The 57671-nt window shown below is 56.0% G+C and carries 47 protein-coding genes (1 of these 47 running past the window's edge); 35 read left to right on the top strand and 12 right to left on the bottom strand.

What is annotated here, in order from left to right:
- Positions 1 to 1048, top strand: the 3' portion of a protein-coding gene (locus tag CEE69_RS25720; protein ID WP_099263489.1) for an Nramp family divalent metal transporter. 575 nt of this gene lie to the left of the window's left edge; 1048 of the gene's 1623 nt are visible here — the last part of the coding sequence; the start codon falls outside the window, past its left edge; it ends in the stop codon at positions 1046 to 1048.
- Between the two features lie 238 nt (positions 1049 to 1286).
- Here CEE69_RS25720 and glmM read toward each other — a convergent pair whose 3' ends face one another.
- Complete coding sequence (gene glmM, locus CEE69_RS25715) at positions 1287 to 2630, bottom strand: phosphoglucosamine mutase (RefSeq protein WP_099263466.1); 1344 nt, start codon at positions 2628 to 2630, stop codon at positions 1287 to 1289.
- A 185-nt stretch (positions 2631 to 2815) separates the two neighbouring features.
- Here glmM and CEE69_RS25710 point away from each other — a divergent pair, with 185 nt between their 5' ends.
- Genes CEE69_RS25710 through CEE69_RS25700 form a run of 3 tightly spaced genes read left to right on the top strand, consistent with a single transcriptional unit; the run spans position 2816 to position 6256 of the window.
- The gene (locus tag CEE69_RS25710; RefSeq protein WP_099263465.1) at positions 2816 to 4510 is read left to right on the top strand and encodes a formylmethanofuran dehydrogenase subunit A; all 1695 of its coding nucleotides are present in this window, start codon (positions 2816 to 2818) and stop codon (positions 4508 to 4510) included.
- Positions 4503 to 5507 (top strand): formylmethanofuran--tetrahydromethanopterin N-formyltransferase, encoded by a 1005-nt coding sequence (fhcD, locus tag CEE69_RS25705; protein WP_099263464.1) that lies wholly within the window; start codon positions 4503 to 4505, stop codon positions 5505 to 5507. Before CEE69_RS25710 ends, fhcD begins: the two co-directional genes overlap by 8 nt.
- Complete coding sequence (locus CEE69_RS25700; RefSeq protein WP_099263463.1) at positions 5504 to 6256, top strand: formylmethanofuran dehydrogenase subunit C; 753 nt, start codon at positions 5504 to 5506, stop codon at positions 6254 to 6256. Before fhcD ends, CEE69_RS25700 begins: the two co-directional genes overlap by 4 nt.
- A 79-nt stretch (positions 6257 to 6335) precedes the next feature.
- Here CEE69_RS25700 and CEE69_RS25695 read toward each other — a convergent pair whose 3' ends face one another.
- Positions 6336 to 6764, bottom strand: a complete 429-nt coding sequence (locus tag CEE69_RS25695) for a hypothetical protein (protein WP_199169947.1) — start codon at positions 6762 to 6764, stop codon at positions 6336 to 6338.
- A gap of 208 nt (positions 6765 to 6972) precedes the next feature.
- On the opposite strand from CEE69_RS25695, the gene CEE69_RS25690 reads away from it, so the two are divergent.
- The 6 genes from CEE69_RS25690 (at position 6973) to CEE69_RS25665 (ending at position 15268) form a co-directional block, all read left to right on the top strand.
- Positions 6973 to 9666: a ComEC/Rec2 family competence protein gene (locus CEE69_RS25690; protein WP_099263462.1), complete on the top strand. Its 2694-nt coding sequence runs from the start codon at positions 6973 to 6975 to the stop codon at positions 9664 to 9666.
- Between the two features lie 50 nt (positions 9667 to 9716).
- Positions 9717 to 10655, top strand: coding sequence for a cytochrome c biogenesis protein CcsA (ccsA, locus tag CEE69_RS25685; RefSeq protein ID WP_099263461.1), 939 nt, complete (start codon positions 9717 to 9719; stop codon positions 10653 to 10655).
- On the top strand, positions 10652 to 11932 hold the full coding sequence (hemA, locus tag CEE69_RS25680) for a glutamyl-tRNA reductase (RefSeq protein WP_099263460.1): 1281 nt from the start codon (positions 10652 to 10654) through the stop codon (positions 11930 to 11932). Before ccsA ends, hemA begins: the two co-directional genes overlap by 4 nt.
- A gap of 133 nt (positions 11933 to 12065) precedes the next feature.
- Complete coding sequence (locus CEE69_RS25675; RefSeq protein WP_099263486.1) at positions 12066 to 12791, top strand: 3-keto-disaccharide hydrolase; 726 nt, start codon at positions 12066 to 12068, stop codon at positions 12789 to 12791.
- A 109-nt stretch (positions 12792 to 12900) separates the two neighbouring features.
- Positions 12901 to 13566 (top strand): sigma-70 family RNA polymerase sigma factor, encoded by a 666-nt coding sequence (locus CEE69_RS25670; protein WP_099263459.1) that lies wholly within the window; start codon positions 12901 to 12903, stop codon positions 13564 to 13566.
- 7 nt (positions 13567 to 13573) lie between these two features.
- Positions 13574 to 15268, top strand: a complete 1695-nt coding sequence (locus tag CEE69_RS25665) for a serine/threonine-protein kinase (RefSeq protein ID WP_099263458.1) — start codon at positions 13574 to 13576, stop codon at positions 15266 to 15268.
- Between the two features lie 151 nt (positions 15269 to 15419).
- Here CEE69_RS25665 and CEE69_RS25660 read toward each other — a convergent pair whose 3' ends face one another.
- Together CEE69_RS25660 and metH are read right to left on the bottom strand one after the other, a co-directional pair.
- On the bottom strand, positions 15420 to 16748 hold the full coding sequence (locus CEE69_RS25660) for an ArnT family glycosyltransferase (RefSeq protein WP_099263457.1): 1329 nt from the start codon (positions 16746 to 16748) through the stop codon (positions 15420 to 15422).
- Positions 16735 to 20439, bottom strand: a complete 3705-nt coding sequence (metH, locus tag CEE69_RS25655) for a methionine synthase (RefSeq protein WP_099263456.1) — start codon at positions 20437 to 20439, stop codon at positions 16735 to 16737. Before metH ends, CEE69_RS25660 begins: the two co-directional genes overlap by 14 nt.
- A 356-nt stretch (positions 20440 to 20795) precedes the next feature.
- Here metH and CEE69_RS25650 point away from each other — a divergent pair, with 356 nt between their 5' ends.
- Positions 20796 to 21632, top strand: coding sequence for an amidohydrolase family protein (locus CEE69_RS25650; RefSeq protein ID WP_099263455.1), 837 nt, complete (start codon positions 20796 to 20798; stop codon positions 21630 to 21632).
- A 290-nt stretch (positions 21633 to 21922) separates the two neighbouring features.
- On the opposite strand, the gene CEE69_RS25645 is transcribed toward CEE69_RS25650, so the two are convergent.
- From CEE69_RS25645 to ilvN, 3 genes are all read right to left on the bottom strand, one after another.
- Complete coding sequence (locus tag CEE69_RS25645) at positions 21923 to 22549, bottom strand: DUF4254 domain-containing protein (RefSeq protein WP_099263454.1); 627 nt, start codon at positions 22547 to 22549, stop codon at positions 21923 to 21925.
- Positions 22550 to 22553: 4 nt separating this feature from the next.
- The gene (gene ilvC, locus CEE69_RS25640; RefSeq protein ID WP_099263453.1) at positions 22554 to 23558 is read right to left on the bottom strand and encodes a ketol-acid reductoisomerase; all 1005 of its coding nucleotides are present in this window, start codon (positions 23556 to 23558) and stop codon (positions 22554 to 22556) included.
- 61 nt (positions 23559 to 23619) lie between these two features.
- Positions 23620 to 24159, bottom strand: coding sequence for an acetolactate synthase small subunit (ilvN, locus tag CEE69_RS25635; RefSeq protein WP_199169946.1), 540 nt, complete (start codon positions 24157 to 24159; stop codon positions 23620 to 23622).
- A gap of 322 nt (positions 24160 to 24481) precedes the next feature.
- Between ilvN and CEE69_RS25630 the strand changes: the two genes are divergently transcribed.
- From CEE69_RS25630 to CEE69_RS25590, 8 genes are all read left to right on the top strand, one after another.
- Positions 24482 to 25285: a segregation and condensation protein A gene (locus tag CEE69_RS25630; RefSeq protein WP_099263451.1), complete on the top strand. Its 804-nt coding sequence runs from the start codon at positions 24482 to 24484 to the stop codon at positions 25283 to 25285.
- Complete coding sequence (locus CEE69_RS25625; RefSeq protein ID WP_099263450.1) at positions 25285 to 26124, top strand: MBL fold metallo-hydrolase; 840 nt, start codon at positions 25285 to 25287, stop codon at positions 26122 to 26124. Before CEE69_RS25630 ends, CEE69_RS25625 begins: the two co-directional genes overlap by 1 nt.
- Position 26125: 1 nt before the next feature.
- The gene (gene hemW / locus CEE69_RS25620) at positions 26126 to 27295 is read left to right on the top strand and encodes a radical SAM family heme chaperone HemW (RefSeq protein WP_099263449.1); all 1170 of its coding nucleotides are present in this window, start codon (positions 26126 to 26128) and stop codon (positions 27293 to 27295) included.
- A gap of 821 nt (positions 27296 to 28116) precedes the next feature.
- A complete protein-coding gene (locus tag CEE69_RS25615) occupies positions 28117 to 29337 on the top strand; it encodes a DUF1559 domain-containing protein (RefSeq protein WP_099263448.1) in 1221 nt (406 codons plus the stop codon).
- Positions 29338 to 29749: 412 nt separating this feature from the next.
- A complete protein-coding gene (locus tag CEE69_RS25605; protein ID WP_233215637.1) occupies positions 29750 to 30319 on the top strand; it encodes an RNA polymerase sigma factor in 570 nt (189 codons plus the stop codon).
- Complete coding sequence (locus CEE69_RS25600) at positions 30261 to 31622, top strand: FecR domain-containing protein (RefSeq protein WP_099263445.1); 1362 nt, start codon at positions 30261 to 30263, stop codon at positions 31620 to 31622. Before CEE69_RS25605 ends, CEE69_RS25600 begins: the two co-directional genes overlap by 59 nt.
- A gap of 78 nt (positions 31623 to 31700) precedes the next feature.
- Positions 31701 to 33161 (top strand): sulfatase, encoded by a 1461-nt coding sequence (locus CEE69_RS25595; protein ID WP_099263444.1) that lies wholly within the window; start codon positions 31701 to 31703, stop codon positions 33159 to 33161.
- Positions 33162 to 33164: 3 nt separating this feature from the next.
- On the top strand, positions 33165 to 34754 hold the full coding sequence (locus CEE69_RS25590) for a sulfatase (protein ID WP_099263443.1): 1590 nt from the start codon (positions 33165 to 33167) through the stop codon (positions 34752 to 34754).
- Between the two features lie 124 nt (positions 34755 to 34878).
- On the opposite strand, the gene CEE69_RS25585 is transcribed toward CEE69_RS25590, so the two are convergent.
- Together CEE69_RS25585 and CEE69_RS25575 are read right to left on the bottom strand one after the other, a co-directional pair.
- Positions 34879 to 35823 (bottom strand): hypothetical protein, encoded by a 945-nt coding sequence (locus CEE69_RS25585; protein WP_233215636.1) that lies wholly within the window; start codon positions 35821 to 35823, stop codon positions 34879 to 34881.
- Between the two features lie 408 nt (positions 35824 to 36231).
- The gene (locus CEE69_RS25575) at positions 36232 to 36969 is read right to left on the bottom strand and encodes an AraC family transcriptional regulator (RefSeq protein WP_099263441.1); all 738 of its coding nucleotides are present in this window, start codon (positions 36967 to 36969) and stop codon (positions 36232 to 36234) included.
- A gap of 137 nt (positions 36970 to 37106) precedes the next feature.
- Between CEE69_RS25575 and CEE69_RS25570 the strand changes: the two genes are divergently transcribed.
- The 3 genes from CEE69_RS25570 (at position 37107) to CEE69_RS25555 (ending at position 43140) form a co-directional block, all read left to right on the top strand.
- Positions 37107 to 38213: a twin-arginine translocation signal domain-containing protein gene (locus tag CEE69_RS25570; protein ID WP_233215635.1), complete on the top strand. Its 1107-nt coding sequence runs from the start codon at positions 37107 to 37109 to the stop codon at positions 38211 to 38213.
- 70 nt (positions 38214 to 38283) lie between these two features.
- On the top strand, positions 38284 to 41508 hold the full coding sequence (locus CEE69_RS25565) for a DUF1553 domain-containing protein (RefSeq protein ID WP_099263439.1): 3225 nt from the start codon (positions 38284 to 38286) through the stop codon (positions 41506 to 41508).
- A gap of 198 nt (positions 41509 to 41706) precedes the next feature.
- On the top strand, positions 41707 to 43140 hold the full coding sequence (locus CEE69_RS25555) for a DUF1501 domain-containing protein (protein ID WP_099263437.1): 1434 nt from the start codon (positions 41707 to 41709) through the stop codon (positions 43138 to 43140).
- A gap of 45 nt (positions 43141 to 43185) precedes the next feature.
- On the opposite strand, the gene CEE69_RS25550 is transcribed toward CEE69_RS25555, so the two are convergent.
- A complete protein-coding gene (locus tag CEE69_RS25550; protein WP_233215633.1) occupies positions 43186 to 45840 on the bottom strand; it encodes a flagellin hook IN motif-containing protein in 2655 nt (884 codons plus the stop codon).
- 486 nt (positions 45841 to 46326) lie between these two features.
- Here CEE69_RS25550 and CEE69_RS25545 point away from each other — a divergent pair, with 486 nt between their 5' ends.
- The 3 genes from CEE69_RS25545 to CEE69_RS25535 all read left to right on the top strand — a co-directional run bounded on the left by CEE69_RS25545 (position 46327) and on the right by CEE69_RS25535 (position 48146).
- Positions 46327 to 46800 (top strand): hypothetical protein, encoded by a 474-nt coding sequence (locus CEE69_RS25545; RefSeq protein WP_099263435.1) that lies wholly within the window; start codon positions 46327 to 46329, stop codon positions 46798 to 46800.
- A gap of 181 nt (positions 46801 to 46981) precedes the next feature.
- Entirely contained in the window at positions 46982 to 47548 is a 567-nt protein-coding gene (locus tag CEE69_RS25540) for a DJ-1/PfpI family protein (protein ID WP_099263434.1), read from the top strand.
- A gap of 259 nt (positions 47549 to 47807) precedes the next feature.
- Entirely contained in the window at positions 47808 to 48146 is a 339-nt protein-coding gene (locus tag CEE69_RS25535; protein WP_099263433.1) for a hypothetical protein, read from the top strand.
- A 258-nt stretch (positions 48147 to 48404) separates the two neighbouring features.
- On the opposite strand, the gene CEE69_RS25530 is transcribed toward CEE69_RS25535, so the two are convergent.
- Both CEE69_RS25530 and CEE69_RS25525 read right to left on the bottom strand, forming a co-directional pair.
- Entirely contained in the window at positions 48405 to 50123 is a 1719-nt protein-coding gene (locus CEE69_RS25530; RefSeq protein ID WP_099263432.1) for an endo-1,4-beta-xylanase, read from the bottom strand.
- 105 nt (positions 50124 to 50228) lie between these two features.
- Positions 50229 to 51245, bottom strand: a complete 1017-nt coding sequence (locus CEE69_RS25525) for a DUF6268 family outer membrane beta-barrel protein (protein ID WP_099263431.1) — start codon at positions 51243 to 51245, stop codon at positions 50229 to 50231.
- Between the two features lie 230 nt (positions 51246 to 51475).
- On the opposite strand from CEE69_RS25525, the gene CEE69_RS25520 reads away from it, so the two are divergent.
- From CEE69_RS25520 to CEE69_RS25480, 10 genes are all read left to right on the top strand, one after another.
- Complete coding sequence (locus CEE69_RS25520; RefSeq protein WP_099263430.1) at positions 51476 to 52699, top strand: tyrosine-type recombinase/integrase; 1224 nt, start codon at positions 51476 to 51478, stop codon at positions 52697 to 52699.
- A complete protein-coding gene (locus CEE69_RS25515) occupies positions 52639 to 53319 on the top strand; it encodes a hypothetical protein (protein ID WP_143549334.1) in 681 nt (226 codons plus the stop codon). Before CEE69_RS25520 ends, CEE69_RS25515 begins: the two co-directional genes overlap by 61 nt.
- Positions 53320 to 53471: 152 nt before the next feature.
- Positions 53472 to 53720, top strand: a complete 249-nt coding sequence (locus tag CEE69_RS32180; RefSeq protein ID WP_158231075.1) for a helix-turn-helix domain-containing protein — start codon at positions 53472 to 53474, stop codon at positions 53718 to 53720.
- A 109-nt stretch (positions 53721 to 53829) separates the two neighbouring features.
- Complete coding sequence (locus tag CEE69_RS25510) at positions 53830 to 54174, top strand: hypothetical protein (RefSeq protein ID WP_099263428.1); 345 nt, start codon at positions 53830 to 53832, stop codon at positions 54172 to 54174.
- The gene (locus tag CEE69_RS25505; RefSeq protein WP_099263427.1) at positions 54174 to 54416 is read left to right on the top strand and encodes a hypothetical protein; all 243 of its coding nucleotides are present in this window, start codon (positions 54174 to 54176) and stop codon (positions 54414 to 54416) included. The genes CEE69_RS25510 and CEE69_RS25505 overlap by 1 nt, the downstream gene beginning before the upstream one ends.
- Positions 54417 to 54418: 2 nt before the next feature.
- A complete protein-coding gene (locus CEE69_RS32590; protein WP_099263426.1) occupies positions 54419 to 54607 on the top strand; it encodes a hypothetical protein in 189 nt (62 codons plus the stop codon).
- 95 nt (positions 54608 to 54702) lie between these two features.
- Complete coding sequence (locus CEE69_RS25495) at positions 54703 to 55359, top strand: hypothetical protein (RefSeq protein WP_158231074.1); 657 nt, start codon at positions 54703 to 54705, stop codon at positions 55357 to 55359.
- The gene (locus tag CEE69_RS25490; protein WP_099263424.1) at positions 55356 to 56738 is read left to right on the top strand and encodes a replicative DNA helicase; all 1383 of its coding nucleotides are present in this window, start codon (positions 55356 to 55358) and stop codon (positions 56736 to 56738) included. Before CEE69_RS25495 ends, CEE69_RS25490 begins: the two co-directional genes overlap by 4 nt.
- A gap of 306 nt (positions 56739 to 57044) precedes the next feature.
- Positions 57045 to 57266, top strand: a complete 222-nt coding sequence (locus CEE69_RS25485) for a hypothetical protein (RefSeq protein ID WP_099263423.1) — start codon at positions 57045 to 57047, stop codon at positions 57264 to 57266.
- Positions 57267 to 57276: 10 nt separating this feature from the next.
- Positions 57277 to 57489, top strand: coding sequence for a hypothetical protein (locus tag CEE69_RS25480; RefSeq protein ID WP_143549331.1), 213 nt, complete (start codon positions 57277 to 57279; stop codon positions 57487 to 57489).
- Positions 57490 to 57671: the final 182 nt, after the last annotated feature.

The raw sequence follows: 57671 nt of genomic DNA, 5'->3' as shown, positions 1-57671 counted from the left end.
CACACCTCTCAACAAACTTGACGACCGTGAGGCTGAAGTCGTCGCGCTGCGGATCGCTCACGAACTGGAGCACGGCAAAAACGAACCGCCCGACATCAAGCTCTGGGCAACCATCATCACGATCGCCACCAGCGTCCTGTTGTTTGTTGGCCGGTACGGTTTGATCCAAACGTTTAGCACGGTGCTCGTCGGATCGTTCACGTTGCTCACTCTCATCAACTTGTTCTTGTTGCAGGGAGAAGTCGACTACCGCGTCACAACGCAAGAGTTCTTTTCCGGATTGAAAGGTGCATTGCCTTCCTCCGCCAACGGCAGCACAGCCGTCGCGACCGCGCTAGCCACCTTTGGAATCATCGGAGTGGGCGCCGGTGAGCTGGTGGCGTACCCGTATTGGTGCCTTGAGAAAGGCTACGCCAAGTTCACAGGTAAGAATGACGGAACGCCTGAGTGGCGCGAACGTGCGACCGGATGGATGAAAGTCATGCAGGTGGACGCGTGGGGATCGATGTTGGTCTACACCTTTGCAACCGTTGCGTTCTACTTGCTCGGTGCCGCCGTGCTGCACCGAGTGGGGTTGAACCCAGAGAAATCCGATTTGGTGCGAACACTGGCGGTGATGTACGTGCCGGTGTTTTCGAACTGGGCCGCGGGACTGTTTCTGTTCGGCGCGATCGCGGTGTTGTACAGCACGTTCTTTGTCGCTTGTGCCGGACACGCGAGAGTCTTCTCGGACGGGCTGCGAGTGGTCGGATGGATCGATGACAGCCAAGCGACGCGAGACAAATGGGTGCGTGGCCTCGGTGCGTTCTTCCCGATCATGAGCTTGTTCTTTTACCTCGCGTTCCCTTCGCCAGCCAAACTGGTGCTGATCAGCGGGGTCACCCAAGGCGTGGTGTTGCCAATGATCGCCGGGGCGGCGATTTGGTTCCGCTACAAACGATCCGTCGACGGTTTGCGTCCCGGCAAGCTCTGGGACGCCATGCTGTGGTTGTCCGGCATCGCGATGTTGATCACCGGTGTCTGGACCATCATCGCCACCGTGACATGAGTGCCAACATCATTCCAAACGTAGCCGGATTCGCCAGAATTCGGATTCAAACGTCTTGATGCATTCCGAATTCTTGGCGAATCCGGCTACGGCGTTTGTGCACCAAGTAGGCCATGTCTCACATGGCACCACAGCCGATGCTTTGGAACAAAGCGAGGCGTCAATCAAACAAACCCTCGCGAGTTCGATCAGGTAACGGCCCGCCAGCATCGCCAGGTGGGACCTGGCCTACGGTGAGTTAACCCAACAACTCGGCGGCTTGATCGCACAACAACGCTGCTTCTTCCGCGGTGGGGGCTTCGGCGATCATGCGGACAATTGGTTCGGTGTTGCTGCCACGAACCAACAACCAACGATCCGACCATTGCAATCGCATCCCGTCGCCACGGGTGGCTTCCGCGTCGGTGAACTTGGCTTCCAACTTGTCAAAGACCGCTGGCAATCGTTCGGCTGAAACACCCGCTTTGCTCTTGTGGATGCTCAACTGCGGAAGTTCATCGGCCAACTCGCTGAGCGGTTGCCCGGTTCGTGCCAAGAGTGCCAACGTTTGAGCCATGCCAACAAAGCTGTCGCGAACGTAGCCCACCGTCGGATCGATTGGGCCGCCGTTGCCTTCGCCGCCATAAGCCGCCTTTTTCGCGATCATCAAATCGCACACGTTGGCTTCGCCCACCGCGCTACGATACGTCTCTACGCCGTGCTGCTTCGCAATCAACGTGCTCATCGAACTGGTCGCCCCGTTGATCACGATCGGTCCTGACGTGCGACCGGTTTCCATGGCTTGCCGGACACACAATGCCAGCGTGCATTCTTCGCCGATATAGCGTCCCGTTTCGTCGATCAACGCCAACCGATCGGCATCAGGGTCTTGGCAGAAACCGACCACGCAGTTGCGGCCCGTCACGTCAGCAGAAATGCCTTGTAGGTTCTCGGCAGTGGGCTCGGGCGTGTGAGCGAATTTCCCCGTCGGTTCGTGCCCCATCGCTTCGATGATGCATCCCAACGCTTCCAGCAATCGCACGCCGAGCAATCCGCCCGCGCCGTGGTTGCTGTCGATCAGCACGCGAAATTGTTTGGCTTGGATCGCATCGACGTCGACCGTCGCCAAGACTTTCTCGAGGTGGGCCGCGTGGGGGTCGTCGACGGAGCTGACCTCACCGATTTTGTCGTACGTCGCCCATTGATTCGTCCCGGCAAAATAAGCGTCACGAATTTTGGCTCCGGAATCGGCGTCGAGAACTCGACCGTCGCCGCCGAACAATTTGATCCCGTTGTATTCCGGCGGGTTGTGGCTGGCCGAGATCGCAATCGCGCCGACGGCTTCCAGTTCTCGAACCAGCACACCAATTGTGGGTGTCGCGGCGACGTCCGCGTCGACCACATCGCGTCCCGAAGCGGTCAGCGCGGAAATGATCGCACTGCGAAGCATCGGTCCTGTCGTGCGTCCATCGCGTCCAATCACGATCTTGCCTTCGGGCATCGATGCCGAGAACGCGGCCGCGAAACGCACGGCAACTTCGGGTGTTAGGGTTTCACCCAAGATGCCGCGAAGGCCGCTGACACTGATAATCAATTCACTCATGGGACACGCAAGTAGACTGGATCGAGGAAAAACGGTGATGATGAAAGTCGGTGGCACTCGAGGGCCGAACTCGGACTGAGCATCGTACCAGGGACACGGGAATTCGCGTATATTCCCCGCCGAACATTCATTCCTGCGGCAGCGTCCCTTCGCTATCCGCGTTTCGCGATTGTTATCTGATCACCATGCTCACATGTCTCCAAGGAAGCCGGTTGATCGACCCGTCGGCAACAGGAGCCAAACCGGGCGGCGAGGTCGCGGATCTTTGGTGGCGTGACGGTCGTTTTGTTTCCGCTCCTGAATCGGGAACCGTCGCGGATCAAATCATTGACGGCAGCGACTGCATCACGATGGCGGGCGGCATTGATTTGCACACGCACATCGGCGGCGGCAAAGTCACTCTGGCTCGCATGTTGTTGGGTGACCAGATGCCACCCTGGCGAGAAGCCACACGCCTTGCTGGCGAAGACGCCGCGTCATGCGAATTCCTTCCGGCAGCATCCGTGACCGCGTCACGTTACTTGGACATGGGATACACGACGTGCTTCGAGCCCGCTGTGATCCCCTGCAACGCGAGATCCGCACACGCAGAAATGGCCGACGTCCGCGGGCTCGACACCGGCGGCTATTGCTTGCTCGGTAACAACGATGTGCTGTTGCGATTGATCGCCGATGATGAACCGCAAGAAGTCATCAATGCCTATGTGGCTTGGATGGTTCAGGCGACTCGCTGCATCGCGGTGAAGGTCGTCAACCCAGGCGGCATCAACGCGTTCAAATTCAACGAACGCGAAATGGATGTCGACACACAGCATCCGAAATACGGAATCACTCCCGGCCAAATCATTCGCGTGCTTTGCCGAGCGGTTTCCGAGATTGGATTGCGGCACCCGTTGCACGTTCACTGCAGCAACTTGGGCGTGCCCGGCAACATTGAATCAACGCTGGCAACGATCCGTGCCGCCGACGGTTACCCGATCCATTTGACGCACGCTCAATTTCACAGCTATGGCACCGAAGGCCCGTACAAATTTTCTTCTTCGGCGGCGAAGTTGGCCGATGCACTGAAAGCCAACCCCAACGTGACATTGGATGTCGGACAAATTCAGTTTGGGCAAACCGTCACGATCAGTGCGGACGCGATGCACCAATACGACAATCGCAATCTGGCAAAGCCTCGCAAATCCGTGTTGCTGGACATCGAGTGCGAAGCCGGCTGCGGTGTCGTTCCATTCAAGTACGCACGCCGCGAATTTGTGCACAGTTTGCAATGGGCGATCGGGTTGGAACTGTTCTTGATGGTCGATGACCCGTCGCGAGTTTTCTTGACCACCGACCATCCCAACGGCGGCCCCTTCACCGCCTACCCGCACCTGATCGCTTTGCTCACCGACCGCTCGCTACGAGAAACGGCGCTTGCTGAAATTCATTCCGACGCGGCCGCGGCCACCTCACTCGCGGGCATCGATCGCGAATATTCGCTGGACGACATTGCAGTGATGACGCGATCCGCACCGGCGTCGATCTTGGGTTTGTCCGATCGAGGTCGATTGCAACCCGGATGCGTGGCCGACGTCGTCGTGTACGAAGAGAATGACAACGCTGAAGCCATGTTCCGCACTCCGCGAGACGTTTTCAAACAAGGCGTTCGGATTCGTTCACGAGGTCAAAATGTGGACGTGGGAGATTCCATCCAACGCGACCACACGTTGGCCGCAGCGGTCACCGTCGATCCCACTCACGTCCCCAAGTTTCGCGAAATGCACGCTCAAACAGGAACGTTCGCGTTGGACCGACTGCAGATCTCCCAGGGCGAGATGGACGATGTGATCGGCACGCGATTGATCGAAACGGCTCGATCGGAGAACCCAAATGGCTGACTCGAGCAAAACATCCAAGCCGATCTCGATCGCTGGCGTTTCGATCGAAGACACCTTTGCCGAAGCCTTTGACATGAAGGCCACGCGATTGATTTTGACCGCCGATGACCGACGCTGGTGCGAGGAATCCGCGAGGGCGATGTGCGGGTTCGGAACCAGCGTGATTGCCTGCGGATTGGAGATAGCCGTCGAACAAACTTTGACGCCTGACCAAACGCCGGATGGTCGGCCCGGCGTTGCGATCCTGGCCTTCGGCATGTCGGGCAAGGATCTTGAAAAACAAGTCCCACGGAGGGCCGGCCAGTGCGTTTTAACTTGTCCGACAACCGCGTTGTATGGCGGCATCCCTGGCGGCCGAGACATCCACCCGAAACGAGTCCCGATCGGAAAGTCACTGCGATTCTTTGGCGATGGGAACCAGATCAGCAAGCAAATTCAGCACTTGGGCGCAGATGGAAAATCGCGTCCCGTGCGTTACTGGCGAATTCCCGTGATGGACGGTGAATTCGTTTGCCAACATGACGTCGGCCGAGTCGATGCCATCGGCGGCGGCAACTTCATCATGGTCGGACAAAGCATGCAGTCCGTCACCGTCGCCAGTCGCGCGGCCATTGATGCGATGCGAGAATTGCCCGGCATCATCACGCCGTTCCCCGGCGGAACGACTCGCAGCGGATCCAAAGTCGGATCAAAATACGCCGCGTTATTCGCGTCCACCAACGACGCTTTCTGCCCGGTGCTTCGAGAAGTCACCTCTTCGGATTTGCCAGCGGAAGCCAACGCGGCGATCGAGGTGGTGATCGATGGAATGTCGTTCGACGAGATCGCCGAATCCATGCGATCCGGCATCACCGCGGCTTGCGAAGCGGGTGCCTCCGAAGGATTACTGAGCGTGACAGCGGGCAACTACGGCGGCAAGCTCGGCCGACATCACTTCAAGCTGCACGAGTTGTTCGACGACCAATCGACATCGTCGGATTCGGAGGCCGGACAATGAGCAAAATCACTTTGCGTCTGCGATCAGATTTGCAATCGCCGCTGGATGCTTCCAGCATTCGATTGGACGAATGGGTTCAGCTTTCCATCGAAGAGATCGAACGTTTCGAGCTGCGTTCTCAATCGGGTCCGGTTGCAATCGGTGACCTGTTTGAGGTCTCGGTGCAATCCGATGTTGCAATGCCACGATTGGTCATCGATGGCTGCCTGAGACTCGTTTCGGGAATTGGTTTCCAACACAAACTGGGCGAGATCGTTTGCCAGTCCAACGTCGGCGATCACGCAGGAAGCTGCATGCTGGGCGGCCGCATCGTGGTGCATGGCAACGCGGGCGATCACCTGGGTTCACCAATGGGTTCCCGCAATGTTGGCATGAACGGAGGCCAATTGATCGTCAATGGCTCTGCTGGTGACGACGCGGGACATCGCATGCGTCGTGGCGAGCTTTGGATTGATGGCGACGTGGGAACGCGGCTTGCCACTTGGCAGGTCGCGGGCACGATCGGCGTGGCCGGAAACGTCGGACCGAACATCGCTTATGGAATGCGACGCGGGACGTTGATCTTTGGCCGGCAGCCAACACTCGATGCGAATCGGTTTTCAACACCGATTCCCCTGCGGTCCGCGTTTGTGAGTCTGCTCGGCAGAAACTGCCAAGCGAGTTGGCTGACACCCGAGTTCTTGAAATCGCTGCGTGTTTGCCGAGGCGACCGCCAGATCGACGGTCGTGGCGAGATTTGGATGCCGTAGTCGGCGCCCCAATTCGTTGCGTTGAAATGTCCGGTGGAACCGAACTTACTTCACGACAAACGTTGGCTCGATTAGCGAATCAGACTTCGACCATTTCTTCGGCTTCTTCGTCGCTCCAGCTTTCTTCGCCTTCGGGAGCGTCGTTCATGCCCAATTCTTCGAACTGCTCATCGGACAGTTTGACGTAGTTCAGCGAACGCAGGACTTCCAAGACTTCGCTGCAAGTCGGGAACATTCGGCCCGAATCACGCTTGTAGTCGTCCATCGCTTTCATGAACTCGACTTCCTGGTCGCTGTAGTCGCGTTCGCAAGTAGTGGGGTCAATGTGACGACGACGTTGTTTCTTTCGACGAGGCTGATCCATCATGCCCGCATCGCTTGCATCGGCGTTTCCGTCACGACGTTCGTTGCGACGACGATCGATGGTCACAACTTCGTCACCAGCACTGCCATTTTTAGTGCTGTTGGTGGCGGAATCGTTAGGCGATGTTTTGGCAGTTGTCGGCATGGGTTTCCTCGTGCAATAAGAAACAGTGCGAAGTTGGGATGCGGACATTCCGTCCAATCCCTCAAAGATCTAGAAGCGTGTGACCGAGAGTTCTTGGCCGTACAATGAGTAGCACGCGGGTTAGGTTCCGGCTGAGTATTCCGGCGAGTTTGCCGGCCAGGCAAACTGAAACACCGCGAAAGCGTGCCGGATATGCCGGTTATGCGGCATGCCATTCATTGACCGCATCTTTTCTTTTGGATTTGACTTCAGAATGCGGCAAGGCAGTCTCTCGACTCGGCACCTGACGGAACTCCCCAGCCGACAGCCGTTGACGATGTTTGCCGCCACGGGCCTGGCCGGCCTGACACTCAACCATGTTTGGCCTCAGCCCATGCGGTGGTGGTTGAGTGCGATGATCGCGATGGTGGTCCTCTGGGTCCTGGTCTGGTTCAGTCCCAAACCGGCCAAGTTGAGCAGTCCTGACAACTGGTTGCGTACTCGATGTCGAACAGCGTGCTGGTTCGGATTTCTACTTTTCGCTTTCGCAGGAAGACACGCACTGGATGAACAGCAATACGCATCGGCAACAATCCGTGAGGTGCTGACGAACGAGGAAGAGCCAACGGTCATGATCGCGGTGGTCGACGAGCCCGTGCGATTGCAACGCGATGCTCTGGAGAACACGGTCGCGAGAACATCGGGTCTCGACGGGATCCGCGACAGCAATGCGTACGATCGCGAAGTCCAGTATCAGACACGGTTGGTTGTCTGTGTGCGAACGATGCGACGAGGCACTCGCGACGTCCCGATCACTGGGCGAGTGATGGTCATGGTCGATGCGGAACGAGAAGATTTGAGACCCGGTGATCTGGTGGAGCTGTATGGTCGTATCGCTGCGATTCCCCCACCCAGCAACCCGGGCGAAACGGACCAACGTATCGCGGCCAGGCGGCAAAACATTCACGCTCGCATGCGAGTTGGCTCGGCCGATCAGGTTCAACTGTTGCCAGGCGGCGATGTCGAACGTGATTCACTGGCGTGGGATATCTCTCTCCAGCGATGGTTGGCCGATCGTGCCGCATCGGCTCGCGATACAATTCTGAATCAAATCGAACCATCGCAACGCGGACTGGCGCTCGCGTTGACACTCGGCCAACGGGATTTCCTGGACCGGACCACCAACGAGCGACTGTTGGTCACCGGCACCGCACACCTGCTGTCCGTCAGCGGATTGCACTTAGGAATCATCGTTCTGTTGACGGGAGCGGTGGCCGGGTTGTTGCGATTGCCAATCGCCGGTTCGGTGACGTTGATCGTGGTGGTGATGCTGTTCTATGTCGCCATCACCGGTGCTCGTCCGCCAGTGACACGAGCCGCGATTTTGATGTCGACGGTCATCCTAGCGAGGTTGCTTGCTCGGCCCCATCATCCGCTGAATTCACTCTCCTTGGCGGCCATCATTCTGATGCTGTGGATGCCGGCGGAGATCTTTGGAATCGGTGTGCAACTGTCGTTCTTAGCAGTCGCTACCTTGCTGCTGTGCGGACGTCCTTTCTCGAGCGCACTGACACCCGCAGCGGAAACGATTCGGGTGGAGGAACGCTTTGACGAACTTGCCCAGCAATCGCAAACCGCATGGCGAAGAGTTTTGACCTTCGCCACCTCGTGGACCGGCCGAGTGCTCTGGTACAGCGGCGCGGTGACGCTGATGGCTCTGCCGCTGGTCTGGTCACAATTCCACGTCGTCTCACCGATCAGTGTCATCGTCAACGTGATGCTTTCGCCATTGATGGCACTCGCATTGTCCGCCGGTGTGATGACGATCTTGGCCGGATGGTGGTTCCCTTCGGTGGCTTGGATCCCCGGAGGAGTTTGCGGGAAATTGCTCTCGATCATGCAGTGGATGATCGATTCCGCAGCCAACCTAAGCGGAGGTCACTTCTGGTTGCCATCGCCACCGACATCATGGATTGTTGTCTTCTACTTGGGGTTGGTTGCCTGGGCCGCAGTTCGACCGCTGGTGTCTTCTCAAGGAATTCGTCGCGGAGTGATCGATGCCGGTTTGCTGGTCAGTTGGATCGGAATCGCGTTTGGGCTGGCGACCTACCCGGCGGAGCTTCCCGAACAAACGTTGGAGGCGACCTTCGTCGATGTGGGCCACGGAACCGCGACGATCCTGCGTCCCAACCAAAACGAGGTGTGGCTCTATGATTGCGGCTGGATGGGCAACGCCAACGCGACCAGCCGGAACATCGAGGATGCGCTGTGGTCCTTGGGAGCCACTCACATTGATGGAACTTTCTTATCCCACGCGGACACAGATCACTTCAATGCGCTGCCGGGATTGGCCAAGCGGTTTTCCATCGGCGTGATCGTCGTTCCGCCCGGATTCTTTGACGGAGAAGGGTTTGCGTTGACCCAAGCTTCCGAAACGATTCGCCAGCACCGCATTCCTGTTTTGGAAATCCATCGCGGCCAGCGAATTCGCCAGACCGGTTCGAGCTGGCTGGATCAAATCGAAGTGCTGCATCCGCCGGAAACGAGAATCGAAGGCAACGACAACGCGAATTCGTTGGTGCTGAGGATCGATTCGGGCGATCGAGTTCTGTTGTTGCCAGGTGATTTGGAGCCACCGGGCACCGCGGTGCTGACCAACACGCCTCGTCCGCCACCCGGTGGGGTGATGATGGCACCGCATCACGGCAGTTTACGAATGGACGCCGAGGCGGTTCTTCAGTGGGCACGGCCATTGGAAACCATCGTCAGCGGAGGCCAGCGGGCCGCCAAGCCCGAAGTCACGGAAATGCTGTCCGCTGCGGGCGGCGGCGTGCACGTGACATCCCGCGAAGGTGCCATCCGAGTGCGAATGGGCGGGGACGGTGGTCTCAAGATCCGCGCATTCTCTCAACAACCGTGGTGAGTGATCCCCCTCGAGGCTGACAATTTTTCAGGTCGGTGTACGATAAAGCCATGATGGATTTTTTGCGTCAAATTTCAGTCACTTGCTTCACTGCCAGCTACCTCGTCGTGCTGGTTTTAGAGGCGTTGCGTTTTCTCGGTCGCGTCCCCGGCCGCGGCCTGGCCGTGATCGTGATGATGGTGCTGGGTATTTTCACTCACGTCACCTATCTGACCCTGCGAGCCGCTTCGATCAGCAGCGACGCCAACATCGGACGTTTGGCCACTTGGACGGATTGGTCGCTGATGGTCGCGTTGGGATTGGCCATCGCATTTTTCGCTTTCTATCTGAGACGCCCCGACACGATCATCGGGCTCTTTTTTCTGCCAGCCATTCTCGCGATGATCGCCCTTTCGCGGGCGGTCAGCCACATGCCTGCGTTCGAGCGAAACGAAGCGGTCGAAGTTTGGCGAGGCGTCCATGGCGCATCGATGATGCTGGGCTCCGCTGCCGTGCTGGTAGGCTTTTTGGCGGGGGCTATGTACCTCGTCCAGTCATGGCGATTGAAACGCAAGCAGGCAGGTTCGTCACTGCGATTGCCAACGTTGGAAACGCTGCAAGACCTCAACCGAAGTTGCCTGGTGATTAGCACCGCCTCGGTTGGTTTGGGTTTGGTTTCCGGAGTCGTCATGAACTGGAACCGACTTGGCGTGATCCCTTGGACGGACGGCGGCATCATCTTGTCCGGCGTTCTGTTCCTGTGGTTGGTCTCCGCCACGTTGGTCGAATACTTCTACGCACCCGCCAGCCGCGGCCGAAAGGTTGCCTACCTGACGTTGGCTAGCTTTGCGTTTTTGGTCCTTGCGATGACTGGTGTGCTTTCCAGCTCACACGGCGCGGACCAATCCGACGCTCCCGGTGTCGCGCCCACTCAAGACGTCGACGTGGATGAAGAGTTGCCCGAAAACGAAGTGGCGATGCAAATGATCGTGCCGCGAGGCCAGTCATGACCCTGAAGATGATCGGGTGCAGCCACCATGATGCTGCCGTTGAAATTCGCGAGCAATTGTCGTTCACCGAAAACGAAATCAGTCGCACCTTCGAACTGTTTGGCCAGCGTTTTGCCGGTGCGGAACTGGTCCTGCTCAGCACCTGCAACCGAGTCGAAATGTACGCGGCGGGCGGCAACTCACCTGCGTTGCAATCTGATGATTTGATCAACTTGGTCGCCGACTGCCTGAACCAATCGCGTGACTTTGTCGCCAACCACATGATCGTTCGCGAAGGCCGAGAAGCCGTCGAACACCTGTTCTTGGTCGCCGCGAGTTTGGACAGCATGGTCGTCGGGGAAGCTCAGATTCTTTCGCAGGTCAAACAGTCCTACGACTTGGCGAACGATGCCGATCGCACCGGCCCAATCACGCACGGAGTGTTCCAAGCCGCGAATCGAACGGCCAAACGCGTCCAAACCGAAACCAGCATCCACCGTCGCCGGTTGAGCGTTCCCAGCGTCGCAATCGGCGAAGTTGTTCCCGAAGTCTTCAACCGCCTGCAGGGCAAACGCGTGGTGCTCTGCGGTGCCGGTGAGATGGCCGAAGAAACGCTTCGATATCTAAAGAACGGTGGTGCGAACAATCTATGCGTCGTCAACCGAAGTCTCAATCGAGCACAAAAGCTGGCCGAAGATTTTGGCGCCGACGCTGAATCGATGGACAGTCTGCACGACCAGATTGTGCAAGCGGATCTGCTGATCGGCACCACCTCAGCCGAAGAACCGATTGTCGACGCATCCACTTTCGCGGTTTTGAATGCCAAACGAGGAGGCCGCATCATGCTGGTTCTCGACTTGGCCGTCCCGCGAGATTTCGACCCAGTCATCGGCGACGAACCGGGTGTCTACCTGTACCAAATCGACGACCTGCAAGCGGCATGCAATCGCAACCGTCGCGAGCGTGAAAAGCAGTGGCCGAAGGCGAAGAAGATCATTGATGAAGAAGTCGATGGCTTCTTTCAATCACTGCAACAGCGCGCCACCGGCCCCGTCATTCGCCGACTTCGCGAACGAGCTGACAAAGTCAAATCCGAAGAACTGCAACGGTTGTTCGGGAAATTGAATGGTTCCACTGACACGGCCATGCAGAAGGAGATCGAGAAGTCATTCGATCGCCTGACCAACAAGTTGCTGCACCCGCCCATGGCTTCGCTGCGAGACGACGCCGCCGATGGACATTCACGAGGTTTGCTGGAGGCACTTCGACACCTGTTCAATCTTGGTGAAGATTCTTAAGTCAGCTTCCAGTGGGTTGTCCGCTGGTTTTTGCCCGCTGACCAACATCCATAGATTCCTCCGGTTAAACTGCCCATCGGTGTCTCCATTCCCCAAAACCCCGCCCGCCAGGCCCCACCTCATGAGCTCAACCGTGAACCGCGTTCTTTGCCTCCTAGCCCTCACCGCTGCAGTCGCATCCTCACCCGCCAACGCTCAAGACAGCGACAAAACTCCGTTGGCAAAATCGATCAAGGGTGCCAAAACCATCTCCTTGTTCGATGGCGAAACCCTCGACGGATGGCGAGGACGTGAGGACCTTTGGTCGGTCGACGACGGTGCAATCCACGGACAAACCACCGACGAAGCCCCGATCAAGCAGAACACGTTTTTGATCCTCGATCGCCCCGTCAAAGGCAGCTTTGAGCTGACCCTGCAATTCAAGATGGTTGGCGGCAACTCAGGCATCCAGTACCGCAGCAAGGTGCTCGATGAAGAAAAGTTCATCGTCGGCGGCTACCAAGCTGACATCGATGCGACCAATCGCTTCGCCGGAATTTTGTACGAAGAAAAGGGTCGCGGAATCCTGGCCACTCGCGGGCAACAAACCACGATCTGGGCGACCGGCGAAAAAACGACCGAACAATTCGCGACCGCCGAAGAACTCGCCAACGGAATTCATCTGGGCGAATGGAACGACTACCGAATCTTGGTTCGCGACAACCAACTCGAGCAGTTCATCAACGAAACTTTGATGATCCGCGTGATCGACCAACAACCCGGCAAAAAAGCCGACTCGGGAGTCATCGCGTTGCAATTGCACCAAGGTCCCGCGATGAAAGTCTGGTTCAAGAACATTCAAATTCGCGAATGGAAGTGAACTAGCGACGCGGGTGCTTCCACCAGCCATCGACTTTGGGTGCGAGGCATTTTCGCACGAAGCACTTCCCCCCATTTCCAACACGCTACCATGTAATCGGAGCGTGAACATGACCAAATCCCTATGGCCATCGGACGACAACACGGACGTGCTGATTCAAGCAGCGCGTCAGGGCGATCCTGAGGCCGTCAACCAATTGCTAGACCGACACCGCGGCCCCATCCGTCGACTGGTGGAGGTTCGCTTGGACCGCAAAGTCCAACGTCGTGTGGATGTCAGCGATGTCGTCCAAGAAGTCTTGGTCGAGGCGAGCGGGCGTCTTCAAAAGTACCTCGATGATCCGGTGATGGCGTTTCACCTGTGGCTCCGGCAGATTGCCTGGGATCACATCATCGACACTTACCGCCGTCACCGTGTCAGCGCCAAACGCAACATGGACCGCGAACAACCGATCGCGGGCGGCGGACGAGTCGACGAATCCTCAGTTGATTTGGCGATTCAGTTGTGTGACCCAGCGATGACGCCGGCCGCCGTCGCGACGCAGCGGGAGATCGCCGGTCAGGTCGAAGCTGCGATTCAGAAATTGGACGAGGGCGACCGCGAAGTCATCCTGATGCGTCACTACGAGCACCTTTCAAACCTTGAGATTGCTGAAGTCCTGAACCTCAATCCACCCGCCGCCAGCATGCGATACTTGCGCGCGGTTCGGCGGTTGAAAGCAGTGCTTGAGGAAGACAAGGAAAACTTCGGCGTCGACAACGACTCGCAGGGTTGAGGCTTCGATGGCCTCTTCACAAGACCCTTCGCATATCGGCTCGCCCGAGGAGGCTCGGTCGCATGATCAGTACCTCGCCGATGTGCTGGCGGAACTGACTGACAAGGTTAGCCAGGGCCAGGCTGTCGACTTCGCTGCCATTTGTGAGCAGCACCCAACACTTGCGAACGATTTGAAGCAATTGTGGGGAGCGGTGTTGGTCACCGACACGGCTGGCACGGCTTACGACGAAGCCCCCGTGCGGCCGGATGAACCTGACACTTCCGAAGACTCCTCGACTCGTTGGCGAAGCCTTCGGTTGCCAACCACCATCGGCGACTTTGATTTGCTGGAAGAAGTCGGCCGGGGCGGGATGGGAGTGGTCTTTCGAGCCCGCCAGAGATCGCTCGACCGAGAAGTCGCGATCAAGATGATCCTTCGTGGTCGCTTGGCCAGCGATGCGGATCTGCAACGCTTCATGGCCGAAGCTGCCGCGACGGCATCGCTGGATCACCCCAGCATCGTGCCGGTCTATGAAGTCGGTGACATCGAAGGCCGACCGTTCTTCAGCATGCAATTCATCGAGGGACAAACCTTGTCCCAACGTGTCGCATCCGGCCCGATGGCACCTCGCGAGGCGGCCCGCATGGTCGCTCAAATCGCTCGAGCCGTTTCGGTGGCTCATCAAGCCGGCATCCTGCACCGCGACATCAAACCGGGCAACATCCTGATCGCCGATGACGGACGTCCGATGATCACGGACTTTGGTTTGGCAAAGCAAGTCGGTGCGAAGATGGACCTGACTCGGACCGGGATGTTGGTCGGGACTCCCGCCTACATGTCGCCCGAACAAGCCGGTGGTCGTCGCGGTGACATCGGTCCCGCCAGCGATGTTTATTCGCTCGGCTGCGTGCTGTACTTCGCGTTGACCGGACGAGCTCCCTTCGTCGCGGAATCGCCGATGGAACTCGTGATGTTGGTCACCGAGCAAGACCCCACACCGCCGCGGGCACTTCGTCCAAGCTTGGATCGTGATTTGGAGATGATCACGATTCGTTGTTTGCAAAAACCAGCTGACTTGCGATACCCAACGGCGGAAGCACTCGCCAACGATATCGAAGCCTATCTCGCCGATGAACGGGTTGATGCTCGAAGCGGTCACTTCAACCAAGTCCTCGCACGAGTCTTTCGCGAAACGCATCATGCGGCCGTGCTGGAGAAATGGGGCCTGCTATGGATGTGGCATTCGTTGGTGCTGCTGGTCGCCAGTCTGATGACTTGGCAAATGGCACTGGTGGGAATCAACGAGCGATGGATTTATGTCGCAGTGTGGGTCATCGGATTGAGTGCTTGGGCGGCGGTGTTTTGGAAACTTCGCCAACGGATGGGACCGGTCACGTTCATTGAACGTCAGGTCGCCCATGTGTGGGGCGCCAGCCTGATCACGACAGCCATGTTGTTTCCACTGGAATGGTGGATCGGATTGGAACCTTTGCGATTGGCACCGATGCTGGGTGTGATCACCGCGATGGTGTTCCTCATCAAAGCCGGCATGTTGAGCGGAGCGTTCTACATCCAAACGGTGCTCTTGCTCGCAACCGCCGTCGCAATGGCTGTGTTCCCCTCCGCCGCCCATCTGATCTTCGGCATCGTCGCGGCAGGATGCTTCTTCGTCCCCGGTTACAAGTACGAACGCCAACGAGCACTGCTCGAGCAACGCTAACCCAATCAAAAAAACCGTAGCCGGATTCGCCAAGAATTCGGCCCCTCCATTCACAATGCGTTGGGTCAGCAAGGTAATCCGATCCCTCAATTCATAACCCGCAGCGTTAGCAAGGCCCCCCAACATCCGCTCCAGTTCTTGACGACTCCGACTACGTCATCTCGGTTTCCTCATCTCCCTTCGGCAAAGTCAAGCACGCCGCCGCAACGGCCAACATCGGGATGACCGGAGACCGCATTCTCGGATTGCTCCAATAGACACTGTGCACGACGGTCAACGTGACAACCATCGCGAAGACTGGCCAGGCGTTCGGGTGTCGCCACGAACGCCAGTGCTTGGCGATTCCCAACACGGCCAAGCACAACACTCCCGTCTGATAAATTCCGATCACAAGAATCACCAACATCGAACGATCGGGCGTGCGAGCGGGAAACGGATGCCAAAGGCTCGTCGCCCGAACGAGGCACGACCAAGCAAACATTGCAGGCCGATTCGAAATGGTGGACTTGGCCATTTCATAAGCAACTCGATCATCCGAAACCTCGTCGTCGCCCCTTTCTCGGGCTTCGTACTCAGCAAAGAATTCGGTCGGATCCCATGGCCTGCGTTCCCAAGGTTTCCATCCAATCGATGACTCGTTCAGGGAGTCATAAAATGAATCATTGTTAGCCAAAAGCAACGTGTACCCGCCATGCGTTGTCGCCCAAACCGGATGCCCAAGTTGCGATACATTCCGCAACGTCCAAAGACCAACAGTCGCAACGAGAATTAAACCCACAACGCCGACACGGGCTGCTCGCCGGATGCGACAAGTCGGACCGACGAAGAGCAACGCGGGTACCAACATCGCAGCCCAAACCAAGAACGTCGGCCGGCACAAAACCGTCAGCGATAGCAAACCGCCAAACACAACCGCGTTGATCATGGGCCGCCAAGGTGACAGATCACATGAGTTGGCAGGCGTCCCATCGTCAAACACTTTGTCGACAGGCCTGGGGTTCAGCCTCGCCACCCACCACCACCAAACCATCGCCGTCAACGCGGTAGCGATTGTCTCTGTCATCACGAGCGTCGACTGCCAAAGCAACATCGGGTCGATTGTCACCAAAGCCGCTGCGACATAGGCCGTTCGATCCGACCACCACCGGCGAGCAATGTCCCAGGTCAAACCAACCGTCAGCACGCCCAAGCAAACATGCAGCGCGGCGACCCAACGAGACCCCAAGTGCCCATCGGCGCCAACAAAGAATGAAAGCAACCACGGGTACAACGGAGGCCGAAACGCGGTCGGTGTCGCTTCGCCGCCCTCCCCCATCAAACCGAAGGTGCCGGTTTGGGCCAGCGTTTCCGCAATCACTCGATAGGCATCCGGATCCGCGTCGAGCGAATCCATCTTGGCAAGCACGATCGAACCTCGCACCAAGAATACGAGGATGATCCCACTGACCAACCACAGCCACCGACGATCAGGATGGGTCATACGCCAAGTTGGGTGACAACCAACGCTCAACTTCCGAAATCGGCCAACCCTTCCGAGTCGCATACGATTCGATTTGGTCTTTCGTCATCCGGTCGACCGTGAAGTACTTTGCGTCGGGATGCGAGAAGTACAAACCGCTGACGCTGGCGCCCGGTGACATCGCGTAGTTTTCGGTCAAATTAATACCGGTGTTCTTTTCGGCGTCCAACAAGTCAAACAAGGTTCGCTTCTCAGTGTGATCGGGACAGGCGGGATAGCCCGCTGCCGGTCGAATGCCACGGTACTTCTCTGCGATCATGTCGTCGCTGGACAGGTTCTCTTCCTTGCCGTATTGCCACTGCTCGCGAACTTGCTGGTGCAAGTATTCCGCAAAGGCTTCGGCACAACGATCGGCCACCGCAGAAGCGATGATCGAACTTTCGTCGTCGAGTTCCTTTTTAAATCGCATCGACAATTCCTCAGCGCCCAATCCAGCGGTCACGGCAAAGCCACCGAGGTAGTCATTGCGACCACTGTCGACGGGCGCGATGTAGTCGGCCAACGAACGGAAATCCTTCTGCCCGCGACGCTCCCATTGCTGACGCAAGCAATGGAATCGTGTGCGTTCTTCCATTCGCGACTCATCGGCGTAGACAATGATGTCATCGCCGTCCGATGCAGCCGGCCAGAAACCATACACACCTTTGGCCTGAATCAGTTTCTCACTGATGACTCGGTCGAGCATCGTGTTCGCTTTTTCGAACACCTCTTTGGCGATCGGTCCAACCGTTTCGTCTTGGAAGATCTTCGGGTACTTGCCCTTCAGCTCCCATGTCATGAAGTACGGCGACCAATCGATGTAGTCACGAAGCGTTGCCAGCGGGAAGTCATCGAGCACCTTCGTTCCAACGAACTCCGGCTGATCGATTCGAACTGAATCCCAATCCGTTTTGAATCGCTTCTCGAGGGCTTGTTCATAAGGAACCAAGGTCTGCTTGCGTTCGCGGAAGCTGCTGACCAGCTTCTCTTGTTCGCTGACATTGGCTTCCAAAAATGCAGCGCGAGAATCGTCACTGAGCAACTTTTCCACGACGCCAACACTGCGACTGGCATCCAAGACGTGCAGCACCGGACCATCGTAGGCTGGTGCGATACGAACCGCCGTGTGCTTGGCACTCGTCGTCGCACCGCCGACCAACAATGGCTTCTTCATCCCGATGCGTTTCATCTCTCGAGCGACATGAACCATCTCATCGAGGCTGGGCGTGATCAGCCCCGACAAACCGATCATGTCGGCATTGTGCTTGGCGGCTTCTTCCAGAATCTTTTCGCTGGAAACCATCACGCCCAGGTCGATCACTTCGTAGTTGTTGCACTGCAACACCACACCCACAATATTCTTGCCGATGTCGTGCACGTCGCCTTTAACCGTCGCGATCAAGAACTTGCCGCGGGCTTTGAAATCTTGCGTTCCGGCCTCGATCTTTTCCTGTTCCATGAACGGTTCGAGATAAGCGACCGCCTTCTTCATCACGCGTGCGGATTTGACGACCTGAGGCAAAAACATCTTGCCTTGACCAAATAAATCACCCACCACACTCATCCCAGCCATCAACGGACCTTCGATGATGTGCAAGCATTTGTCGTAGTGCTGGCGAGCCTCTTCGGTGTCTTCAACGATGTATTTGTCGATGCCTTTGATCAGAGCATGCTTCATCCGCTCTTCAATGGAGTTTTCTCGCCATGCCAAGTCTTCGCCAGACTTCTTCTTGCCGCTGCCTTTAACGGTCTCAGCGAATTCCAACATCCGATCCGTCGCATCGTCACGGCGATTCCAAAGCACATCTTCGACATGCTCGAGCAAGACCTTCGGGATCTCTTCGTAGACTTCCAACTGCCCCGCGTTGACGATCCCCATGTCCAAACCCGCCTTCACCGCGCGGTACAGAAACGCACTGTGGATGGCTTCGCGAACCGGGTCGTTACCGCGGAAGCTGAAGCTGATGTTGCTGACGCCGCCGCTGGTCTTCGCACCAGGACATTCTTTCTTGATCCGTTCAACCGCGTTGACGAAATCAACCGCGTAGTTGTTGTGCTCCTCCATCCCCGTCGCAACCGTCAGGATGTTGGGGTCAAAGATGATGTCTTCTGGCGGGAAGTGGGCTTGGTTGACTAATAAGTCGTAAGCTCGTTTGCAAATTCGGACCTTGTTGTCCTCGTCGGCTGCTTGGCCCTCTTCGTCAAACGCCATCACGACCGTCGCCGCACCATATTGGCGCACCAACCTCGCGCGACGCAGAAATTCTTCTTCGCCGTCTTTGAGAGAGATCGAGTTGACGATCGCTTTGCCTTGCACGTTTTGCAATCCAGCCTCGATGACTTCCCAGCGGCTGCTGTCGATCATCACTGGAACCGCGGCCACGACGGAGTCACCCGCGATCAAACGCAAGAATCGCGTCATGGCTTCGACGCCATCGAGCAACGCATCATCGAAGTTCACGTCGATGATCGTTGCACCGTTCTCGACTTGTTCGCGCGCAACCTCGACCGCTTCGTCGTACTCTTCGTTGCGAATCAAGCGAGCGAACTTGCGACTACCGGTCACGTTGGTGCGTTCACCGACCATCGTGAATGGGATCTCGGGCCGCATCACCATCGGCAACTGACCCGACAACCGAGTCCATACTGGACCGCCCTTGTCGTCCTGCTTGGGTTTGCAATTCTTGACCCGTTCCGTCATCGCACGGATGTGATCGGGAGTGGTTCCGCAACAACCACCAAGAATGTTGATCCAACCATTGTCAGCGTATTCACCGACGATCTCTGCCATTGGCTTGGGGTCCAAGTCAAACGCGCCCATCTCGTTGGGCAACCCAGCGTTCGGGTGGCAACTGATCGGCAGCCCGGTCGCTTTGGACATTTCCTCCACGTGCGGACGCATGATGTCTGGCCCGAGGGCACAGTTCATCCCGACCGACAACACGGGGAAGTGTGACAGTGCCGTGACAAAAGCTTCCACACTTTGACCGCTGACAAACGTTCGGCCGCCTTTGTCGAACGTCCCCGATACCATCACGGGAACCCGCCGGCCGCCTTCGTCAAAGTAACGCTGGATCGCGAACAAACACGACTTCAGGTTCAAAGTGTCGATGGCCGTTTCAGGCAGCAAGATATCCACGCCCGCTTCGCACAGCGATTTCACTTGGGCGTAGTAGCTGTCGGCCAGCTTGTCGAACGTGGTCGCTCGAAAAGCAGCGTCCTCCACATCGGTGCTGATGGCGAGCTGCATCGTCGTTGGCCCAATCGAACCAGCAACAAAGCGGGGTTTGTCGGGTGTCTTCTCGGTCCACTGATCGGCGGCTTTGCGAGCGCACGCGACCGCGGCAATGTTGATCTCGTCGACTAAATCCAACGGGAGGTCAAACTCGACCATCCCGATCGGCGACGCACCAAATGAGTTCGTTTCGACGATGTCGCTGCCCGACTCGTAGTACTTGGAGTGGATCTCGGTGATCTTCTCAGGATGAGTCAGGCACAAAATGTCCGAGAAGTTCTTCAGGTCTTTGTGATGGTCGGCAAACCGGTCACCGCGCACCGCTGCTTCGTCGAATTCCAACCGCTGGATCATCGTTCCCATCGCACCGTCGAGCATCAAAATGCGTTCACGGATGAGTTCGGCGAGAAGCTGATCAGTCGAAGAGGCTTGCAACATGGATGACCCAAAAGCAGGCGAAGGGATGAAAATCAAAAAGGGTTCGCAAAAGACGGCCTTTTCCGGCACCTTTGAACCGATATCTTCGTCGCCGGTCAACAAACGAGCAACCCGAACGGCAGAGACGAACGCAATTTTCAAGTGGGCGACGAGTGCATCCGTCGCTCGGTGGTCCACCACCGGGAAGAGCGCGGGATCGGCAGCGGCCCGTCAGGCACCATTTTGTTGTTCAAGCAGGACACACCAACCAGCCTTCAGGTTCCCTTGTTGGCGTTGCAAGATAGGATGTGGCTCGCGCGTGTTTTGCCACGCCGAACACCTTCCCCAAACCACATTTCTCTATAGAGAAAGCCATCATGTTGATCGATTCGCACCACCACCTTTGGGCCTACGATCCAGAAGAATATGGTTGGATCAGCGACGAGATGAGCGTTCTGCGCCAAGACTTCCTCGCCGCCCAACTTCGCGAGATTGCCGCCAAAAGTGGTGTCGACGGATTTGTCAGCGTACAAGCTCGCCAATTGATGCAGGAAACCGAGGATCTGCTGGCTATCGCTACGGCGGAACCCTTGATTCACGGCGTGGTGGGCTGGATTGGGCTGGCGGATTCTGACATCGAGTCCCAACTGGAATCGATCTCCGGGCGTCCCAAGCTGGTCGGCATGCGACACGTTGTCCAAGATGAACCGGACGATCGATTTCTCGATGGCAAAGAGTTCAATCACGGCGTCTCGCTGCTCGGCCAACACAACTTGGTCTATGACATTCTGATCTTCGCCAAACAGCTTCCCGCGGCAATCGATTTCGCGGACCGCCACGCGAGTTTGCCGATGGTGGTCGATCACATTGCCAAGCCAACGATCTCAGGTGGCAAGATGGATCCCCAGTGGGAACCTCACTTCAAAGAACTCGCCCGCCGCGAAAACCTGACCTGCAAATTCTCTGGCGTGGCCACCGAAGTTCGCGACGCGGAATGGAACATCGAAACCATTCGTCCGTACTGGGACATTGCTTTGGAAGCCTTCGGGCCGCAGCGTCTGATGTTCGGCAGTGACTGGCCCGTGTGCTTGCTCAGAACCGGCCACAAACAATGGCTGGACACTGTTCGTGAACTGGCATCCGAATTGAGCGACGACGAACAAGCCGCCTTCTTCGCCGGCAACGCGATCAAGGCCTATGGTTTGGACGCCTAAACATGTAGCCGGATTTGCCAAGAATTCGGACCGTGATTGGTGCGTCGCCGGATGCCATTGCCGAAGGGAACTCACGGCGGAGACCGCCGTGCTACAGGTTGCCCGCCGACATGGCTCGCCCATGCCCGTCCGAATTCTTGGCGAATTCGGCTACGGAGACATGTAGGCCATGTCTCACATGGCATCCGAACCGATGCTTTGGAACAAAGCGAGGCGAGCAAGCAACGCACGCCAGTGCATCGCTCATTTCATAACCCGCCGCGTTAGCAAGGCCGTCAAAACCCGACCCCTCAACCCGACATCTCGGGATTGAGGCTGGGGTCGTTGTACATCTTCATTTGGCGGTACGTCTTGTGACGTTTGTGGCCAGCGAAAATGTCATCGATCAACGTCTGCAACGACGCCGAAAGATCCGCGTGTTGGACTTGGCAAAGCAACCACCTCGCCTCCACCTTGGATCGGTGCCCGGCATCGACATCCTGCCGTTGCAACTGCTCGGCGTAATGGAACAAACGCAGCGACATGATCGACAACCGGTCAATCGCACTGCCGGGCGTCTCGGTGTTGATCGGAGCGTCCTCGGGAACCACGACATCCGATTGCTGGATGGATTCCGTGATCGCATCGTCCAGCTTTTCGATCCAATCGTTTCGCTGTTGATTCAGCCGATCGATGGAACGTTTGACTTCCGCGATTCGAGCGTCGGTCACTTTTGGATTGCGTGCGACGTCTTCTTCGTGCCACAACTCAAAATTGAAAGCGTGTTGCTGGCACACCCAACCCAGCCAACCCGAGTACGGGTTGGCCATGGGTTCATCGTGCCACCGGCGGACGCAATCGATCTGCAATTGCGTCCAGTCTTGGACCGAACCGGTGACCCTTGGAATGCGGCCTGAATCGTCAGCGGGGCCGCTCACCGGATCAAACTTCTTTTTCGTCGATCCAGTTCATCATGCGGCGAAGGCCGAGACCGATTTGCTCGACACCGTGCAGACGTTCGCGACGACGAGTTGCCTTGAAGAAAGGAGCACCCGCACGGTTTTCGCTGATCCACTTGCGAGCGAACTCGCCTTGTTGGATCTCTTCGAGAACCTTTTTCATTTCGGCTTTGGTTTCATCGGTGATGATGCGTGGGCCGGTGACGTAATCGCCGTACTCAGCGGTGTTGCTAATGCTGTATCGCATGTAGCTCAAGCCACCTTCGTACAACAAATCGACGATCAACTTCAGTTCGTGCATGCACTCGAAGTAAGCCATTTCAGGCTGATAACCAGCTTCGACCAACGTGTCGAAACCAGCTTTGACCAATTCGCTGACACCGCCGCACAAGACAACTTGTTCGCCGAACAAGTCGGTTTCGGTTTCTTCCGCGAAAGTGGTTTCGATGACACCACCGCGAGTTCCGCCGATGCCCTTGGCGTATGCCAAACCGATTTGCTTGGTGGTTTCCGAAGCACCTTCGCCCAGTGCGATCAACGCAGGAACGCCGCCGCCCTTTTCGTACTCGCTGCGGACCAAGTGGCCGGGGCCCTTGGGAGCGACCAGCAGAGTGTCGATGCCCTTGGGAGGATCGATTTGACCGAAGTGAATGTTGAAACCGTGCGAGCACATCAACACGTTGCCTTCGGACAGGTTGTCACGAATCGAATCGCGATAGATGTCGCCTTGAACTTCATCGGGAAGCAGCACGTTGATGACATCGGCTGCCTTGGTGGCTTCCGCGATCGACATGGGTTCGAACCCGTGCGAGACGGCCAAGTCGTAGTTTGCACTGCCGGGACGTTGGCCGATGATGACCTCGCAACCGCTATCACGCAGGTTTTGAGCTTGGGCGTGTCCTTGCGAACCGTAACCCAAGATCGCGACCTTCTTGCCTTTCAGGTGGGACAGGTCGGCGTCGTTTTCGTAGTAAATGGTGGCTGCCATCAAAAGTCACTCAGGGTGTGTGGGGAAAGATGATTTGGAAGGGATCGGTATCGAATCGGTGTTAGGCTTGGACGGTTTCGGCAGCGGGCTCGCTCGAGGTGACTTGCGAACCACTGCGAACCATCGCGATGCGGCCCGTGCGGACCAGTTCGACGATGCCATAGCGATCGATTCGTTCGATGAATGCCTGGACCTTGTTGGCTCGGCCGCTGATTTCGATCATCACTTCCCCTTCGCCGACATCGACGATTTGACCGCGGAAGATATCGACCAATTCGCGAATTTCGCTGCGGACGCCACCTGCGGGAGCCGTGACTTTGACCAACAGGAGGTCGCGTTCGACGTAATCGTTGGAGCTGATATCCAGCACACGCACGACCGTGACGATTTTCTCGAGTTGTTTGCGGACTTGGTCGAGGACTTGGTCGTCGCCGACAACGACAAACGTCATTCGCGATAGAGATGCGTCTTCGGTTTCACCGACAGCCAACGAATCAATGTTGTAGCCGCGGGAAGCGAGCATTCCGGAAATGTGTGCAAGCACTCCGGGCACGTTTTGGACGAGCGCCGAGAGCAAATGACGTTGGTTGGGACTGGCCATGGATGTGCCTGTGAGTCGCCATGTGAGAGCAAAAAAGATCGCCAATCGCGTCGAAGACGCGACAAATACAAGGGAAGGGTCGCGATCAAGAGCGACGCATGATAATTTTGGAGGTTGACGCTGCCAAGGGCTTCGGGCCAAACGCTGCAAACTCGCTGCTTGATCAGCCGTGACAGAGCGGTTCCAGCCTTCGAAAGTTCGCTGTCACTTCGCCGCGGAACACGAATCCGCAGGAAACAGCTCGTCTTTCGAACCTGCTGCTCCCGTTTTTGTCCCTCTTTCACCCACTTTCAGCCCTTTCTGATCCTGAGCGACCCGCCGCATGAGCTTTCGCATCGATTTGCCGGTCTATCGAGGCCCAATCGATCTGCTGCTGTACTTGGTTCGCCGCCAGGAATTGTCGCTGACGGAGATGTCGCTCGCCAAAGTGGTCGACCAATATGTCGCTCACCTGGACGTGCTTCAGGAGCTCGATTTGGGCGAAGTGGGCGATTTCCTGGAACTGGCCGCCACCTTGGTGGAAATGAAAAGCCAGGCGGTCCTGCCCAAAATCGAGGATGAATCCGCAGAAGAAGCCGTCGAGGACACCCACGAATCGCTGGTCGAACGACTGCTACAGTACAAAGAAATTCGCGATGCGGCGGCGGTGCTGGACGAAATGTCCGCTCGCTGGCAAACCCGATTTGAACGCGTCGCCGACGACCTCCCGACCCGTCGCAACGATCCAGCCGACCAACCGATCGTCGAGCTTGAAATCTGGGACTTGGTCAGCGCCTTCGGACGGATCATGCGTGAATCCGCTGGGCCGCCGGCCACCGAAGTCATCTACGACGACACCCCCATCCACGTATACATGCAAAAGATCCACATAGAACTGGCGGCTCAGCCCCGCGTTCCGCTGGTCGACTTGGTGCCCGCCGGGCAACACAAATCGGCCTACATCGGTTGGTTCCTCGCCATGCTGGAATTGACCCGGCACCACGGCGCAGCGGTCGACCAAAACGACCAAGGTGAAATCGAAGTCGTGAGGACCGAACGTTACTCAGACAATTTGAACGTCAACGAAGTCGACAACTACGGCACCGACTCGATCGACAACAGCAACATGCCGATCCGGATGCGTTGATGGTCGATAACATTCCGCTTCTCTCGCATGTCCACAACGGACTGACGATCGAGGGCTACTCGCGCGCCGCGGTGCAAACCTGCTGGCGAGTCAACGAACTCAAGCTGCTCTTCGATGTCGGGGTCCAGCCCTGGGACTTCATGGGCACGCCGACCATGTTCATCTCGCACGCGCACCTGGATCACATCGCTGCCCTTCCCGCGTACGTGTCCCGCCGCCGAATGATGAAGATGGATCCGCCGATCATCTACCTGCCCGATTCAGCGGTCGACATGGCGTGGAAGATGTTGCAAACCTTCCGCAGCCTCGATCGTGGCGCGATGCCGTGTGAGTTGATCGGATTGCTGGATGGCGACGAAACCAAGATCGGTCGTGAGTACGTTGTGAAATCCATGAACGTGCATCACACGATCGATGCACTCGGGTTCATCGTCTACCAACGTCGACACAAACTCAAACCCGAGTACCTGGACCTGCCCGGCGAAAAAATTCGCGACCTGAAGATGGCCGGCACCGAAATCACGACCGAGCAACGCGTGCCCGTGTTCGCTTACACCGGCGACACATCACCCAAGGGATTGGACAACAATCCCGAGTTCTATGAGTCCAAGATTCTGATCAGTGAACTCACGTTTGCTGCGCCCGAACATCGCCGATCGAAAATCCATAAGCATGGTCACATGCACGTGGATGACTATCGCGAACGAGCGGACAACTTCAAGAACGAATTGATCATCGGGTCTCACGCCAGCACGCGTTACACCGACGTCCAAATCCGACGCTTTGTCAAAAAAGCATTGCCCGGCATGCTGGACGACCGGTTGAAACTTTGGATCTAACATGACGTGCATTCCTCCCGGCGGCTGGCCGCAACCACAGTCGCTGTATGTGCACGTTCCGTTCTGTCGTCATCGTTGCGGTTACTGCAACTTCAGCGTGATCGCCGGTCGCGACGAGCTACAAGATCAATACATTGATGCCGTCGAGCGAGAACTCAAAGGCATCGACAACTCCTCGCGAGAGTTGCCGCTGCAAACAATCTTCTTGGGCGGTGGCACGCCAACGCGATTGTCAGCCACACATCTGCAACGACTGCATCGAGCGATCGCGGAGGCGTTCCCAATAGCCGAAGATGCTGAGATCACCGCGGAAGCCAACCCCGAAGACATCTCGCCCGAGTGCTTGGATGCTTTGCAAGCCATCGGCGTCAATCGGATCAGCCTCGGCGTTCAGTCGTTCAACGCCGAAAAATTGCGATGCCTCGAACGCGGCCATGACGAATCCATCGCACTCGATGCGATCGAAGCCGCTCACCAACGAGTCGGCAATGTCTCGATCGATCTGATCTTTGGTGCCCCGAACGAAACTCTCGCGACTTGGCAAAATGATTTGTCGATCGCCGCAGCCTCCTCGATCTCGCATGTCTCCACCTATGCCCTGACATTCGAAAAAGGCACCTCCTTCTGGTCACGGCGTTCACGCGGTGATTTGGCGGAAACGGATGAGACGCTCGAGTTGCAAATGTACGAAGCCGCTCAACAACAATTCTCAAGCGACGGTTGGCAGCAGTACGAGATCAGCAGCTTCGCCCGAGAATCCTTCCGATGCCAACACAACCTGGCCTACTGGGCAGGACGTGGCTGGCACGCCGTTGGTCCTGGAGCCGCACGCTTCGTCGACGGTCGACGCGAAGTCAATCATCGAAGCACGACAACGTATCTGAAACGCATGCTGGCCGGCGGACGTGCAACCGACGAAACCGAGACCATCACATTGGAACAGTACGCTCGTGAACTGGCCGCCTTCGGAGTCCGCCAGCTCGACGGGATCGAGCTTTCCATGGTTCGTGACCGCACTTCAATCAACCTGGAAACCTTGCTTGCCCAAACGCTGACCAAACTTCAATCGATGGAACTGGTCACGCACCAGAATCACCACCTGCAACTCACCCGTCGCGGCATCCTGTTCGCAGACACAGTCGCAACCGCTCTGCTGTCTGAGCCAGAGTAGAACCGCTGCCATCAACTGTTTGCGTCGTTGGGTTGCTTCGCGAAAAAGCTCGAAGTGAATGGGTAAAACTTCCGTGCCCTCGCTTCACACGATAAGCACGTGGGCAGGAACGATCGGGCAGAATTATGTGAGCCGTTTAGACGTTCGCCCCGGCTGTACCTGGCCGCAACGCAGCGCACGCGTAAGCAAGAAACGATGTTTCAGTCTCGGGCAAGTCACGCTGCTCGTTGAATGGGTTGATAGCCACGTGGTCCGCATCGAATCGTGTTGGTGCAAACACTGACGATAAGCCTTCAACAATCTGATCGTCTTTCGTGCAGCTTATCGAGCTCAACAGAGAAGACACACGAGAATACAAAACCTCGACACACCCCTCCTGCCACCCAGTCCTGGCCCCCTACCTAATGCACAAAGAGACGTGCATCTTCATGCGTCGTATGGGTCCATCATGAAAGTCGCCGCGCATCCAAATGCAGTTCATCAAAACTTCATCTATTACGGGTTGTCCGTTTGAAGTGTTAGAGGATCCTGCTTTGATACTCCGTCGTCAAAATCAACCACGACTTGTCTCAACTCTCACGACCCTGCCACAGTCTGTTTGTCGTTTCCCAAAAGCGACTCCAACTTTTCGTAAGAAATGATCGATTTCATTGTCCAGAACTTTCAGGTCGCGCATGTAGACGAGTGCAGTAGGTCTTCTGGTCCGGCTCCTTTGGTATGTGAGACGGCACCTACTGCTTGGCAAGCTTATCTCGCTATTTCAATCGGGCTTGATGCTTGACTAGCAACCTTGTGTTTTCAATGAATTAAAGAGGTAGATTGTGTTAAATAGATGTCGAGATAGGCATGGATTCACTCTCGTAGAACTACTCGTCGTGATCGCGATCATTGGAGTGTTGGTAGGTTTGCTGCTCCCTGCTGTTCAAGCAGCTCGCGAGGCCGCTCGCCGTATGAGTTGTGGGAACAATGTCAAACAGATTGGACTCGCACTTCACAACTATCACTCGGCATACAACCAACTGCCTGTGCAGCGTGGCGGCACCGATGGTGGTGGTTACCTGGGTGGTCACTACGCGAGTTCCAACATAGACAATCGGCTTCAACTGAGTTTCTTGGTGGGGCTGATGCCTTTCATCGAGCAAACCGCGCTGTGGGAACACATCAGCAACGGCGATCCAACTCTTCCGGTTGCACCGAACTTCTACCCACCCATGGGGCCAACGCCAAATCGTGCAACATTTGTCCCTTGGGTGACTGAGATACCAGCGTTCCGCTGCCCCAGCGATCCGGGAACGGGTTTGCCGGCGAACGGAAGAACGAACTATGCCGCATGCATGGGCGATGCAATTGAAAAAGGCAACTCAGGAGCCTACGACTGGGATATGACACCGCCCAATAGCTCGCGCATCGAAAGACTACGTGCGTCTCAGCGAGGGATGTTTGTACCGATGGAAAGCACCAAGTTTCGCGACGTTCTCGACGGGCTATCCAACACGCTCATGTGTGGTGAAATCCCGACCGACATGGGGGACAACGATATTCGCACGCAGCCTCACATTGGCAATAAAGCTTGGGCCGCTGTCATGAACAACCCAAGCTATTGCGAACAGTTCCGTGATCCTGAACGCCCTCAGTTCTGGGACCCCAATGTGAGCAGCGATCTGCAAAACGCGTCCGCTGCCGACCGGGCACGAGGGTTCCAATGGGCGTCGGGTTTCTTGCTCCACACTGGCTTTCAAACAATCCTGCCTCCCAACCGTGAGTTCTGCGTCGACAACAACCAAAGCCCGAACTCGCTGAAGTCCGTGCAAATGGAAGTCTTGGCTCCTGCCGGCAGTCGCCACCTAGGCGGAGCCCACGTATTGATGGGTGACGGAGCGGTGAAGTTCATCACCGACTCCATTGACGCCGGCAACCAAACCGCCAAAACCGTTCGTGCCATCAACGCAGCACCATCCAACGCGGGTGCAAGGAGTCCATTCGGTCTGTGGGGATCCCTTGGGACTCGTGCGTCCGGAGAAGTCATCGACTCCGAGTTTTAGACCTCCGAAATAAATCAACGATTCATGCTGGATGCCTTCGTGAGTATCCAGCCCTATTGGCTGTGGTGATTGCTGCTGAATGCCTTGCCGATCGGCAAGGCAATTCAAAGCGAACGAGCGGCACACAGCCACCCAACATCTTCACATCCCCACCACTGCGCAACGCTAAACAGCTTGCGCACTCAACACTAGGAATTCCAATGCTAAGGTTCGCAATCTGCGGAGTCATTGCTTGCACACTATTCGTCCCTGCTATCGGTTGCAGCGGAAGTTCAGAACCCGAGGTCATCATGGACCTGCAAACAGCCGCCGACATTCAGGCCGAGCGTGATGCTCGTGACAAAAAGTCAGCTGAACAGGCTGCAAAGGAAGCGAAATCGGCACCCAAACAACGATGATGGATCGAAGCGAAATGCTCGGCATTCTGATGCAAGAAAGGACCAAACAAGTCGCGCTTGCTTGGTCGATCTTGCGTCAGTCACAGCTCGCCGAAGATGCTTACCAGGACATGCTGGTGAAGGTCTTCGAGAATGAAAGCGTCTTTGAAGGCCCCCGTCATCTTCGCGACTGGTCCTGGAAAGTTCTCCGTCGCCGCTGCTATGAGTTCATCCGCCGACAAAATTATCGACCATCTCTCCTCGATGAGTCAATTTTGGATTTAGTGGACGCAGATCTCGAATGTCGCGATGCCGATGAAATTAACTTGCGTGTCGATGCACTTCACCAATGCCTCGCAAACCTAACGGTTCACTGCCGCGACGTAGTTCGGCTTCGATTCTCTGAAGGATTGAGCGGCATTGAAGTAGCGGAAAAACTGGGGCGTACCCCGGACACAATTTATAAAACGTTGCACCGAATTTACAGCACGTTGGGCGAATGTGTTCAAGACCGGTTGGGTGCGTGGAACGCGGAGACATCCCACTATGACAGAAGAAGAATTTCAACATCTGACAACACGCTATCTCGAGGGTGTACTCAATGAGGATGAACTCGAAGAACTCGGCTATGAACTAAGCTGTTGTCCGGAACGAGTGAAGCAATTCAACGATGTTCGATTGCTGACAGGTTTGATCCACGAACATGGCCAGAATGCTCGCAATCCTGAGGTTCAATTGGAATCCGCTGCTGCGATCGCATCACCCGGTTGGACGAAATCGAGATGGATATTCCTTGCCGCCCAAGCGGGCTTGGCAGCGTCGATCCTGCTCGCGATCGTGCTTGCGCCTCGTTTCTTTGCTGCGTCACCAGTCGCGACGTTGATTTCAGGAGAGAACGCTTCCTGGGAAAGTGCTCTCCCCACTACCACCGGATCAGACCTTGCCGCAGGTCTTCTGGATTTGAAGACAGGAATGGCAACGATCCAGTTCCGATCCGGCGTTGACGTTTCGATCCAAGGACCAGCCCGACTGGAACTGATTACACCGATGCGGGGAAGAATCCTGTCCGGTAGGGCGAGGATCGATGTACCAAAGTCCGCCATCGGGTTCATCATGGAAACTCCAAACGGCTATGCGGTTGACCACGGTACTGAGTTCTCAGTGAGCGTTGATCCGTCCAGTGATCGTTCCAGTTTCAAAGTCCTTGACGGTGAAATTTCTGTCTACGTTTCCTCAACCGGCGAAAACGCTCGGTTGCGCGGCGTTGGCAAGGCGATCACGGTTGAGTCAAACGCACTTGTCGAAGGAAAACCGATCGAGCCTGAACTTGGCCCTGCTCCTGGCCCCCAAACGCTGATTGTCGGCACTGGCGGTCGTGAAGGCACTGCGATCCGTAATGACAGACGCGAGTTCATCCAGCCGAAATACTTAACTGTCAACCGGCTGATGAAGAAGCAATGGGATCGACGGTCATTCTTTGCCTTCGATCTCTCCAACGTCAACTTCGATGAGGTCGATTCGGTGCTGCTTCGGCTCAACCTTGTCCCCTTTCCCTACGGTCTATTCAGCAGCCTACCGGAATTGAATCGATATGCGGTCTACGGAATCACGAACCCGGAAAAGGTTGGCTGGAACGTTGAATGTCGTTGGCAAGACTCTCCCAGTCCCGACGACGGTGTGATCCTCGGAACGTTTGACGTGCCGCGTAGTCAACAAAACGGAAGCTTTGAGATCAGCAACCAAAGGTTGTTGGAATTTCTCAAAGAACGGAAAGATACCGAAGTGACTTTTGTCATCGAACGGCAGAACCTACCGATCAGGACCAACGACGTCCCATGCCATGCCTTTGCTGGCGTTCCGCATCCCGAAGCCAGCGAACCGAAACTCGAATTCACACTCAAGAAATAGCACTCGCAGGTGGGTTGCAAGACTCACGGTCTATCGATCGCCATCAACCATCCGACCCATTCTCGGAAACCTAACCTAGTGATTTCAAAACACACCATCGCCATCTCATTGGCCATCTGCTGCTTCTACGCTTCCATAGCGGACGCCCAACAAAAACGCCCCAACGTCTTGATGATTTGCATTGATGACATGAATGACTGGTGCGGTTTCCTGGGCGGTCACCCTGAAGCAAAGACACCGCACATGGACAGGCTGGCGGCGAAAGGCGTTACGTTCACCAACGCACATTGCACCGCGCCGGGATGCTCTCCCAGTCGCAACGCGTTACTCCTGGGAGTCGAGCCCCATAAATCGGGGCTTTATCCGTTTTACAAACTTAAAAAAGTCGATCGGAAGGTGCTCGATCGCTACACAAACCTTCCCCGTCATTTCAAAGAAAACGGTTACACCACCTGTGGCGTGACCAAGGTGTTTCACAACCCTGACAACACCTATGAAGAAGACGAAACCTGGGACGAATACGCTTCCTTCGGCGATATCAAAATCAAAGGGGCCGAGGGAAAAGGGTTCATGGCGGACAACAAAGAAAGGAAGAATCGATATTTGAGAGTTTGCGCGGCAACCAACCCGCTCGACCATTTTGTTGACTACCGGACTGCTTCCCATGCGGTCAGCTTCCTGCAGAAGCAGCACGAAAAACCCTTCTTTCTCGCCGTTGGGTTCATTCGTCCTCACATCGAATTCATCACACCGGAAGAAAACTACGACCGCTTCCCCGACGAGATTGCACCACCGCCAATGACGCAGTCTGACCTGGAAGACATTCCCGCGGTTGGCCAGTCGATGGCATTCCAATCCGTCGTCGACCGTTTTGAGCAGCATGACTGTTGGAACGAAGTTCGCCGTGGTTATCTGTCGTGCATTTCTTTTACCGATGACAATATCGGTCGCGTGATGACAGCGCTCGAAGAAAGCACGTACCTCGACAATACCATCGTGGTTCTCTGGTCGGACCACGGATTCCACCTCGGTGAAAAAAGGTCCTACACCAAATTTTCACTGTGGGAAGAATCCACCAGGGTCCCGTTCATCATCTGGGATCCGCGAGGCCAGGATGGCAACGGGAAACGATGTTCGGAACCGGTTGGACTCATCAATGTTTATCGAACATTGTGCGACCTAACCGGCCTTACACCACCGGAATACGTGGACGGAATCAGTTTGGTGCCGTGGTTGAAAGACCCCAAAAAACCTATCGACCGACCGGCGATGACCACTTGGGGGCGTGGCAACTACACCTTGCGAACGAAGAACTGGCGCTACACCCGCTATTTCGACGGCACTGAAGAACTCTACGACCACACAAGAGATCCCAATGAATGGACCAATCTAGCGAGCAACCCAGAACACGAACCAATGAAGCGTGACCTTGCCGAAAAATGGCTACCGAAGTCGGAGGCGCCGAAAGTGCTTTCCGGCAAAGCGTTGGACAATGTCAGGGACGCAGACTCCCCCAATCGCAACCTAACCAACAGATAAACCATGATGCCTCTACTCAAAACAGCCGCGTGGAAACGATGGCTGTTGCTGGTGCTCGTTGCTTTCGCCGCCTATCCGGTCCAGGCCAAGCAAAAAAACGTGTTGTTCATTGCGGTGGACGATCTCAAACCGCTGCTGAATTGCTACGGACACGAACACGTTCACTCACCCAACATCGATGCGCTTGCCGCATCCGGAATGGTCTTCCAAAACGCACACTGCCAACAGGCGCTGTGCGGCCCATCTCGCATGAGCCTACTGACCGGTTACTATCCCGACACGCTCGGCATATATGGAATGGGCCCGGAACGATACAGGTTTCGTCCGCGATTTCCTGACCTGGTCACACTGCCACAGCACTTCAAAAACAATGGCTATGTGACCATTGGGACCGGTAAAATATTCGACCCGCGCAATCTGGACGGCGATTGGAACGGACCCCAGGACGCGGCGTCTTGGACTCATTTCTTCGGACGAAATCCCTACAACGCGAACATCGGTGGGCCGATCATCAGCGGTCGCTATCACAACCCCGCCTTGAAGGATCTCGTTGCAGAGCTGAAGAAGAAAGGTTCCGCATTGGGTCTGACGGACAAAAAGCTGCAGCAATACGTACGCGATCACGGCGGTGGTCCGGCTGTGGAATGCTATGACGTTCCCGACGACGCCTACCAAGACGGTGCGATCGCCAATCGCGGGATCGAACAACTGGAAGCGCTCAAGAACTCGAGCAGGCCATTCTTTCTGGCGATCGGTTTTGTCAAACCGCACCTTCCCTTTGTCGCTCCGAAAAAGTACTGGGATCTCTACGATCGCGAGACACTCGAACTCGCTGCCCACCAGCGATATCCACAAAACTCGCCGAAATGTGCCGAAACCGAATACGTAGAAGCCCGCACCTACAGCGGCGTGCCAACGACCGGCCCCATCTCACCGCCCACCCAAAGAGAACTCATCCACGGCTATCTCGCCTGCGTGTCCTATGTCGACGCTCAGATCGGTCGAGTGATAGCCAAGCTCAAAGAGACCGGTATGCAGGAAGATACGATCATCGTGCTTTGGGGTGATCACGGATTCCACCTCGGCGACAAGCAACTTTGGGGCAAACACACCAACTACGAGCAATCGACTCGAACTCCATTGATCATCGCAAGCCCAGACCTTCCTGGTGCTGGCACCAACCGATCGCCAGTCAATCTCATTGACATCTTTCCAACGCTCTGCGAATTGACCGACCTGGAAACGCCAACCGGGACCGAAGGAAAAAGTCTCGCTCCCATTCTGCAGCACAGTCGAGACTCAGTAAACGAATTCGCCGCGACGATCTTCCCTCACGACAAACACTGGGGAGTCGCGATTCGCACAGAACGTTATCGATACATCGCGTGGTACAAAGGCATGATGACTAAGAAACGCAGCGGAGCACGACTCAAACAAAAACCACAGTTCACCGAACTGTACGACTACCAATCCGATCCGCTCGAGCAAACGAATCTGTCGGGGAACCCTTCCTACAAAGAAATCGAAAAGAAACTCGGCAACATGAACCAAGCGCACGTCGCAGCCACTCAGTACCGACAATTCTCGAACTAAACACGTCGGCAGGAACGATCGGGCACAATCATGTGAGCCGTTTGGGTGTTAGCCCGCGGTTGCACGTGGCAGCATTGGCATCTACCGAAACAGTCCAAATACCAAAGGACTCCTGCCAACCTGCCTATCTACTCGTTGGTCCAAAGAAGCTCATGGTACCTGTCGCCAACGGCAGGTCGCTCGCGGGAAACGTTCCATCCGCCACGCTACGATGCGGCGTCCCGGTTGGCGAGTCTGGTATGCGTCCCGCAAAGAAGAACCCGTAGCTTCGCAGCGTGTCCCAGTCGTCGGAATGGACAAAGAGATGGGTGGGAATCAACTTTTGATAGTCGGTCCTTCCTTCCTGATTCACGGCTTCATTGTGGGCTTTTGCGGCCGCGAATCGCCGATGCAGATCAGCGCGAGCTTCATCGATTTCGGCGTACGTGTAGATCGGTGAAGATGGGTTCTCTCCGCCAATTCGCAGGCTGGTGCGAGTGAAACCGTAGGTTTCTCCAAGCAATTCGAAGAGCTGCAGAATTCTTTCGGGTCCAAAGTGAGCCAGACCGTACAGCTTGTCTTGACGGGCCGGTCCGTGGAAATGGTCGTCCATGTAGTAGAGCTGTCCCTTTTTGCTTCGACCGCCCTCTCCCTCGATCACTCCGGCTAAGAAATTAGGATTGCGAATCGCGTCTCGTAGGAGCTGTGGATCACCTGGGTTTCCGCCTGGCAGCGAATGGTTCCAAAAGTCCCAAGGAGCTTTGACCTTTCGTTTATCGGGTTCTCCATCCGTGTTCCCCAATTGCATACGAAGCTCGGGAACCGCCAAGAGCCGTTCCACGACAGCTTTGTATTTCGCATGGCGCACCTCCGAGCGAATTCCGGTTACTTGGTCAGTGTTCAGTGGCTTGCCGTCGGCCCAGACCCACCCCAAGAAACGAGACAGATCGGCTTGTTGCTGGGCTGTGAGGTCGCCGTACTCACCGGCCGGAGCCGTTCCAGCCATCACAACGGACGCAAACAAGACACAAGCAAGGCACCTTGCCCCTAGGTCTAGAACAGCGATCTTCAAGACAAGGAAACTTCGCATTCCATAACCATCACGGATGTGCGTCAAATACAAAATCGGCTCCCGCATTCTAGCAATACTTACCTGCGACGAACCACACTCGACAGGCTTGCAAACTTATAAGAATAGCAGTTTGAAAGCTAACTGGCTGTTAATTTAGTCGCATACCGAATGACAACAATTAGCCGATGGGCGTTAGCCCCGGTTGGCGTCTGCTCAACCGCCGCCAACTCGGTACGGCTCATTAGATCAACGGCCTGCTACCCCCTAAATGAGCCAGGCATTCCAAACGAGGTGAACTTCCGCATCTTTGCTTGACTCACTGGAAGTTCAGTGAGATCGTTGCTTTGAATCTGGAAAATAGCTTGAAAGAGAACGCTGCCTGACAGAACAATGGGGGCCAATTGTTCTACTCTGTGGGAGCGGCGTTCAACTCTGTTTGCGTTTGCGATACTCCGTCGGCGACATCTTCATGATCCGCTGAAAACTGCGACTGAAGTGTGCGTGGTCATAGAAACCGCAACTTTGCGCGATCTTGGTCACACGCTCGTCCGTTTCTCGCAACCATCGCGCCGCGTTCTCCACTCGAACGCGGATCAAATACTGTCGTGGTGAAGCACCAAACGCCAATCGGAATCGCCGCTCAAAATGGCTTGCCGACAACCCCGCCATCTCAGCCAAGTGCCCCGTCGGAATGTCTTCGCGATAGTGAGCGTGGATGTACTGCATCACTTTTTCCAACGAGTCCGCGCTGCCCGATTGCATCCGCTCGACTTGACGTGAAAAACCCGCGACGCCGATCACACGTCCACGACGATCCTTCAGCGGAATCTTGCTGGTCGTGACCAACCGCGGCGACCCCGCTTCTTCGGGCGCACTTTCGATTCGGTTGATGATCGCTTCCTTCGATTCCATCACCTGCAAATCGTCTTCGCGGTATTCGTCCGCCCGTGTCTTCGGAAAGAAGTCGTGATCGGTCTTTCCGATTGCTTCCGACTCAGACAACACGCCGCAGTACTCACAGCCGCGGCGATTGAGCGCCATGAACCTTCCCTCGCGATCTTTGACGAAGAACGACACATCGGGCATCCAATCGAACAGCTTCAAAATCTCCTGTCCGGGAGCCAAACGAGCGAAAAACGCTTGTCTATTGAGTGTCTTTTTCATGCTGCTTTTTTACACAAGAATAATCGCTTCATGCAAGACAACCAGCGTTCTCCCAGCGAAACTGGTCTTCGAATCAATCATTCCCGAGCGGGGCCACGCTTCGCTCGCATCCCATCGCTCCTGCTGGATCTTGAATTTTGACCCAGACGCCCCGCCGCAACTTCTTGCAAAAATCCGCCGTCACCGCTCTCGCCGCGACCGCTGCCACTCACACGTTGACCGCAGCTCCGCCCAAGGATGAGCCCGAGATCATCGGGCACGGCGATTATCGCTATCGCGTGATTCGCGATTGGGCCCAAATCAGCGCGCTCCGAACGCCGCTTCTCAACTGTCACGAAATGGTGCAGGACAAAAGCGGTCGGCTGTTCATGATCGGCGACCACACCGACAACAACATCCTCGTCTTTGACAAATCCGGCAAACTGCTGGATGCCTGGGGAACCATCTTCCCCGGCGGTCATGGCCTCAGCTTGATGGACGAAGGTGACGAAGAATTCCTGTTGATCACCGATGGCGGATGGACGCTTGATCGCAACGGCAAATCGATCCGCAACAACGGCCGCGTGACCAAGATGTCGTTGGACGGCCGCATCTTGTTTGACATCGGGCACCCACAAACCATTGGCATCTACAACGCCGGCGATCCGTTTTGCCCAACCGAAACCACGGTCGGTCCCAATGGCGACATCTATGTGGCTGATGGCTACGGCAAAGACTATGTGATCCAGTACAACAGCAACGGCGAATACATTCGCCACTGGGGTGGGCACAACAACGAAGACCCCAACATGAATCTGAAGAACGCCCACGGAGTCGCACTCGACACCCGCGACCCGAATCAACCTTTGATCGTCTGCACCTCACGCAGTGAATGTTGCTTCAAGTACTTCACGCTGGACGGCCAATACGTGAAGACGGTTTCGCTGCCGAACATGCGAGTCTGTCGCCCGGTCATCGACGACCAAAACTTGTACGCGGGAGTCTGTTGGTCTCAACCACGTTCGGGAGGATCGCCTTGGGCGGGACACACGGGATTCATGACCATCATGGAAGGCGACCAAGTCGTTTCCAACCCAGGTGGTTCCGAACCCGAGTATGTCGATGGGGTGCTTCAAAAGTCTTACCAACTGGAAAGCCAGCCGATCATGCACGGACACGATGTTTGCGTCGACGAAGACAAGAACCTGTACGTGTGCCAGTGGAACGCCAACCACACGCCGCCGATCAAACTCGAACGCATCTAGTCCGCGCCTGAGTCTGCCCGCCCGGACCGCCCTGCACCCCAGCAACCTTCCCCACAGCTGCTAGTTCAATATGTTCGTTTCGATTCGTTCTTTCCTACCTTTGCTTCTCGTTTGGCCGACGGTGAGTTGCACCGTTGCCATCGCGGCCGACGACATTGATTTCAACCGTGACATCCGCCCGATTCTTTCGGACCGTTGCTACTTCTGCCACGGTCCCGATGAAGCCACTCGGGAAGCGGACCTGCGTTTGGATATCCGAGAAGACGCGGCGTACGTTTTGGAATCGGACGAACTGCTGGATCGTGTTCAAAGCGATGATCCAGATCTCGTGATGCCACCGCCGCACGCGAATTTGGAATTGACCGCAGAACAGAAGGATCTGCTGAAACGTTGGATCGAAGAGGGATCTCCTTATGCCGCCCATTGGTCCTTCGAGAAACTACCTCGAACGGTGGAAGTGCCGCAGGTCAAACAGACTGAATGGCCCAAGCAAACCATTGACCAATTTGTATTGGCGAAAATCGAAGCGGCCGGGCAGCAACCCAACTTGGAAGCGGATCCATTGCGATGGTTGCGACGGGTCACCTTGGACCTGACCGGATTGCCACCGTCGGCGGAAACGATCCGGAACTTCGAGCAAGCCGTCCAAACCGATCGCGAAAAAGCGTACACCGATGCGGTCGATCAACTGCTGCAATCATCCGCGTTCGGCGAACACATGTCGATCGTTTGGCTCGACGTCGCTCGCTACGCTGATTCCTATGGCTACCAAAGCGACAAACTCAACACGCAGTGGCCCTACCGTGACTGGGTCGTTCGTGCCCTGAATCAGAACCTTCCTTATGACGATTTCTTGACCTGGCAAATCGCCGGCGACTTATTGGAAGACCCCACGCGAGACCAGCGACTGGCGACCGCGTTCAATCGCATCCATCGTCTCAACAACGAAGGCGGCGCGGTCTTTGAAGAGTGGCGAATCGAAAACGCGGCCGATCGCGTTCACACTTTCAGCACCGCGGTGATGGGACTGACGTTGGAATGTGCCCGCTGCCACGATCACAAGTACGACCCGATCACCGCTCGCGATTTCTATTCGCTGTCGGCGTTCTTCAATTCGATTGACGAAAGCGGCGTGTACGACCGCACCGAGAAAGTTCCCTGCCCGTCGATGCTGCTTCCCACCGAAGAAGAATCCGCTGCACTTGAGCTGGCTCGCACAAAATTGGCCACATCCGAACGCCAATACGAAACCGTTCGTGCGGATGCCAAGAAGCGTTTTCATGCCAGCGAAGCGGCATCCATCACCGCCGACGACATTCCCGACCTGCGACTCGCGTTGGCGTTTGATCAAGGTTTCGACAACGCCGTCAAACCCATTTATCACCCATCCGAGTCCGATCGATCTTGGGCGAAGATGTGTGACTTGGTACCCGTCGAAGACTGTGAGATCGCTCGCCTGAATCCCACGCTTGCCGACGACGAGAAAGCCCGCTCGGCTGCCAAAGACGATTCCAAAGGAGCAACATCAGATCAACCGGATACCCCAACCAAACGGATGGCATTGAAACTGGATGGCGAGCGCGGTGTGACCACGCATGACATCGAACCGCTCGATCGCTGGACGCCCTTCACCGTCGTTGTCACGCTCAACGATCCTGAACGATCGCCCGAACGCAGCCTGATCGTCCATCACACTCGCGGAACGGACTGCGGCTACAACGGATACGACCTGACGATCCAAGACGGCCACCTCGAATCACGCATGGCTCGGGTTTGGCCTGGAAATGCCATCAGCGTTCGCACGGTGGAACCAATCCCAGCCAACCAATGGCATCAAGTCGCGGCAACCTATGACGGATCCTCCCAAGCATCAGGGCTGAAGCTTTTCCTAAACGGTCGCGAACTGGAAACGGTAACACTGCGTGACGAGCTGAAGAAATCATGCAACGTCGTGGTGGATCACGGTGGTGAATTTGTGATCGGCCAACGCTTCCGAGCCCGCGGGTTCGCCGGCGGCTTGATCGACGACGTCCGACTTTACGAACGCAACCTGACTTCGCTTGAACTGCAAGTTTTGGCGACGGGTGAAGCTCGGCCCGCTGACGCAGCAACGTTCGCGTCCGCGCTGGATCAAGACGCTCGCGACGCGTTGGCTCAACTTCGCCAGGCTCGACATGAATTCGTGATGGCCGAAGAAGTCATCCAAGAGATCCCGATCATGCGTGAGATGGACGAACCTCGCGAAACGCACCTGTTGCTCCGCGGGGAATACGATGCCGAGACCGACGAAACCACACGGGTCGAACGAACGGTTTTGAAAGCCATCCCGATTCCATTCCCTGAGGACGCTCCGAAGGATCGTTTGGGGTTAGCTCAATGGATCACGCATCCCGAGCACCCGCTGACCGCTCGCGTTGCCGTCAACCGACTGTGGGGCAACTTCTTCGCCGATCCGTTGGTCCGCACGCCCGAGAACTTTGGTTTGCAAGGCGACCTGCCAACTCATCCCAAGCTTCTCGATTGGTTGGCTCGCGATTTTGCTGATCACGATTGGGACATCCAACGCCAGTGCCGCAACGTCGTGCTCTCCGCGACCTATCGTCAAGATTCTCGCTGCACGCAGGAACAGTTCAACAGCGACCCGACCAATCGATTGCTTGCCCGCGGCCCGTCCTATCGACTCGCGGCCGAACAAATTCGCGACCTCGCCTTGGCCGCTTCCGGATTGCTGAACCCAGAAATGGGCGGACCTCCGGTGTCGCCTTATCAACCGGGCCAAGACCTTTGGCGAGAATCCAACGGAATGTCGCCACCGTATCAGCAATCGGTTGGTAAATCGCTGTACCGCCGGTCGCTGTATTCCGTTTGGAAACGCACCGCTCCGCTTCCCAACATGATGGTCTTCGACGCATCGTCGCGTGAAGTCTGCACGGTCAAACGATCGCGAACCAACACGCCATTGCAAGCACTCGTGCTGCTCAACGATGAACAATTCATCGAAGCCGCTCGGGTACTGGCGACCACATTGATGAGCAACGAAGCACCCGAACAACGAATCGAGAACGCTTTCTTGCAATTGTCAGGACGACGCCCCGATACAACCGAACTGGAAGAACTCGTCACGCTCTATCAACAAGAGCAAACGTTCTTCGAGAAAGACATCGAGGCTGCCAAAAGCTACCTGTCGATCGGTGAACGCGAATTACCCAGCGACGTTTCCTTCGCCGAACTCGCTGCCACGACCTCGCTTTGCCAAGTCATCCTGAACTTGGACGCCACGATTTGGAAACGCTAGCCGGTTGTTGATTTAGTCGCATACCGAATGGCAACAATTAGCCGATGGGTGTTAGCCCCGGTTGGCGTCTGACCAACCGCCGCTAACGCGGTGCGGCTCATTCAATCAACGGCCCGCTAGGGCCGCCCACCCCAAACCGTTTCATCGAACTTCCAAGCCACCACCTGTCTCGCCATCTTTCATGCGAGGGAACCCATTATGACTCCTGATTTCTCACTGCAATCCAAACGCCGTGTCTTCCTCAAACAAGCCACCTCCACCGTCGGTGCCGCCGCACTCGCGCACTTGCTCGGACGAGACATGGCCTCGGCTGCGACACCCACTGCCGATCTTGGCGGGATGCACTTTGCTCCCAAAGCAAAACGGATCATCTACTTGTTTCAATCCGGCGGCCCCGCCCAGCAAGACTTGTTCGATCACAAGCCGATGCTCGAAAAAATGCACGGACGCGAATTGCCCCCCGAGGTTCGTGGCGAGCAACGCTTGACCGGCATGTCGGTGAACCAAAGCTCGCTGCCGGTCGCGGCTTCCAAGTTCAAGTTTGCTCAACATGGTCAATCCGGTGCTTGGCTGAGCGAACTGCTGCCATATCACCGCGACATCGTTGACGATGTGTGCTTCATCAAATCGATGCACACCGAAGCGATCAACCACGACCCCGCGATCACGTTCTTCCAAACCGGGTCGCAGATCGCTGGCCGGCCATCGCTCGGTTCGTGGATCTCCTACGGGCTGGGCAGCGAAAACGATGACCTTCCCGCCTTCGTGGTGCTGGTCACCAAAGGCCAAGGCGGCCAACCGCTCTACTCTCGTTTGTGGGGCAACGGATTTTTGGATTCCAAGTATCAAGGTGTTCAGTTCCGAGGCGGTGAAGATCCCGTGTTGTATTTGTCCAACCCAGACGGCATTTCTCGCGATCATCGGCGTCAACAACTCGACTCCATCAACCGCTTGAACTCGCACCAGTATCAACGCGAATTTGACCCGGAGATCCAATCGCGGATCGCTCAATATGAGATGGCGTTCAAGATGCAAACCAGCGTGCCTGACGCCACGGATTTCTCGGACGAACCGGAGTCGACATTCGAGTTGTACGGTGAAGACGCCAAGCAACCGGGAACCTTCGCCGCCAACTGCTTGTTAGCTCGTCGATTGGCTCAGCGCGACGTTCGGTTCATTCAGCTCTACCATCAAGGATGGGACCAGCACTCCAACCTGCCCAAGGGAATCACTGGCCAAGCCAAGGAAACCGACCAAGCGTCCGCCGCACTGGTGAAGGACCTCAAGCGTCTGGGAATGTTGGATGACACCTTGGTCATCTGGGGCGGTGAGTTTGGACGCACGTCGTACTCACAAGGAACGTTGACCCCAGGCAACTATGGCCGCGATCACCATCCGCGTTGCTTCACGACCTGGATGGCCGGCGGCGGAATTCGGCCCGGAATGAGTTACGGAACGACGGACGAGTTCAGCTACAACGTGGCAGAAAATGGCGTCCACGTGCACGACTTCAACGCGACCATTTTGAATTTGATGGGCATCGATCACGAGCGACTGACCTACAAATACCAAGGCCGCCGGTTCCGATTGACCGATGTGCACGGCCACGTCGTTCGCGACATTCTGGCGTGATCATCGCACGAAGCAGAATGCAGCAAGGCGACTCACCGTTCGCGGCTAAGCACTCTGGTCAAACAACAACCCGTTGAGCGAACGTCCTCGCCTGGAAGACACTCCAAACAGAGATTGCAAATTGACCAATGCTTCTTTGGAGACGGAGTACGCATCGAGAGCGTGAGTTTGTTTGCTGTCATAGTCACCGCCCGACGCCAATTGAAGCAGATCAATTAGCGCTGCTTGCGTTGCGTCCAAGGTGGTTCCCGTCAACGGCGACGTTTGATAGCTGCTGTAGGGCTCGGACGCTGCTCCATTGGCCGTGATCGTGAAGTTATCAAAGCTCCCGCGAAAACCATCGGCAAGTTGAAATCCAATTCGAACACCGTCTTGTTCGAATTCATATCGGCCATCGACCTTCGAGACTTCCTGTCCGTTGATGGCAAATCGTTCGCGTGCCGCCGAGGCATTGTATGTACTTGGAGTTCCAGTCCGACGTTTGGTAGAGACATCCGAATCGATCTCAAAAGAATCGAATGCTCCAGCGAAAAACTCCGCTAGTTCAAGGTCGATTGAACTCTCGCCAATCGCGACTTGGTACGTGTCGTTGCTGGACGTGTAGATTGCACCATTGATGGTTGCTTGACCGTCTTGCCCGCTCGCATTTCCATTGCCGTCGCCACCGGTAACCGTGAACTCATCTTCATCGGACCGTAGAGTGATGGGATCGATCGCACCCGAGAATCCAGCTTCGACATCGAAGGTCATCACCGCGGAATCGACCGTGAGGTCAAATTCGTCGCCATCGGCAACATATGACTGACCATTGATCGTTGCCTCCGCATCGACCCCGTACGCCGTTCCGGTTTCGTCTCCACCGGAAAGATCGAAACTGCCGTCCGACGTGGTGACGGTGACTGAATCAAATGTCCCCGTGAACCCAGGCTCCAAATCAAAGGAATACGATCCAAGTGAATCCACATAGTCCACTTGGTTCCCATCCGCCGTCACTGAATTGCCGTTGATAGTGAGTTGGGCGTCTGCTCCGGCAGCAATTCCATTTCCATCACCGCCGTTGGTGTCGAAGGACCCAGAGGTCACCTCCACTTCGACGATGCCATCCGATCCATCGCTCTGGCTTTCCAAAGTGATCCGACTCCCTGATAGCGTCGCAACCACACCGGTGTCGCCGGTCCGGTCGTTGATATCGTCGCGAAGAGAACTGAGGGATTGAAAGGCGGAAACGTCAATTTCAACAGTTCCCAATTCACCGGTGAGATTGATCGTCGCACTGGCACTGGCCGACCCCAAGAATCCATCGTAGGTCAGTTGGCCTTTCGTTGCCGCTTGGTCAACAGATCCGCTGAGCGTGTTCGTTGATCGTGGCTCCGAGGAATTCACCGTGAACCCTTGAATCTGGCTCGCGTTGACTCCGTCGACCTCGACATACTGAGTGATATCGTCCAACGTCACCTGAATGCTCTCTGCGGATCCCACCTCCGAACCGCTGAACTGAAGCGTGTCGCCATCGACCGACGCAGTCACTCCGGTGGAATCCGTTTCCGCGTTGATTCGATCACGGACATCGACCAGCGATTCGCTTTGGGAGATCGCAATTTGCTCGCTCCCCAAATTGCCTGACAACGTGAACACCGCACTATCCACCACGTTGCCCCCACTGCCTTGGTACTGCAACTTGGCCGTGTCCGCAGCGGTGGTCACGGAACCAGACAGATTGACCTCAGCCCCGTCGGCGATGCTTTGCAAATCAAAACGAGGAATCTGTGCCGCGTTGACTCCTTCGACGGTCGGGCGGAATTGCCGAACAACATTGGACAACCGGACCTCCGCGTCGTCACCACGCAACTGCGAAACAAGTCGAAGCTCGTTGCCGTTGACTTCTGCTTTGACGCCAGTGAACGCGGAGACGTTGTTGATCTTCTCCGCAAACGAAATCAGTGACTCTCCTCGCGTGGTTTCCACATTGGCGGAACCAAGATCACCGCTTAGGTCAAAGCTGGCGGAACCGGCAACCAAGCCACCTGCGGTGCCTTGATAAGTCAGCCGAGCAACACTCGCGACCGAGTCGACTTGCCCCTGAACCGTTTGCGAGACGCCTTCCGGCAACTGACTCAGATCAACGCGATCGATCTGTGACGCGTTGACTCCGAAAAGCTGATTGTCGCCATAGTTTCTTCCCGTACGAACAGGCCGAACGGTGGCTTCCAAAGACTCGGAAGTTTTCGCCGTCAGTTGCAGCTTCCCATCCAGGTCGATTGCTTTGACGCCATAGTTTGACGAATTGATTTGTTGGGCCATCCCTGAAATCGAGCGGCCAGGTTGAAACTGAATTCGTCGCGATGATTCGCCGACCTTCAGGTCCAAGGTTCCCCCGCCCTGCAATCGACCAGCGTCGGTGATCAGGATCTCCGCGTTGCCAGCGCGTTGTGAGACTCCACCGGAAAAACGTGCCGAGCCGTTCGGTGGTAGCGAGAGAATTTCTAAGTCTTTGATCTGCCCCGAATCGAGACCGCGGACAACCGAGTTCTCGGATCCGCCGAGTGTCAACGATTGCCCCAAGAGTTCACTGATCTCCGTCAGAGCCGTGTCGATGTTGCCCTGAAGGTTGCTGAAAGAACTTCCGACGCGAGCGGCATCCAACAACTTTTCGCTGATGCCGGCAACCAGTGAATTGATCCGGTCGGACGTGGTATCCACGCGACGGAGAAGTGTTTCGGGTTCGGTCTGACTGGACGCACGGGCGCTCAGTTGAAAGTTCTCTACGAGGAGAGACCGACTTACGAAACTCGATGATGTACTGGAGCTGATTGTCATCGCAGGGGTACTTGTGTTTGAACAGCTGGCTGTCCATGTCACCTTTCAAGGAACCCCCCGGCTCCAAAATGGTCCTCTCATGAGGAACCACTTGAACTCTATGTCACGATCACCCCTGAAGTCGGACAAAGATTCGATTTTTTCTACCCGCTGGCTTTAAAAGGCTTTCAAAGCGAGCGTTTTCGGTGAGCTAGTTGGTTCCCTACGCACCGATCGGGAGCACGTGAAGGACGTCAGCTGAACGCAGCCGGTCTCGCTCAAATGAAGATTTGAGGAGCTTCAAGGCGGATCGAACATTGGAACTGGACAGAACGTCCCCCCCGCCGTCCACTACCGCGATTCCTTCATTCTCGTCTGGAGCGAGCTGTTTTGAACGTTCAGTTTCTCATCCAATTGATCGGATTGCCGCTCACGTTGGTCCTCAGCATTCTGTCGGCCGCGTTGTTCATCGTGGCATTGATACTGGTGGTACGTTTCAAGAACCCACAAGTGCTCGCTGCGTTTCAACCTTTGACTTGGTTGCCGGTTGCTGCGGGAATCATCTCGACGTTCATCGAGTTGCTTTCTTCGATTGGATTGCAGCTGAGCGACAACGACGCGATCGCTGGTAGCTCCAGCTTGTTGTTTCAGATGACGCTGGTTCCGTTGCTGGCATCTTTGGTAGCGACCATGCCCGGTCTGCTGACCACAGTCATGGGTCGCTACCTACTGGCATGGAAAGCCAGCGGACTCCGCTGGACAAAGCCCAAGGCCTCATCATCCACGACGCGAGAAGTCGATCCAGATGAATGGGTCTCTCGTGAAGCGGATGACTACTTGGAAAAGCTCGTTCGCCCTCGCTGATCGAGTGCGACAGCCGTGGCGCAGCATCACCTCATTCGGCGGCTACCATTCTGGTGAAAACTCGTTGCCTGATACGCGACCGTTCCGCGGCAAGGTAAAGTGATGGTCTGAGAAATCGGCGTGTGCGAGGCGAACTGATTGCCACGCGACGATTTTCGCGACTGTACCACGGGAATCCGTCATGGAAAAAGTGTTGATCGTTATCGGCGATGCCACCGAGTTGCTGGACACGATGTATCCGTACTACCGGCTGCAAGAAGCTGGCTTCGAACCGGTCGTCATTGCACCCGAAAAACGGCTCTACCAGCTCGTCTTGCACGAAATCAAACCGGGATGGACGATCACCAAGGAATGGGAAGGCTACACGCTGGATTGCGATGTTCCTTTCGCGGATGTGAAGGAAGAAGACTACGCCGGCATCTTCTTCTCCGGCGGCAGAGCACCCGAGTACATCCGCTACGACGAGGACTTGGTGCGGATCACCCAACACTTCTTTGACACCAACAAACCCATCGCCAGCGTTTGTCACGGGGTCGAGATTCCTGCCTACGCCGATCGCGTGCGTGGTCGCCGAATGGCCACGGTTGCCAAATGCCAATTCGACTTAGAAGTCTGCGGCGGGATCTTCGTCGATGAACCCTGCGTGATCGATGGCAACCTCGTCAGCGGACGGACCTACCGCGACAACGGCTTCTACATCGCGCCATGGATCAAACAACTCGAAGCCGCCCGCGATTCCAAAGGCTAAGCAGTCGCGGGTGACTTACCGTCCTTAGCACACTTCATGCTCAGCCGATGAAGCGTCCACCGAAGAGAGCCAAAATCCTCTTGGCACCGCACGACCGCGACTCCCAGGCGCAACGCCTGGCAAATTGACCTCCGTCCCCTATTTGCTCGCATCCGCTTTTTGCTCGTTTGTGAATTTTTCTCAAACCGCATTGCGGCACATATACCCCGCAGTTATCTAGTCGTTCGTTGATCAGTACTCACCAAATTGGAACCGGATCATGAAAAAATTGTTCATATGCCTATCGCTACCGCTCTTTGCACTTGCTTTGACTAGCTCCTCTGTCGCATCTGACCGCTTTCCAATGGACGCGTTTAATTTCACGGACAATTTGAATCCAGCAGACGCCGGAAAGCGTTACTACCTCGAAACAGATCGACAGCATCTAAAAATGGCTGCAAGGGCCAGGATACTACGAGAAAATCCCGAAATAGCTGCATACCATCGAGAAGTCCAAGCCGCTATCGAACGAAGGCTCAAACGCTTAGAACAGATCAAAGCGCCACGCAGGTTTAAACAGATCAAAGCGCGATCCAAGTTTGAACTGAAAACAATCTGAGCCCGCCCGTATCAAAAGATGCCTCTTTACGTTCGCTTGCTTTCCGCTTCGCCTTGCGGTTCGTAGCGTTCGATGAGGCGAAGTTGCGTTTACGTTTAGTTCAGCCAGGCATCGTGCATCTGAAGCATTTTCTTATTATTCAAGCGAACTATTGGGGCTGGGGTAATTCTTGTTTTCATGCCGCCATTCATGACCTCCGCCCCCTTTCGATTCCGTTCTGTCAGGCTAGTTCGAACGAACGAGCCTTGGCTTTTCTAATCACTGGCCGATACGGTTGAAGTACCACACTTGGCTGGACCAATCCTCTGGCGGATGCAGCCGAACCTCCGGCCCTGGGACGTAATCCCCGTCTGAGTTCTGGCCCTGAGCTTCTCGCGTCAGTGCGCCATCCTCTGGTGCCCAACCATTGACCAATCGAAAGCCACCGTTGCCGGCCGGAATGAAGAACCACTGCTGGCTCGTCCACGCTTCATTGGGCGTCTGCATTCCGACGGTACCGCCAGGCAGGATCTGATCGGGATCGTCACTGGGCGCAGCCTGACGAGTCAAATAGTCCGCTCCATCGCCCCACAAATTGCGAATGCGATAGGCACTGGCGTCAATGCGTTCGAGTTCCCACTTCAAGCTGGACCACGTCTCGGACTGATCATCCAATCGTTCCGCATAAACGCCGGTGCCCGGAACGAACTGGCCTTCCGAATTGGGTTGACCAAAGCGAGCCAAGTAGGACGTTTGCCAATCCCAACCGCTGGTCACTCGGTAGGTGTCGAAAGGCCGATTCAAAAGCGCCGCCTGCATCTCCAAGTACGCCAACTTCGGCGAGATCGGAACGACACCATCGCCACCCGCAATCGGTGTCGCGAACATGGATGTTCCTGGTGGCACCACTGTGTCCGAATATCCTGGTCGACGATCGGCCAAGGTCAATGTGAAATCCGTGTCCTGCAACCAAGAGGTCTCATCGGTGTAGTCCCACATCAAGAATGACTTGCATGCCGGTTGTTCCAAGGCAATCTGCAACAGGTTCGAAAACACGCGAGCCTGACGCTGCAGCTGTTCCTGCGATGGAGGGTTGCCCGCTGGGTCCTGCGTGTGAACCGCCGCCACATCACACTCGGTGATGAAGACTTGAAAACCCTCGTTGGCAAACCGTTGAAAGTTTTCGCGAATGCTGTCGTAGTTGGGTTCGTAGCGAAGGTCGAGCCAGTGGTTTTGGAAACCAACTCCGTCGATCGGAACACCTTGGTCTCGCAGTCGTTTGCACAACGCCAGCAAACGATCCGATTTGTCGTTCACCGTTTCGGCGGAGTACTCGTTAAGAATCAGCAACGCGTTTGGATCGGCTTCGTGAGCCCACTGAAACGCTTTCGAGATGTAGTCCGGTCCCATCGCCGCGTACTCTTTGTAAGGCACAAAGTTCTCACCGGCACCAAGCCCGATTCGAAGTCCATCGGCATCCATCACATCGCCGTTGTCGCCAATGACTTCGTTGACAACGTCCCAAACCCAAACACCGCCGGAAACACTGCCCGCCATCGTCGATGTGTACTGCTGCAGAACTTGCTCGACCTCTTCGTTGGGCAGGTTCTGAAACCAAGGCAGTCGAACATTCTCGGTCGGATAGACCAGCACGTGAGCGTGAACCTGCATTCCGTTCTGAACGGCCCAAGCAACGTTCTGTGTGAGCCCCGATGTGTCGATCGGTTGGTTGGGGTCGGTCCAAGGACCAAACGGCATGAACGCCTTTGCCGTCACCGCATTGAACTCCGATCGAGCCAGATCAAGGACCGGGGTGTTGAGCGACTCGGTGTCGTACCCGCCCATCACTCCGCCAATGGCGAAGTTGGGTGGAGCCAACTCTTTCAAACGATCGCCAGGAAAACCATCTTGCGCTGACGTCTGCCGATGGATTCCCGCTGATAGCGAAAACAAAACCAAGCACGAAGCGAAGGACGAAAGACTTTTTGAAGTGAACATGATGCGACGGCCACTGGAATCATCGGGAAAAGGAGATCCACTGGACCTCGCCTTCGCACAGATTGTAGACCGAGCCGATCAGGAATTCTCGGAATTCACCAACGCTCAAAATTTCCAGCTGGCTTCAATAAACACCGCGTCGTGCAGGTCGAATTCAGTTGCATCCTGCTCGTACTCCAGCGATCGGTTGAAGACGTAACCAACCTCCACTCCCCAGCCACGATTGCCCGTCACCAGCGTTTCGTAGCCGCCAAACACCCGAAGGCCGTTCACGGTCAATTCATCGCTTTCGCCGTCGCTCGCACCACCTTCGCGTGTCACCGCCCAGGTGTTGCCACCGATCGAACCGCCGACGAAGGCCCAGCCTTCCGCCTGGCCCGGATCGACCCAAAACCGTCGATTGATTTGCGGACGAGGCATCATCAAATCGATCTTCCATTCCGGGGTGGGAGTCCAACTCAAACCAAATGCCGGCAACACACCCAGGTCGCTGCGATCGAAGTAGACCGCTCCCAACGACAGGCTCAGATCATCACGACACTGCCAATTGACCAGCCCCAAGCCAAATAAACGAAACGCATTGTCGCTCGTTGTGAAGTCACTCCGCACCGATGGTGTTGCAATGACCATGGTTGAAATTCGCTCGTTCCACTTCTTGCGATGGAACAACGTGACACCGGTGCTGTAGAGCGTCTCTGGGGCATCGATGCCTGATAGACCGCTGAGATGATCCGCCCGAAAGAATGGACGCACTCCGAGCAAGTTGTCGAGACTTCCCAGAGGAATGCCCGTGCTCAGCCGGACTTCCCAGAACGTTTCATCAAGCCCACCCGTGGTTCCGGGGCCGGCGGGCGCGTCGCTGCCATCGGTGAGATAACCGCCCAGCAATTCACCGCCTTGGAACACTCCGCGGCGAAAGTTCTCGAGCTCGATTTCGGGCGGGTTACCAACAAGCCATTGACTGGGAGCATGCTGGATGGCTGCCGGTTGAGACGGCAACACTTGCATTAGCGGTGTTTGAGCGTTTGCGGTTCCAGCGGTGAACCACAACAAGAAACCACCTAAAACGATCGATCGCACGCGGCAAATCGTGCGAGATTGATACCGTGTGGCCTCATCCATGAGGTTTCACTTGTTCAGATGGAAATAGGGCTGACAGGAATCGAACCAGTTAAGGGCTTGCGTGTATTCCAACAAACCCCGTAAAACACGGAAACTTCGAAGCGACCAAACGGATGGAATCGACAGTTTCCGACCGAATTGGTAACCCGAGGTAACCCGAAAGGGACGCCCATTGACTGCTCGGCAAAGCAATCGACGGGCTGATCATCTCACGTAAGTTGGTACGCTCAATGACTGCGAAGCAGGGTATCAAAAAGCCCGACAAGCCGCGACCTGATTTCCCCCTGTACGCACTTTCGAATGGTCAGTGGTGCAAAAAGATCGCTGGACGCCATCAATCGTTCGGGCCGTGGGAAGATCCCGACGGTGCTGAACAGGCCTATCTCGATTGGCTTGCCCGGAAGCGTTTGAACCTTTCCCAGCCGAAGCCAGGCGAAAAGACAGTTGACGAAATCGTTGACCTGTACCTGGACGAATCCGCGGAACGAGTCGAACGGAAACGACTTGGGCAGAAGCGGGGTTTGTCTGCTAAGACGCATCGGGAGCACAAACGTCATCTGCTTTGGTTTCGCGATCAGGTAATTGATGGGCACCGGGTTGGATCACGAGCGGTTGCATCCCTTCGCTCCGATGACTTTTCGAAGCTCTACCAATTGATCCCGGCGCACTACTCGTGCGACTCGATCCGGCATCGAGTCACTTACGTGAACGGCTTGCTGACTTGGGCGGCCGACAACGAGTTCATTGATCGGGTGCCGGCCACCGGGCGTTTGTGGAGGATCCCAACCCGCGACGAAGTGGAAGCCGAGAAAACAAGCTCGCCCGCAAAAGTCTGGACCCGCCCCCAGATCAAGAAACTACTCGCAAGTGCCAACCCGCAAATCGCCGCGATGATCTACCTGGGGATGAATGCGGGATTCGGCAACTCTGATTGCGCCCGGTTGAAAGTCGATGAGATGTGCGGAACATGGATCGAGGTTCCGCGGGGAAAGAACGGCAGGCCCCGCAAGGCTTGGTTGTGGCCCGAGACCGTCAAAGCGATGAAGGAAGCCCGCAAAGCATGCCCGAAGCCCCGCCGCGGTTGTGAAGACCTGTTCTTCCTGACGCACACAGGTGGACCGTGGGCCGACGAAGAAACATTCTTCGATGGCGTTGGGGATGAGTTTGGCGAATTGAAACGGGCGTGCGGTTTCGATGGCAAAGAGTTCAAGGGCGTGGGGTTCTATGCGTTTCGCCACACGTTCGCAGAGCACGCCAGCAACGCGACCGGCAACAACGCCGACGACATCGCGGTGAAGCATGTCCTGGGGCATCTCGAGCTAGCACAGCTCGCCACGTACCGCCGGGAAATTGCCAAGCCAAGGATCAAACGAGTTTGTGAACGTGTTCGTGCATGGTTCTTGGCGGGATCAGGGAACCAAGCATCAAACAAGCAAAAGCAGGGCAAGAAATGATAGCCGTGAAAAATCTTCAGGACTTCAAGAGCATCGCCGAAGAGTTGCTAGCAGCGATCAAGCTTGATTGTCGGCTCTACCAAACCTATCCGCTCCTGAAACGATGGCAGGAAATTCTAAACGCAGTGCCGAAAAGTGATCGGTTAAATCATCCGTGGATCATTCTTGACCTACCTGATAGGGCGAATCAGTCATACTACGCACTGACACAGCATCCAACACTGCACGACTCCGCATACCGCGTTGAGTGGATGCCATTTGACATCGACGAGCAGGATGAATCAGAAGTCAAAGAGCACCTGCAGATGATGTTCGAAGCGTGGTTGCGAGTAGTAAGCCGTCCGGGGAACACGGGTTCTGTACCGATTGGCAGCAGAACGCCACCTTGCGCCGAGGCCCAGGTTGGTTCGCAGGAACCTCCCGAGGAATCATGGATCAAAGCCTGTGAAATCAAGAAGATGTTCGGGGCCGATCACAATGACAACCAGTTCGTCAAGCGTCTGAAGGACAACCGGGGGCTGACCCCAGACAAACGCCCTAAACGCAGAGGATGGTATTCCCGAAAAGACGCAGAAAGGATTTACCGAGAAGACCATCCCGATGACGGCACGCCTCAATGAAGAGGTGGCATTCGGTGGCATGAAGTGGCATTCAATAGCATGAAGTGACAAGGCCGCTTTTGCATGTTTACCCTCGCTTATAGCCCGCTATCAATAAGGACGTTGCCCCACATGGCAGCGTCCTTTTTTGTTGCCAAAGCAGGAGAACAAGCGTGTCACTCACACAACCACTACCGCCCAAGCAGGCCGCGGCATTCATCGGATGTTCGGTTGATCAACTTCGCAGGCTTGATCGAGCCGGTGAGATCCCATCGGTCAACATCGGGCTGGGAAAGATCCGGCAGCGCCGGGTCTATCACTTAGAAGACTTGCAAGCGTTCAAGCAACGCCGGGCGAGTTCATCCCGGCCGCCAGCCCCACAGCACAATCAGCCAGCCAGCTATCAGCCAAGGTGGGCATGAATAAGAAAAGCCAGCCGCCGAAATTCGGTGACTGGCTTTTCGTGTTTTCAACCATGCCGGCACGGGACCAATCGGACCGGCAAAGCAAGCAAACAGCAAGAGCAAGTAGATGATAGACGACCTTCTGCAAACGTCCAGTGAGACGTTGCCTCTTTTCGACCATGGCCAGCACGCCAAGGCCACGAAGGCCGAAGCGTACCAGAACGCATTGCCATTGATGCCAGGCCGCATGACAGCGTTTCTCAAAGCGTTGCACGACGCAGGACGCCCCGGACTCACCCGTGAAGAAGGCGGTGATGCACTCGGAGTGCCTCAAAACTGCATCAACTCAGTCGCGTTGAAGATCCTGCGTGAAGGCCTCGCAGTTGAAACCGGCGAACGACGCAAAACCAAAATGGGCGCGACCGCCGCGGTCATGGTTCATGTTGATCACCTTGACGGAGGTGGCAAGTGATGAGCGTTGATAGCCGCACAGGGCCAGTCATCGATTCGCTCACCGACGATACCTATCAGAGTTGGGCTGACTATTGCTTTTTCGTTCGCGGTCGAGAGACCAGCGAAGTGAAACGCATCGCAAATGCCACCGAAGCGACCAATCACGCCGATTGGCTTGATGCCTGGGGACTGATCGGCGAATGGCTCGATTGGATGTTCGGAGTTGAACGTGACACTTCGGAAGAAAGCGACATCGAATGAGCATGCTTCCACGAGACGATTCGCCCCGAGTAAACCCATCACCCAACCAACCGGGCACGCTCGCACAACAGCTTGCAGCGGTTTCGGTTGCCATCTATTTGGCCGAACGACGCGGGACCACCGCCGCAGATGAATGGAAGGACGCTCGGCAATTGGTCATCCCACACGTATCGAGGAGCTTGCGCAAATGAAAAGTGGATGCACAAATCACCCGAAGTTTCGCGCGCTGATGCGCAGGCTTTGCGCACCTCAATACGCAGTGGTCGGTGTGCTCGAATCGGTTTGGATGCTCGCATCACAGTTTGCCGACGATGGCGACCTAACCCGATTCACAGCCGAAGAAATTGCTGACTTTGTGGCTTGGGAAGGTGACGCCAACGAACTTCTCCAAACGCTGATTGAGTGCCGCTGGCTCGATGAAAATGAAGGGCAGATCACCGTCCACGATTGGGCCGAGCACTGCCCGAAGTATGTGGCCGATCGACTTGCCAAACGAAAGCAACGTGCGCAAGTGTCGCAGAATGTCGGCGACAGTCCGCGACAAGTTGAGAACGTCGCCGAAAATCGTGGCCTACCTAGTCAAGTCAAGTCCAACCCAACCAAATCAAAATGCGCATCACGCAAACGCGATGCGAGTCTGTCCGAAGAATTCGACCAGTGGTGGGAGCACTACCCCAAGAAGGTTGATAAGCAGCGGGCGAGAAAGAAATTCGATGCCGCGGTTTCAACCATCCGCAAATCAGAGTCGTTCGAAGAATCTAAGGCAGTGGACTGGCTGATTGATCGGACTCGGAACTACGCATCGAGCGTTGCCGGAACGGAATCGAGATACATCAAGGGCCCCGCGGCTTGGTTGCATGAAGAGCGTTATTGGGACGAGTCTGCCCCGACCGCTCCCGAGGAAGTCCGCGACGACTTCAACCCGGAGGTGGACTCGCTATGAACAGGATCCAACTGCCAGAGGATGAAGCCGCCGTCATCGGTGCGATGATCTATGACGCTGCGTTGGTCGATGAGGTGGTCCAGCGGATTGACGCGGCAGAGTTCACCGATGCTGCCTTGCGAGAATTGTTCATCACGCTGGTGGACATGAGAAACGCGTCGAAGCCGTGGGGTGTCACTGCGTTGGTTTCCGAACTGCGAGCCATCGGAGCGCATGAACGGATCGGCGCGGGAACGCTCGCAGCGTTAAGCGGAGCAGTCGCAAGCAAAAATCACGCGACGTACCACGCGGACCGTGTGCGGTCCGCCGCGATGGTGAAGAACCTGCAAGACTTGGGCCGGAGGCTATCGACGATCAGCGTCGAGAAGATGGCAGCACGGAAGCAAACACCGAAGGATTTGCTAGACACTCTCGATGCGGAAATCATGCGGTTGCGTCAGTCGGACATCGCACAAGCCGAGGTCCGCAATGTTGGTGAAGTGGCGTTGGAAGTTTGCGACTCGATCGATGATTCAATCGAACATGGCCGAGTCCGTGGATTGCGTACTGGCCTGACGACAATCGACGCTGTCAATGGCGGCTATCAGCCAGGGACACTCAATGTCCTCACGGCTCGCCCATCCAATGGCAAGAGCGTCTTGGGCTTGCAGATTGCCACGTCGATTGGGCGAGGCTTCGACTATCAATTGATCGAGGGCCACAACAATTGGTTCGCGACTCAGGATCCCGCATCGACGCTTTTTGTGAGTCTGGAGATGACGGAAGAGGAATTGGCAGCACGTAGCCTTGCAGATGCGGCCGAGGTGGATGGGCGACGGATCAACACCCACAAGGTCACATCTGAGCAACGAGAACAGCTCCGCAGGGCAGCGGAGGAAATGAACGACTCAAAAGCTTTTCTTTATCAACCGATTCGCGCGACCGTGGCTGGCATAAGGGCCGCCGCTCGCATTCATCAACGCAAACACGGCTTGAGTTGCCTGATTGTCGACTATCTGCAGTTGATCGATTCAGACGCAGGTGCCCGCGACGAGAAGGAAACTTACCGGGTTGGGCGGATCTGTCGCGACATGAAATCAATGGCGCTGGAGTTCAGCATCCCCGTAATCGTTCTGTCACAGCTCAATCGCGATGCCGAGAACAAGCCGCCGACTTTGGCGCAGCTCGCAGACTCAGGAAAGATCGAGCAGCACGCCGACACCGTGGTTGCAATCCACCGCCTGCGTGGTGACTCGGAAGAGGCCCAATTCATCTTTTTGAAATGGCGGAACGGGATGACACCAACCCGTGATGTTCACTTCGACCGCAAGTTCTGCCGGTTCGTTGATCCACCAGAACCAGAAGTCGAGCCGCATCAAGAATTCGTTGCGTATGCCTGACCGACCTACAAAGACAAGCAGAGAACTGAGACATGAAACCTAAGAAACCGAAGCCCCGCTATGTGTTCGTCACAAAGCCAACCTGCCCATCGTGTGGTGAGGCGAAAGTTACGTCTGCCCAGGGGGCCAAGCCAGTTGGTGACGGAGCTTTCCAGAGGCAGAGCAAGTGCAAAGTATGCGGCTACTGTTTTCTGGTCGTCATTGAGCCATCAAGAGATTATGCCTGATTACAAAAACTGTAATAGCCTTTTCGTGTCGCGGTACTATCAGATCGTGAAACCAAGACACCAACCATAAGGCCATCCAATGCAAGACATTGATCTGACATCGATCGGCCGGCTATCCGGCCAACTTCAAACGCCAGTCTCCAGGCTGTCGAAGATCATCGCAACACTCAACATCGTCCCTCAGCAACGGCTCAACGGGATTGGCTACTACCACCCCAACGACGTTGAACGCATTGCCGCCGTGTTGCGGGAACGAAGTGGGCACACCATTCCAACCATGGACCGTCAAGGGATCCAGTGAGTTCGCCCCAATGAATCACCCGCACCAGCAATTCCAAAACATGGCCATCAACATAGTCGCTCCACACTTGGCAAGGGCTCTCGGCGTAAGCCTGGACCATGTTCGCCAATGCCCCGATGCGGTTGGTTTGCCAGGAAAACAAGCCCTGGTGTTTGAGGTCTACCGCGGCGGTCAATGGCACAAGGTCGAGAAGCCGCAACGCGACGTCAGCCGCGACCTATAAGGAATCGGTCACACCCACCCCCTTCAATTCAACCCAAGAACTGCCAATGTCCTCCATCGAACTGACCATCGGCCAACCTGCCGACATCGAGTCTCAAAGCGTCCGAGTGGTGCGAACCGCAATGCACAAGCAAGGTTCGTATCCATCGCAACGCGCCGCCGCGTTCATCGAGATCGGTGACG

The sequence above is a fragment of the Rhodopirellula bahusiensis genome (assembly GCF_002727185.1).
In the GTDB taxonomy this organism is placed as follows: Bacteria; Planctomycetota; Planctomycetia; order Pirellulales; family Pirellulaceae; genus Rhodopirellula; species Rhodopirellula bahusiensis.
This window is presented reverse-complemented; position numbering and strand designations above follow the sequence as displayed.

Coding starts and splice junctions, on each gene's coding strand:
- glmM (WP_099263466.1), bottom strand. CDS start 2,630: ATGAGTGAATTGATTATCAGTGTCAGCGGCCTTCGCGGCATCTTGGGT.
- CEE69_RS25710 (WP_099263465.1), top strand. CDS start 2,816: ATGCTCACATGTCTCCAAGGAAGCCGGTTGATCGACCCGTCGGCAACA.
- fhcD (WP_099263464.1), top strand. CDS start 4,503: ATGGCTGACTCGAGCAAAACATCCAAGCCGATCTCGATCGCTGGCGTT.
- CEE69_RS25700 (WP_099263463.1), top strand. CDS start 5,504: ATGAGCAAAATCACTTTGCGTCTGCGATCAGATTTGCAATCGCCGCTG.
- CEE69_RS25695 (WP_199169947.1), bottom strand. CDS start 6,764: ATGCCGACAACTGCCAAAACATCGCCTAACGATTCCGCCACCAACAGC.
- CEE69_RS25690 (WP_099263462.1), top strand. CDS start 6,973: ATGCCATTCATTGACCGCATCTTTTCTTTTGGATTTGACTTCAGAATG.
- ccsA (WP_099263461.1), top strand. CDS start 9,717: ATGATGGATTTTTTGCGTCAAATTTCAGTCACTTGCTTCACTGCCAGC.
- hemA (WP_099263460.1), top strand. CDS start 10,652: ATGACCCTGAAGATGATCGGGTGCAGCCACCATGATGCTGCCGTTGAA.
- CEE69_RS25670 (WP_099263459.1), top strand. CDS start 12,901: ATGACCAAATCCCTATGGCCATCGGACGACAACACGGACGTGCTGATT.
- CEE69_RS25665 (WP_099263458.1), top strand. CDS start 13,574: ATGGCCTCTTCACAAGACCCTTCGCATATCGGCTCGCCCGAGGAGGCT.
- CEE69_RS25660 (WP_099263457.1), bottom strand. CDS start 16,748: ATGACCCATCCTGATCGTCGGTGGCTGTGGTTGGTCAGTGGGATCATC.
- metH (WP_099263456.1), bottom strand. CDS start 20,439: ATGTTGCAAGCCTCTTCGACTGATCAGCTTCTCGCCGAACTCATCCGT.
- CEE69_RS25650 (WP_099263455.1), top strand. CDS start 20,796: ATGTTGATCGATTCGCACCACCACCTTTGGGCCTACGATCCAGAAGAA.
- ilvC (WP_099263453.1), bottom strand. CDS start 23,558: ATGGCAGCCACCATTTACTACGAAAACGACGCCGACCTGTCCCACCTG.
- ilvN (WP_199169946.1), bottom strand. CDS start 24,159: ATGGCCAGTCCCAACCAACGTCATTTGCTCTCGGCGCTCGTCCAAAAC.
- CEE69_RS25630 (WP_099263451.1), top strand. CDS start 24,482: ATGAGCTTTCGCATCGATTTGCCGGTCTATCGAGGCCCAATCGATCTG.
- CEE69_RS25625 (WP_099263450.1), top strand. CDS start 25,285: ATGGTCGATAACATTCCGCTTCTCTCGCATGTCCACAACGGACTGACG.
- hemW (WP_099263449.1), top strand. CDS start 26,126: ATGACGTGCATTCCTCCCGGCGGCTGGCCGCAACCACAGTCGCTGTAT.
- CEE69_RS25605 (WP_233215637.1), top strand. CDS start 29,750: ATGCTCGGCATTCTGATGCAAGAAAGGACCAAACAAGTCGCGCTTGCT.
- CEE69_RS25600 (WP_099263445.1), top strand. CDS start 30,261: ATGACAGAAGAAGAATTTCAACATCTGACAACACGCTATCTCGAGGGT.
- CEE69_RS25590 (WP_099263443.1), top strand. CDS start 33,165: ATGATGCCTCTACTCAAAACAGCCGCGTGGAAACGATGGCTGTTGCTG.
- CEE69_RS25585 (WP_233215636.1), bottom strand. CDS start 35,823: ATGCGAAGTTTCCTTGTCTTGAAGATCGCTGTTCTAGACCTAGGGGCA.
- CEE69_RS25575 (WP_099263441.1), bottom strand. CDS start 36,969: ATGAAAAAGACACTCAATAGACAAGCGTTTTTCGCTCGTTTGGCTCCC.
- CEE69_RS25565 (WP_099263439.1), top strand. CDS start 38,284: ATGTTCGTTTCGATTCGTTCTTTCCTACCTTTGCTTCTCGTTTGGCCG.
- CEE69_RS25555 (WP_099263437.1), top strand. CDS start 41,707: ATGACTCCTGATTTCTCACTGCAATCCAAACGCCGTGTCTTCCTCAAA.
- CEE69_RS25540 (WP_099263434.1), top strand. CDS start 46,982: ATGGAAAAAGTGTTGATCGTTATCGGCGATGCCACCGAGTTGCTGGAC.
- CEE69_RS25535 (WP_099263433.1), top strand. CDS start 47,808: ATGAAAAAATTGTTCATATGCCTATCGCTACCGCTCTTTGCACTTGCT.
- CEE69_RS25530 (WP_099263432.1), bottom strand. CDS start 50,123: ATGTTCACTTCAAAAAGTCTTTCGTCCTTCGCTTCGTGCTTGGTTTTG.
- CEE69_RS25525 (WP_099263431.1), bottom strand. CDS start 51,245: ATGGATGAGGCCACACGGTATCAATCTCGCACGATTTGCCGCGTGCGA.
- CEE69_RS25520 (WP_099263430.1), top strand. CDS start 51,476: ATGACTGCGAAGCAGGGTATCAAAAAGCCCGACAAGCCGCGACCTGAT.
- CEE69_RS25515 (WP_143549334.1), top strand. CDS start 52,639: ATGGTTCTTGGCGGGATCAGGGAACCAAGCATCAAACAAGCAAAAGCA.
- CEE69_RS25510 (WP_099263428.1), top strand. CDS start 53,830: ATGATAGACGACCTTCTGCAAACGTCCAGTGAGACGTTGCCTCTTTTC.
- CEE69_RS25505 (WP_099263427.1), top strand. CDS start 54,174: ATGAGCGTTGATAGCCGCACAGGGCCAGTCATCGATTCGCTCACCGAC.
- CEE69_RS32590 (WP_099263426.1), top strand. CDS start 54,419: ATGCTTCCACGAGACGATTCGCCCCGAGTAAACCCATCACCCAACCAA.
- CEE69_RS25495 (WP_158231074.1), top strand. CDS start 54,703: ATGCTCGCATCACAGTTTGCCGACGATGGCGACCTAACCCGATTCACA.
- CEE69_RS25490 (WP_099263424.1), top strand. CDS start 55,356: ATGAACAGGATCCAACTGCCAGAGGATGAAGCCGCCGTCATCGGTGCG.
- CEE69_RS25485 (WP_099263423.1), top strand. CDS start 57,045: ATGCAAGACATTGATCTGACATCGATCGGCCGGCTATCCGGCCAACTT.
- CEE69_RS25480 (WP_143549331.1), top strand. CDS start 57,277: ATGAATCACCCGCACCAGCAATTCCAAAACATGGCCATCAACATAGTC.